The organism is Cupriavidus sp. UYPR2.512 (assembly GCF_000379565.1).
Lineage (GTDB): Bacteria > Pseudomonadota > Gammaproteobacteria > Burkholderiales > Burkholderiaceae > Cupriavidus.
On sequence record NZ_KB902854.1, the window covers coordinates 1 to 54544 of the forward strand.

Consider the following 54544-nt stretch of genomic DNA (forward strand, 5'->3'; position numbering starts at 1 on the left):
CATGACCGGGCCCCAGCCGATGCCGGCGTACAGTTCCGTGGTGTAAGGGCGCGGGTTGTTGTAGCCGCCCGGGTAGTAGTACTGGAGCACGCCCAGGTCATAGTTGAATTCGGTGCCGGCGACCTTGAAGGTGTTCTTGAAGCCGCCGTAGAAATCCATCTCGACCGGGGCCGANACCGCCGGGTTGGCATCCTCGAGCCAGCTGATGCTGGAGTTCCAGTTGCCCACGTAGAAGCCGCTTTCGTGGGCGTAGTCAAAGCCACCCTGGATAGCCGGGCGCAGGTTGGTCTGGCTGATGCCGCGATAGCGGTAGTCCGAGACCAGCGACACATTGGCCGTGAACGTATGCGGCGATGCCGACCCGGCTGCGGCAGCGGCAGCGGCCGGAGCCACTGCAGGCGCCTCGGCGTCAGGCTGGGCTTGCGCCATGGCGGGCATGGCGGCGAAGATGAAGATGGAAGAGGCGGAACAAGCGAGCAGCGCGGCCGCGGTATGGCGCAGGTCAGTCATTGTTGTGGTGACGAGAGTTGAAGGAATCCCCGTTGCAGGGAGCCTCGCCACGATATGGCCTGACGCGTAAAAACAGTATCAAAAGTCGCGGTGCCCGCGTACAAATCCAATAAATGTGCGTGGATTCCAGCGTTATCCGGCAAACCGGTAGCCCAACCCGATTTCCGTCAGCAAGTGAGCGGGCCGCGCCGGGTCCGCTTCGAGCTTGTGCCGCAGATGGCCCATATAGACGCGCAGGTACTGGCTGCTTTCGGCCTGGGAGGGCCCCCACACTTCCCGCAGCAATTCCCGGTGCGTCATCACCTTGCCGCGGTGGGCGATCAGGACTGCCAGGAGACGATACTCGATCGGCGTCAGATGCACGGCCTGTCCCGAGCGGGTGACGACGCGGCTGGCCAGGTCAACCTGCACGTCGCCAAACACGATCTGGTGGGAGCCCTGGGCGTTGGCCCTGGCATGCCGGCGCAGCAGCACCCGCAGGCGTGCGACCAGTTCGCCAACGCCGAAGGGCTTGGTCAGGTAGTCATCCGCGCCGGCATCCAGCGCACCGATCTTGTCGGCCTCGCCGCTACGTGCCGACAGGACCAGTACCGGCACGTCAGTCCACGTACGTATCTCGCTGATCAGTTGCACCCCGTCTCCGTCCGGCAAGCCCAGGTCGAGAATGACGAGGTCAGGTTGCCGGGTGCCTGCCTCGATCAGTCCGCGCTTGAGCGATTCGGCCTCGTGCACGGTGCAACCTTCGGACTCCAGGGTCGAGCGAACAAAGCGCCGGATATGCGGCTCATCCTCAACCAGCAAGACTGTTGGGGAAAAATCAAATGGCATCAACTCCCTCTCTTTGCGTGCGTGCCGGGATCCCAGGCATCAGGCTGCTCCGGCTCCACCGCTGGCGGATTCCCACGCGGCAACGCCAGCAGGAAGCGCGCGCCCGCCTGGCCGCCGGGCCGGTCTGGCCGTTGCGCGGGTTCCACCCAGATGCGCCCGCCATGGGCTTGTACGATGGCCTCGCATACGGCGAGGCCCAGGCCGACGCCCGCCGTCGCGGATTCGCGCTCACCGCGCGTGAATTTCTCGAAGATCTGCCGTTCCTTGCCCTTGGGCACGCCCGGGCCATCATCCTCTACCGCAATCCTGATCTCGTCGCCGACCGCCGCGGCCGAGAGCCGGATCTCTGTGCCAGCAGGCGTGTATTTGGCGGCATTCTCCAGCAGGTTGCACAGCACACGCTCGATCAGCACGGCGTCGCATTCGATCAGGGGTACCCGGGACAAGTCGGCGACAGCAACCCGGTGGTGCTCGAGCGCCTCGCGCATGGCAGCCAGGCTGGCGCCGACGAGCTCCTCCACCGATTGCCACGCCTTGCTCGTCCGGACTTCCCGGCTCTGCAGCTTCGCCATGTCCAGCAGATTCACCACCATGGTCCGCATTCGCCTGGCCTGTTCCAGCATGGCGGCCACGGTCTCGGCCAGTGACGGCGTCAGTCCGGGACCGCTACGCTGCATGGTTTCCGCCATGCCGATCAGGCTTGTCAGCGGGGTTCGCAGGTCATGGGAGACAGCGGCCAGCAATGAGCTGCGCAGACGCTCTGATTCCATCGACAGCAAGGCCTGCTGCGCCACTTCGACGTAATGCAAGCGCTCGATGGCGATTGCGATCAGCGTGCAGAACACATCGACCTGGCGCCGTAGCCCAGGTTGCGCAAAGGCGCGTGATACCGCAGGCTCGACCGCCAGGACGCCACGGGTCTGCATCGGCGCCTTCAATGGCAGATACAGCACCGTGCTGCCCGGCAACGTATGCGTGCCGGTGCCTGCGGGTTGGCCGTGATCGAATACCCACTCTGCCAGTACACGGTCGATCGAGTCGGTTCGCGCCCCGGTGTCATGCTGCTCCACATCAGACACGGGTGGCAGCAAGCGGCCTTCCGGAGAAACCAGGAAGAAGGCTGAATTGGCATCGAAGGCAGCACGCAGGAAGCGGCTGGCGATCGAGACAATCTGGTCCGGCATCAGCGCCGCGGAGAGTTCCCGGGCCAGCTCGTAGAGCGTGCGAGCATCGTTCTCGCGCTGCACCGCCACTTGCGCCTGTTCGCGCAAGCCGGCCGTCAGTTGCCCGATGACCAGCCCCACCGATAGCAGCACGACGAACGTCAGCAGATACTGCACGTCGCTGACGGCGAACGACAGCCGCGGCGGTACGAAGAAGAAGTCGAAAGCGGCCACGGCCAATACCGATGCCAGCGCCGCCGGTCCGCGGCCATGACGGAGCGCGACGCCGACCACCGCCGCCAGGAACAGCATGGCAATGTTGACGACGTCGAACCAGGGGAGCGCCAGGGCCGACAGCGCCGTGGCACCGGCACACCATACCGCTGCCAGCAAATAGTCTTTGCGCGTGGCCCCGTCGCCCGGCGCGGGCGCGTCTGGCTCGTCCGTGCCATGGCGCGGGCGAAGATCCACCCGCGTCGTGTCTGCCGCCACGCGGATGATATCAATCTCCGGACACCCGATCGCCAGCGCATCGGCAAAACTGCGGCGGCCGAACAGCCACGCCGGCGCGTTCACAAATGGGGTCAAGGCCAGCCCGAGAAGAGAGCGGGCCCGCTCCATAACGGAGGCGCCCCCCCGGCGCCAGTCTGCCGGCGCCCGGCCGATGACCACCTTGGTCAGGTTGTGGCGGCGCACGTACCCCACGATTGCCTGGACCATGTCGTTGCCCGCCAGGGTCTCTGTGCGTGCGCCCAGCTCCTCTGCGAGACGCATGGCCGTCTGCAGGCGAGTTTTGGCGAAATCGGACGGGGGTGTCAGCCTGGGTGTGGCGATGGTCACCACATGCCAGTCGCAATCGAGCTGGCCGGCAAGCCGGCGCGCACTCCTGACCACCTGCTCGGCGTCGTCACCACTGCCAATGCAAGCCAGCACGGCCTCCCGGGTCCGCCACACGCCTTGCACGGCTTCGGACTGACGCCACGCCCGGACATCGGAGTCGACCCGGTCGGCGGTCCTGCGCAGCGCCAGCTCGCGCAGGGCGATCAGATTGCCTTTTCGGAAGAAATTGCGCGCCGCATGTCGCGCCTGCTCCGGCAGATAGACTTTGCCTTCCTTCAGCCGGCGCAGCAGCTCGTCGGCCGGCAGGTCCACCAGCACGACTTCGTCGGCGCTGTCAAACACAACGTCCGGCACGGTTTCCCAGACGCGGATGCCAGTGATGCCGCCCACCGCCTCATTCAGGCTGTCCAGATGCTGCACATTGACCGTGGTCCAGACGTCGATGCCGGCGGCCTGCAGTTCCTGGATATCCTGCCACCGCTTGGGATGGCGACTGCCCGGTGCGTTGGAATGGGCCAGTTCGTCAACCAGGACCAGGGCCGGTTGCCGGACCAGCGCCGCGTCCAGGTCGAACTCCTGCAGAACCCGCTCGCGGTACGGTACGTCCTTCATGGGCAATCGCTCGATACCGGCGATCAGCGCTTCGGTCTCTGCGCGGCCGTGGGTCTCCACGACGCCAATGACAACATCGGTTCCCTGCGCAGACGCCGCCCGCGCGGCGGTGAGCATGGCGAACGTCTTGCCGACCCCGGCAGACGCGCCAAAATAGACCCTGAGCTTGCCGCGCAAGGCGCGAGCGCCTTCCTCCTGCACCATCTGGAGCAGGGCATCGGGGTTAGGGCGCGCGCCAGTTTCGCGCAATTCGGCATCAGGCATCGGTCGACTCACCCTCTATTCTTGCACTGGCAAGCCAGTTCTGCATCGCATCCGCGCGCCAGCGCCGTTCCCGCGGGAGGGCGACCCCGCCGGATCGACCCGCCGCGTCCCGGCACTGGGTTACTTCCGCGCGATGGCATCCAGTCCAAGGTTCAGTTTCAAGACATTGACTCCCGGGTCGCCCAGGACCGGCAGTAGCGGCGTTTCGGTATTTGCCGAAATCAGTTGCATCACCTGCTCGATCGGAATCCCCCTGGCGCGGGCCACGCGCGCCGCCTGGTACGCTGCGGCCGCAGGGCTGATGTGCGGGTCGAGCCCGCTGCCGGATGCCGTGACCAGGTCCACTGGCACGGGGGCCTGGTTGTCCGGATCTGCGGCGTGCAGGGCGTCGATGCGCGCGCGTGCGGCGTCGGTCAGCGCCGGATTGGTGGGGCCCAGGTTGGATCCGGCCGAAGCCGAGGAGTTATACGGCATCGGCGCCGTGGCCGACAGCCGGCCCCAGAAGTACCTTGGGTCGGAGAACGGCTGGCCGATCGGTTCCGAGCCAACCATCTTGCCATCCTTCTCGATCAGCGAGCCGCCTGCCTGATGCGGGAACACGGCTTTGGAGATTGCCGTGATCACGCCGGGATACAGCAGGCCGGTCACCAGCGAAAGGCCAACGAACACCACCAACATTGGCCGCAACAAGCCACCTTGCACGGGTGCCGGCGACGGCTGCCGGGACTGCACTTGCGTATTCATGGAATGCTCCGAATCATAGGAGAAAATCAGACCCAGCCAAACAGGGCCAGGATCATGTCGATCAGCTTGATGCCGGCAAACGGAACCAGGATGCCGCCCAGGCCGTAGACCAGCAGGTTGCGGCGCAGCAGCACCGCGGCGCCCAGTGGCCGGTAGACCACGCCCTTGAGCGCAAGCGGGATCAGCACCACGATGATGAGCGCGTTGAAGATCACCGCCGACATGATGGCCGACGCCGGCGTGGCGAGCCCCATCACATTGAGCAGGTTGAGCTGCGGATAGGTGGTGGCAAACGCCGCCGGGATGATCGCGAAGTACTTGGCGATGTCATTGGCCACGCTGAAGGTCGTCAGCGAGCCGCGCGTCATCAGCATCTGCTTGCCGATCTCGACGATCTCGATCAGCTTGGTCGGGTTGCTGTCCAGGTCCACCATGTTGCCGGCTTCCTTGGCCGCCTGGGTGCCGCTGTTCATCGCGACGGCCACGTCGGCCTGGGCGAGTGCCGGGGCGTCGTTGGTGCCGTCGCCGGTCATCGCGACCAGCCGGCCTTCGGCCTGGTACTGGCGGATCAGCTTGAGCTTGGCTTCCGGCGTGGCTTCGGCCAGGAAGTCGTCAACGCCTGCTTCCGCCGCAATCGAAGCCGCCGTCAGCCGGTTGTCGCCGGTGATCATCACGGTCTTGATGCCCATCTTGCGCAGTTCGCCGAAGCGCTCGCGAATGCCGGTCTTGACGATGTCTTTCAGTTCGATCACGCCAAGCACGCGCACCGAATCGCCATTGGCGTCGGCTACCACCAGCGGCGTGCTGCCGACGCGGGCGACCTCATCAACGGCTTGCAAGACCGCCTCGGGGAACTTGCCGGCGCGTTCCGTGACGTAACGGCGCACGGCATCGGCGGCGCCCTTGCGCACGTGACGCTCGCTGCCGTCATCGCTCAGGTCAACACCGCTCATGCGGGTCTGGGCGCTGAACGGCACGAATTCCGGCTTGAGGTTTGCCATTACCGGCGCCGTCAGCCCCGGCAGCTGGCGGGCCAGCGTGATGATGCTGCGGCCTTCCGGCGTCTCGTCGGCCAGCGACGACAGCCACGCCGCTTCCGCGAGTTGCAACGGCGACACGCCCGGGGCCGGGATGAAGCGCGATGCCTGACGGTTGCCATGGGTAATGGTGCCGGTCTTGTCGAGCAGCAGCACGTCCACGTCACCAGCGGCTTCGACGGCACGGCCCGAGGTGGCAATCACGTTCGCTTCCATCATCCGGCTCATACCCGCCACGCCAATGGCTGACAGCAGCCCGCCGATCGTGGTGGGAATCAGGCAAACCAGAAGGGCCACCAGTACCGTGATCGTCACCGGCACGCCAGCCTTTGTCACCAGGACGCTGTAGAGCGAGAACGGCTGCAGCGTGGCCGTGGCCAGCAGCAGCACGATGGTCAGCCCGACCAGCAGGATCGTCAGGGCCAGTTCGTTCGGTGTCTTTTGCCGCTTGGCGCCTTCAACCATGGTGATCATGCGGTCGATGAAGCTCTCGCCGGGGTTGGTCGTGATGCGCGCCACGATCCAGTCGGACAGGACGCGCGTACCGCCGGTCACCGAGGAGAAGTCGCCGCCCGACTCGCGGATCACCGGCGCCGATTCGCCGGTGATGGCGCTTTCGTCGACCGAAGCCACGCCGTCGATCACTTCGCCGTCGCCGGGGATCATCTCGCCGGCCTGAACCAGCACCACGTCGCCGCGGCGCAGCGCCGTCGCGGGGCGCGCTTCGGTGGCACTGCCACGCTTGCCGTCCTTCAGCACATGGGCGGTGACCGTGGTCTTCAGCCCGCGCAGCGCCTCCGCCTGTTGCTTGCTCCGGCCTTCGGCGAGTGCCTCGGCAAAGTTCGCGAACAGCACTGTGAACCACAGCCACACCGACACCGCCAGAATGAAGCCCGCGGATTCTCCACCGGGGGCTGCCGCCGGCGCGGCCATTGCCTTCAGGAAAAGGATAGTGGTCAGGATGCTGCCCACGTAGACCACGAACATCACCGGATTGCGCAGCTGGTCGCGCGGCGACAGCTTCCTGAAGGCCGCGACCAGCGCGGGCTTCACCAGCGCCGGCGCGAACATGCTGCGCGCCGGCGGGCGATGATGGTGGGAACCGTGTTGCCGGTCGGACACCGGTGCGCTCTTCGCCTGAAGCGTGTTGGAGGAAGACGCTTCAGCCGTCCTGGCGCCGCGCTTGGCCACTGGGGCCATCGAATCTGGTTGCATGGTTTCTCCGCAATCCGCTAGAGCCATCCGGCACTTGCCTCTGCAGGGCAGTGCAGGTACCGGACGTATAGGAATGCTCGATATTTCGTAGTCAGTAGTCGCTTTACTTCGCCGCGGTTGCCGTCACCGCTCCCTGGAGCTGTTCGGCGACCGGGCCCAGCGCCAGCGCGGGGACATAGGTCAGCGCCCCGACCAGCAGCACCGTGCCCACTAACAGGACGACGAACAGCGGGCCGTGCGTCGGCATGGTGCCGCCGCTCACCGGCACGCGCTTCTTGGCTGCCAGCGAACCCGCCAGCGCAAGGACCGGGATAATGATCCAGAACCGGCCCAACCACATGGCCGCCGCCAGCAGCGTGTTGTAGAACGGCGTGTTGGCAGACAAGCCCGCAAAGGCGCTGCCATTGTTGTTGGCCGCCGACGAGAGCGCGTACAGGATCTCCGAGAAGCCGTGCGTGCCGGGATTGAACACCCCCGCGCGTCCTGCCCCGGTCATCACCGCCATGGACGCGCCGAGCAGCACCAGCAGCGGCGTGACCAGGATCGCCACGGCCGTCATCTTCATTTCGTAGACTTCGATCTTCTTGCCGAGGTACTCCGGCGTGCGCCCGATCATCAGTCCGGCGATGAACACCGCGAGCACGGCGTAGACCAGCATGCCGTACAGCCCAGAGCCGACGCCGCCGAACACCACCTCGCCCAGCTGCATCAGCAGCATCGGCACCAGGCCACCGATGGCGGTGAAGGAGTCATGCATGGCATTGACCGCGCCGCACGACGCCGCGGTCGTGATGGTGGCGAACAGTGTCGAAGCGGCGATGCCGAAGCGCGTTTCCTTGCCTTCCATATTGCCGCCGGCCTGCCACAGCGACGCGGCGTGATCCACCGGCAATCCGGCCAGCGCCGGGTTGGCCACCTGCTCGGACATTGCCGCCAGGCAGGCCATCGCGACAAAGATGACCGTCATGGAGGCCAGCACCGCCACACCCTGTCGCCTGTCGCCCACCATCTCGCCAAAGGTAAAGCACAGCGCCGCCGGGATCAGGAAGATCGCCAGCATCTCGAGGAGGTTGGCCAGGGCATTCGGGTTCTCGAACGGATGCGCCGAGTTGGCATTGAAGAAGCCGCCGCCGTTGGTGCCCAGCATCTTGATGGCTTCCTGCGAGGCAACCGGGCCCATCGCCAGCGTCTGCTTGTCGGTCTTCAGGTCTTCCGTCACCGGCTTGCCTTGTGCATCGAGCACCGGTTGCCCGGCCGCATCCAGCTTCGGCTGGCTGTACTCAACCGGCGTGACCAGGCTGGCTTCCTTGTAGGCATCGAAGTTCTGGATCACACCCTGGCTGACCAGCGCCAGCGCAATCACGGTCGCGATCGGCGCCAGCACGTACAAGGTGACCCGCGTCATGTCGACCCAGAAATTGCCGATGGTGGCGGCGCTCTGGCGCGCGAATCCGCGAATCAGCGCGAACACCACGGCGATGCCGGTCGCCGCGGACAGGAAGTTCTGCACGGTGAGCGCGAGCATCTGCGTCAGATAGCCCATGGTCGATTCGCCGGCGTAGCCTTGCCAGTTCGTATTGCTGACAAAGCTGATGGCCGTGTTGAAGGCCGAGTCTGGCGTGACAGCGCCGAAGCCTTGCGGGTTCAATGGCAGCATGCCTTGCACGCGCTGCAGCGCATAGACTGCCACCACGCCAAGCAGGTTGAACGCCAGGACGGCGACGGTGTACTGCTTCCACCCCATCTCGGTATCGGCACGCACGCCGCCCAGGCGATACAGCAGCCGTTCCAGCGGTCGGCCCCAGACGGTCAGCGAATAGTTGCTGTCTTCCACAGCGCGCCGGATATAGCGTCCGAGAAAAGGGGCGCACGCCAGGAGGATGGCGAGATAGAGGACCAGCAGGCCCAAGAATTGGGAGGACATCAGAATTTCTCCGGCCGGAACAACGCAATGAGGAGGTAAACAAAAATGGCAATGGCCAGCACGCCGCTCAACAGATCGGTCCAGCCCATCACAACCTCCTGTCCGACGCGCTGTTCTTTGCCGGCATCTGGTCATGCGGGCTGCAGTGCTCGCTGCCTGCCGGAGATTTCGGCGCAAGCACGGCGCAAAGCCCCAGCAGGGCCGCGCTCAACACGCCGAAGCCAATCAATACGATCAAAAAGATCCCGTCCATAACAAAGCACCCTTGAATGGTTTCGGCTTGCAGATTAGCGACGGGGTCGTAAAAACAGGGTAGAAAGGTGGCCGGTGCGTATAAAGAACGCATAAAGATTCCGGCAATCAGCTTGCGCATGCGAGCCAATGTGCACTTTCCTGGCTGCTGGCGATCGTGATGCCTGGTGGCAAGGCCGCGGCGGTTGGCTGAGGTGCTTGGCCGGCGCGGCGCTTCTTTATCGAATCTTTACGCGATCGATGGCGCCATATACCGCCCAGCGCGTCAATCGAGTGGCTTGACCCGCCGGAACGCCCCAAGGAGTGCGAGGTCGTACGCGATCTTGAGCACGCCGCAGGCAACCAGCGGAGTCCCGACCCAGCCCATGGCCAACAGCGCGCCCGCCAGGGTCGGGCCGAATGCGGCAGCCAGGCTCCTGGGCACGGCGGTCAGGCTTGCCGCCGCCGGCCGCTCGGGCGGCGTCACCACGGCCATGACATAGGCGGTCCGGGTCGGTACATCCATCTGCGACAGCGCGCTGCGTACGAGCAACAGCGCCAGGGTCGCCGGCAGGGAGGGGGAGAACGCGGCCGCGATCAGGCAGAGGCTGGACGGAATATGGGTGAACACCATCGTATTCAGCAGGCCGAACCTGCGAGCCAGTGGCGCAGCCACGAGCTGGGAGCCGGCGCTGAGCAGCCCGGCCCAGAAAAAGAACTGCCCGGCGGCACCAATGGAAAGGCTGAAGCGCTGCATCAGCCAGAGCGCCAGCAGGGAATTCACCACCAGGCCGCCGGCAAATGCGTCGATGCTGAAGAGCAGCGCAAGGCGGGTAACGATCCGGCGAGACGGTCCCAGCGGGATTCTCGCCTTTGCCAGGTGCGGTGGTGGCGCCGGCATGCGGGCATAGAGGATCCAGAGTGCGGCACCGGTCAGGGCATAGATCATGAACATGGCCCGCAGCGCGCCGAGGACAGGAACCCCAAGCTGCGCCGCGAGCCAATCCGGCAGCGCCGCCGCCAGCGCGCCAATGGCGGCGCAGAGGGCCCCGGTCAGGCTGTAGCGGGCGAACAGCGCAGTGCGGGCATCGGGGGCGGCCGAATCGGCAAGGCCGGCATGCTCAAGCGGCAGGAAGACGCTGACGTCTCCGGAGCTGGGGTTGAGCGTGCCAACGAATGCGACCAGCAACAGCGGCCAAAGGGAGGACAGCCCGGCGAAGCCTATGCCGGTCGCGGCCATCAACGCGGCCGCCGACACCAGCAGCCTGCGCTGCGGATAGCGGTGGCCGATCACGCCCACCAGGACCGTCGCCAGGGCCGAACCGATCAGGGTGGCGCTGCTGACCAGTCCCACTGCCAGCTGCGCGAAGCCGAGCGCCAGCAGGTACGCCGGCAGCAGCACGGCGATAAAGCCGTCGCAGAAGCCGCGCAACGCGCGGCCGACGAGAAGCGGCAAAGCGCCGGGATGAACGCCTGCGGGCAGGAGCAGGCGCGCAAGCCAGCCTCTGCTGACAGTCATGGCCGGGTCTTCAGATGTGCGCATCGCAATGGCATCCGTATTCCGGTCTTCTCATGCAGTCTGTGAAAATCCGTGGCGATCCCGCCGTACACGTACGGCGCCGGGAATGGCTGGCCAAATGTGAAAGCCTGGACTTCCGCTTCCGGCGATTCTCAGCCATTCGAAAAAGCGGTCAATGAATGGCCGAACTGTCTCAATCAGCTGACCTATCACCGATGCCGAAATGGAGCGTCACGGGCGTTCTCTGATCTTATGTTGGCAGACAAAGTGTCAATCAAGGGACAAGAAGCCTCATTGCCATTGGCGTGGCATTGCCCAATGAGATTCTTCAGTTCCGCTCGCATTCGTCGCAAATCCTTCAATCTTTCCTCCACAAGACTGAGCTTTTGCTCGGCCAGCGCGCGGGCTGTGCTGCACGTGCCGCCATCGGTCTGTCGCAGCAGTACCCGGACTTCATCCAGGGTGAACCCAAGCGACTGGGCCTGGCGAATGAAATGAAGCCGCTGCAAGCTCTGCTGCGAATACTGCCGAATGGCGCCATAGGCACGCTCTGGCACCGGCAGCAGGCCGCACCGATGGTAGTAGCGTACCGTCTCGACACCAACACCAGCCGCCCTGGCCAGCTTCCCGATTGTCAGTGTGTGGTCCATCGCTTGACTCCGTACCTTGGTACGGGCCTAGGCTACGCCTAAACCGCACATGCGGGAAGGGCGGATCGCACTGCGATAGGCAACGCCGGGGACCAGGTCGCCAGCCACGGCGACTGTCTACTGCCAATCGGCGGTGAGGCAAAGAGAGATGATGAGCGCCCTCAAGCTGCAGTCAGTCATCACCTGTCCCAAGTGCGCGCATGCAAAAGAAGAAACCATGCCCATTGATGCCTGCCAGTGGTGCTATGAATGCGAACACTGTCACGCGGTGCTAAGGCCAAAGGCCGGTGATTGCTGCGTCTTCTGCTCGTATGGCACCGAACGGTGCCCGCCCATGCAGCAGCAGTCTTGCTCGTGTGTTCGTTGACGCACGTACAGCGATGCATGACGTACCCTCGATGCGGCTCCTCCCGGATGGTCCCGGCTCTTACCCAGCCACGCTTGTCCGCGAGAACGTGTTCTTCTCGACAGTACGCGCCGCCCGCTGTATGTCGCGGGAAATTTAGAGAGGGGCCATTATGCAATCGCGGATCATTCGCGTTCTACCCGCAGAAGATGGTTGGGCATTGGAGTTCGGCGGCCTCAATTTAAAGGCCCAGAGATTTCCGACCATGGAAGCGGCAATCGCTGCGGGTTGGGACGTGGCCAGGCGAGAGAACGCCGAATTGCACATACATCGTCACGACGGGGATGTGCACTTGCGCAATGCGTGCGGTGACAAGCAACAGGAGCCGCAGCGGTAAGGCCGTACTAGCGCGCCGGCAAAATTCTGCCAATCAGTCCATAAATGGCCAATGGCCAAGTTGACCGAAGCTTCGGTCATTTGCAGAGTGGGCGTGCGAGTACGTCCAGGGTCGGGAAGCGCCGACCGCCAGCGCTCCTTCGCGGGCGCGCCTGAGTCCCTGCTCCTTTAGGGACAGAGCGTCACATTCTCAGTGCTCTCCAAGACGTGATTCAGAAGGCATTAATGTAGAGATATCTACAGCATTGAAATACGTGTTATGGGCTCCTAACATGCGCTCATGACTGCGTTCATCGCCCCCTGGGCTTTGCTGATCGTCACGCTACCAACCTCCGGCGCCACCGCCCGGATGCGGATCTGGCGCGCGATCAAGACTATTGGTTGCGCCGCACTGCGTGACGGCGCCTATCTCTTGCCTGCAGGCGATGAGCAAATCGCCCAGTTGCGCGAGTTGGCCGACGACGCCCGGCATGAAGGCGGCCAGGCCTGGCTCTTGAGTGTCCGCGCCGACAATCCAGGGGAAGAGACCGCTTTCCAGGCGTTGTTCGACCGCAGCGCTGACTATGCGGACCTGCAGACTGCCCTGTCAGAGGCGCGCAAGTCGCTGACCGATCAAAGCAGCGCCGAACTCAACCGCCTGCTGCGTCGTCACGGGCGTGCCTACGAAGCGATCCGCACGATCGACTTCTTCCCTAATGAGGCGTCGACCCGCGCCGAAGCCCAGTGGAATGACTTCAGTCGCGCCATCGAGACCATCCAGTCTCCGGGCGAACCACAGGCACTCTCGCGAGCAATCGCTCGCCGGGATCCTGCCCAGTATCAAGGGCGGATTTGGGCCACCCGCCGCCACCTATGGGTGGACCGCGTGGCAAGCGCCTGGCTGATCCAGCGCTTCATCGATCCCCACGCCCGGTTCCTGTGGCTGGAAAGCGCTTCCAATTGCCCGGACGATGCGCTGGGCTTCGATTTCGACGACGCGACCTTCACGCACGTGGGCGAGCGCGTTTCATTTGAAGTGCTGCTGTCGAGCTTCGGACTCGAGTCCGACCGCGGGCTCAGCCGGCTCGGCACCATGGTCCATGCGCTTGACATTGGCGGCATTTCGGTACCGGAAGCCAGCGGCTTTGAAGCCATGCTGGCCGGCGCACGAGCGCGCCTGAAGGATGATGACGCCCTGCTGGCGGAAATCGGCACGGTGCTGGATTCGCTTTACGCACACTTCTCGGCCAACAAGAAACCCTGACTTCAACTTTCTTCCAAGATCCCGTTATGAATCGCATGCAACAAGCGGGCATGGCACCGCCGGACGTCTCGGAACGGCCCGCCTATACTCTCTGGCAGCTCGTGCTCTATTTCCTTCGCCTGGGCACGTTCGGCTTTGGCGGGCCGGTCGCGCTGGCCGGCTATATGCACCGCGACCTCGTGGAGCGGCGGGGCTGGATCAGCGATGGCGACTACAAGGAAGGCATAGCGCTGGCACAGCTGGCGCCCGGGCCGATGGCAGCGCAACTGGCGATCTATCTCGGCTATGTCCACTATCGCGTCCTCGGTGCCACGCTGATCGGCCTGGCCTTCGTGCTGCCGTCGTTCCTGATGGTGCTGGCGCTGGGCTGGGCCTACGTCCGGTTTGGCGGGCTGACCTGGATGCAGTCGGTGTTCTATGGCGTAGGCGCCGCCGTCATCGGCATCATCGCCATCAGCGCCTATAAGCTGACCACAAAGAGCGTGGGCAAGGACAGACTGCTGTGGGCAATCTACCTGGTGCTGGCTGCGGTGACCATCGTCACAGAGTCCGAAATCGCCTGGCTGTTCCTGGCAGCCGGCGTACTTGCCTGGTTCTGGCGCGCCCCACCAAAATGGCTGCGCCAGAGCGGCGCCAATGCGCTCGCGGCCACGCAGGTACCGGCCGCGAGCGGCCTGCTGAGCACGCTGGACTGGCCGTTGCTGACCCAGATCGGCGTGTTCTTTGCCAAGGCAGGCGCCTTCGTCTTCGGCTCGGGACTCGCCATCGTGCCATTCCTCTACGGCGGTGTCGTGACGGAACACCACTGGCTCAACGACAAGCAATTCGTCGATGCGGTAGCCGTGGCTATGATCACCCCCGGCCCGGTGGTCATCACGGTCGGCTTCATCGGTTACCTGGTGGCCGGGCTGCCCGGCGCCTGCGTGGCGGCACTAGCGACCTTTCTACCCTGCTACCTATTCACGGTACTGCCGGCCCCTTATTTCAAGAAGTACGGAAAGCTGCCGGGCATCCTAGCCTTTGTCGATGGTGTCACGGCGGCTGCGATTGGCGCCATCACCGGTGCAGTGTTCGTACTGGCCAAGCGCTCGATCGTCGACGTGCCGACCATTCTGCTGGCGCTGGGCACGGTCGCGCTGCTGCTGAAATTCAAGAAGCTGCCTGAGCCAGTCATCATCACCGGCGCCGCGCTGATCGGCCTTGCCGTTTATCCGGTGCTGCATCACTGAGTCAAACGAACCAGGGGACACCATGAGCTACGAAATGAAACCGCTGGCATGCGATCCGGGCCGGCTTTCGGGCCTGTCGGAGAAGCTGGTTGTCAGTCACTACGAAAACAACTACGGCGGCGCGGTGAAGCGGCTGAATGCAATTGCCGCAGAGCTGTCAGCACTCGACATGGCAGCCGCACCGGTCTTTGTGCTGAACGGCCTGAAGCGCGAGGAGCTGATTGCAACGAACTCCATGATCCTGCATGAGGTGTACTTCGACAGCCTCGGCGACGGCGGCAGTCCAGGCGACGAACTGGAAGCGGCGCTCGTGAGCGATTTCGGCTCGGTCGCGCTCTGGCAAGCGGAGTTCACCGCCATGGGCAAGGCACTTGGCGGCGGCTCGGGCTGGGTACTGCTGACTTACTCCCCGCGCGACGCTCGGCTGGTCAACCAGTGGGCTTCCGACCACGCCCATACGCTGGCTGGCGCGACGCCGATCCTGGCGCTGGATATGTACGAGCACTCCTACCACATGGACTATGGTGCGAAGGCCGCGGCCTACGTCGACGTGTTCATGCAGAACATCAATTGGGCAAGGGTCGCCGATCGCTTCGCAGGGGTGAGCAAATAGTCAGGGAGAATTCCGGCCGCCTAGACCTGGCCACCCCCTCGACGAACCAGAGCGGAGACCGCCATGAAATGGATTACCCGGGAACGCCCCAAGATCGACCGCATCGCTTGCCCGTGGCTCATCGCCCGGTTCATCGACGAGGCGCCGGAATTTCTCTATGTGCCCGCCGGCGACGTCTTGCGCGTTGCAGGAGAGGCCGGCGCCATTCCCTATGACATCCCCGGCGTGGAGCTGTCGCATGTCGGTGAGCTGTGCAGCTTCGACGCCTTCCTGGACAAGTACGGCCTGCCCGATCCCGCCTTGCGGCAACTGGCAGAGATCGTGCGCGGCGCCGACACGTCAAAGCTCGACCTGACGCCGCAGTCCAGCGGACTCTATGCGATTTCCCTCGGCCTCTCGCAGGTGTATGCCGACGATCACGAGATGCTCGGCCATGGCATGGTGATGTACGACGCGCTCTATGCGTGGTGTCAGCACTGCCAGGCGGAAACCCACCGGTGGCCGCCGAAGATACCTGCCTGAACGCTGCGCCGACCATCAGCCAGGAGATGCCACATGAAGCCGATTCTCCTCATTGTTTTGTTGCTGGGGATGGCCATGCCGGCCATGGGCGAAACCATCCTGTTCAGCCAGCAACGCCCCGGCGTATTGCCCGTTGGCTGGGTGTGCGGCGTCACCGGGCACGGCAATCCGAATTGGACCATTGAGCGCGATACGACGGCCCCAAACCTCGGCAATGTGCTCAGGCAGTCGGGGGCCGGCGACTTCCCCTGGTGTGTGAAACAGGACGTTTCCCTCACCGACGGCTTCGTGGAAGTGCGGTTCAAGCCCGTCGCCGGCCGCGAGGATCAAGCCGGTGGCGTCGTCTGGCGCTGGAACGACGGGAACAACTATTATGTCGCCAGGGCCAATGCGCTGGAGGGCAATGTGTCGCTGTACTACACGACGGGCGGGCGCAGGCACACGATCCGCTATCGTGACGCGCCCGTTGCCCCCGGCACCTGGCATTTGCTGCGCGTGGAGTTTGCCGGCCCCCGCATCCGGGTGGCGCTGGATGGCAAGCTGTACATCGACACCTCCGACGAGCATATCCCGGGCGCCGGCGCCATCGGAGTCTGGACCAAGGCGGATAGCGTGACCCTCTTTGATGCCATCTCGTTTGGCAGCAACGATGCCAGATAGGGCGGCAGGTCGCCAAGGCTGCAATGCACATAGCAGTCCGCCCTCGCCAACGGGCCTTGATGCCAGATTGGCAAGTCAGGCTCGCGCGAATTCATGTCCATCAGCAAATACCTGTAAGAGTCACAGTCATGCTGGATGTCCTGGCCAACCGCACCTATCGCCACCTGTTCCTCGCGCAGGTCATCGCACTGGTTGGCACCGGGCTGGCGACCGTTGCCCTGGGGTTGCTCGCTTTTGACCTGGCTGGTGCGAACGCCGGCACCATCCTCGGCACGGCGCTGGCGATCAAGATGGTCGCCTATGTCGGTATCGCGCCCGTCGTCGGTGCGTTCGCGAACCGGCTGCCCCGGCGCGCGTTCCTGGTGTCGATGGACCTGGTCCGTGCCGGTGTCGCGGTCTCGCTACCGTTCGTGACCGAAGCCTGGCAGATCTATCTCCTCATTTTCCTGCTCCAGTCGGCGTCGGCGGCGTTCACGCCCACGTTCCAGGCGACGATCCCCGACGTGCTGCCCGACGAAAAGGACTACACCAGGGCATTGTCGTTGTCGCGGATGGCCTATGACCTGGAAAGCCTTGCCAGCCCTGCGCTGGCCGCGGCGCTGTTGACGGTGACCGGCTTCCACTGGCTGTTTGCCGGCACCGTCATCGGCTTCCTCGTTTCGGCTGCACTGGTTGTTTCCGTGCTCCTGCCTCAGTCACGGGCAATAGTGCGATCGGGAAGCATCTACGCCAGGACATTCCATGGCATGTCGATCTATCTGCGTACGCCGCGCCTCAGGGGCTTGCTTGCGCTGAATCTTGCCGCTGCGGCGGCGAGTTCGATGGTCATCGTGAATACTGTCGTCTACGTGCAAAGCAAGATGCAGCGGTCCGCCACCGACGTTCCGATTGCATTGGCTGCGTTCGGATGCGGATCGATGCTCGTAGCGCTGCTGCTGCCGAAGTACCTCGACAAGCGGCCCGACAGGCCCGCCATGCTAACCGGTGCTTCGGTCATGGCGCTTGGCTTGCTGGCCGGCGCCGCTATCGCGGGGCTGGGAGGGCCGGCCGAATGGCCGACATTCCTTGCAGACTGGTTCACCATCGGCATCGGTTACTCGATGACGCTGACGCCCAGCGGGCGCTTGCTGCGTCGCTCGGCAAGCTCGGCCGACCGGCCGGCAGTCTTCGCCGCGCAGTTTTCCCTGTCGCATGCGTGCTGGCTGGTGACGTATCCGCTGGCTGGGCAGCTTGGTGCGAGGCTAGGCATGGCGCCGACCTTTGCCGTCCTCGCTGCGCTGACAGTCCTAGGCGTGGTGATTGCCTGGCGGATGTGGCCGGCCGCAGATCACGATGTCCTCGACTACAGCCATCCCGCGGATACGGCGTTCGCGGACCACCTGTCTGAAGGAGAGCGGACAGGTAGCTACAGCCACAGGCACGCCTTCACAATTGATGATCTTCATCCCAGATGGCCGGACCTTCACTAGGGCGCATGCCCGTTCGTTCCTCTGAGGCCGGTCCTTGTACTACTTCGCCACAAAGCGTGCCGTCACGGTCTTGCCGTCGGCAAACTTGATCGTCGCGACCAGCTTGGAGCCGGCTTTGAGCTGCGTACCGTCCGGCAGATCCGATCGGACGGCCACGCTTGATTGATCAGGCGCAACCTCCAGCAGGGTAACGATGTCATCGTGGATGACTGCGTAGTCCGATTTTCAGGGGTGGATTGGTTCATGCCTGTGCGACTTTCACGAGGACTGTCTGACGGTGCCGAAGCACCGCCAGACCAGAGGCATTGCTATGCCGAAAACGGCCCAGCTGCCATCAAGGTATCCAGCTTTGCTTTCACCATTTCAAGCAGGCAGAGCGCGCTGAAGCATGCTTCCGAGCGCACGCTCCAGTAGCACGAGTACGCCTTCAATGCCGGCACGCACTTCATGCAGGCACGCGTTGGTTTCGATTGCATCGACCATTACTGACTCCTTACCAGGTTAATGCGCGCCACTCATTTGAAGGTGAGGGTGGCGGGCCAGACAGCGAGGGTGGAAACCCGGTCAGAACAGGGAAGAACCCGGTCAGCCTTGCAGCTGCCTCGCTCGGCCCGCCATAGAACCAGACATGTTCGTGCGAGCACAGGCGTGCCGTTTGAAAGCGCAACGCCTGTCCCTGTTCCGACCTTTGGGTTTCCACGCCCGGTCACCGGCGATCCGATGACGTGACCAGTATTTCCTGCCGGAGTCGTGCAGACGATAAGAGATGTCGCATTTGGAACGGACGGGCGAAGCTTGCCGCAACGCGATTGAGTAGGAAATCGCTGAGTCTTGGAATGCGAGGTGGTCGCTGTGCGGTTGGTTGTCGTGCTTGGCGGGCGTAGGCAAGAAACGCGTCGCCTGGGCGGCTGGCCATAAATTGCTCGGCGTTGGTGGTTCGGGCGGCGGTGATTTCCGCCCATGTGATTGGTGGTTCGAGCCAGCTACGCTCCCTGTCCGGTGCCTGCGTCGACGGACTATTGGACGAACCCGACTTTAGGTTGTTGGCAGCCTGCTAACCAGGTTATCGGTGGGACGCCTTCGGCTGCGCTACGCGCACGCATCATCGCAGGTCGGAGGCACGGGCACGGAGTGCATCGCTGCGCTCGCACCGCGTGGTCGCGGATGATGCCGAACCCAACGCTGTCAGGAAGTGGTCGGACGGTCGCTCTGCTTAGGGCCGGCGCGTAGCGCAGCCGTAGGCGTCCCACCGATGGCGGGATTAGCAGGCTGCCAATCCCCTAAAGTCGGGGTCGTCCAATAGTCCGTGGACGCAGGCACCGGACAGGGGGCGTAGCCGGGTCGAACGGGCACCCACATCGAACGGAAATCACCGCCGCCCGCACTACCAACGCCGAGGAATGGATTGCCAGCCGCACAGGCGACGCGTTTTTTGGTTACTTTTTGTCGCTCGGACAAAAAGTGACTCGCCGGCTACGCCGGCGAAACAGCCCACGCTAGCCAAGCACGACAACCAACCGCATGGAACTATGCCAAATTACGAGTCCCCGATCCCGCCACCGATAATCTTGCGCAGAGATCCGTCCACACTATGCTCCCCCACCTGAGCCACAAAATCCTCCCCCTCCGGCAACCCCAACGAAAACCTCACCGGAAAATTCACAGCAATCCCGCCTTCCCCAGGTACGGACCGCACCACCCCCCGAGCCAGCACATGTGGATCCTGGAATAGACCCGTCGCCCCCAGCACCGGCGAGAACGGAATGTCCAACGGTTCGAAGAACACCTCCCACTCGGCGAGATCGCGTGTACGGAACACCGCCGCCATCAGATCATTGACCTCCACCTTGTGCCCATACCGCCCAGCCCGCGTGGCATAGCGCAGATCACGCAAGGCCGGGAATTCTTCGCCCAGCGCCTCGCACAGATTGATCCAGAATTTGTTCTCGAGGATGCCCATCGCCAGATGCCGGCCGTCGCGCGTTTCGAAGAGATCGTTCTCCGGCATCACGGTAGGGGATGCCTGCGGCGATGCCTCATGCCCGCGCGCGGCCCACGCACCGTGGGCGGTCCACGACAGCATCGCGTCATGGATCGAGACATCCAGATGTTGTCCCTGTCCGTTCTGGCGCGCACTCATGATCGCCACTGCAAGCGATAGCGCCGCGTAGCCGGAGGCGGCGTAGTCCGACACCCGCACGCGCGGGCGCGAGACCTTGTCGTGCACCTGCACCGGCGTCGCCCAGTATCCAGCCAGCGCCAGGTAGTTCAGGTCATGCCCGGCGTGGCTGGCATACGGGCCGGTCTGGCCGAAACCGGAGACCGAACACAGCACGATGGCCGGATTGACCGCCGCCAGCGCTTTATAGCCCAGCCCGAGCCGCGCCATCACGCCGGGGCGGAAGCCTTCCACTACGGCGTCGGCATTGCGGACCAGGTCGAGAAAAGCTTCACGACCCGCGTTGGTTTTCAGGTCCAGCGCAACCGAGCGCTTGCCGCGGTTGAACTGTGCAAACACCGTCGGACCAAGTTGCCGCGCGGTATCGCCGGTGCCGGGCTGCTCCACCTTGATGACATCGGCACCCAGCTGCCGCAGCAGGCTGCATGCGTGCGGACCGGGCAGCAACTGGCTGACGTCGATGATGGTGACGTCCTTGAGGCAAGACCATTCTGGCTTCATGCGGAGCCTTTGGGGAGAAGGAGGAGGAGCGCCGCATGCGTGGAAGATGGCATGCGGCGCGAGGGCAGGGCAGGACCCTCAGCCCAGATCGCCGACCATGCCGATCGACTTCACCAGGTCGCCGTAACGCGTGTTGTCGCTGGCGACCACGGTACCAAACTGCGCGGGAGACGCGCTGCGGCGCAGCTCGCCGGCATTGGCCTTGAGTTGGGCATCGAACACGCCGGCGCTTTGCAGGGCGCCGATGGCGGCGTGCAGCTTCTGCGTCAGGTCGGCCGGGAACTTGGCCGGTGCGAACAGGCCGCTCCAGTTGTCGATGACAAAGCCCGGGGGCAGGGCCTCGGCCATGGTTGGCACGTCCGGGAAGAACGGCGAGCGCGCGGCGCCAGTGACGGCAAGCACCCTGACCTGGTTGTTGCGTACGTACTGGGTCGCAGTGCCGAGCACCGGCATGCCGAACTGAGTTTGTCCGCTCAGCATGGCGGTGATGATTTCCGGCGCACCCTTGTAAGGGATATGCACGGCGTCGCAGCCGGTCTGATGCAGCATGGTTTCCACCGCAAGATGGGCGATGCTGCCCTTGCCGCCGGAGCCGTAGTTGAACTTGCCCGGGGCCTTCTTCATGGCGGCGATCAGTTCGGCGGCGGTCTTGTAGGGCGACGAGACGAACACCACCAGCGCGGTCGGGCCGCCGGACAGGGCCGTGATCGGCGTGAAGTCTTGGATCGGATCGTATGGCATCTTGCGGTACATGTGCACGTTGATCACGTGCGCATTGGCCAGGATGCCCAGCGTATAGCCATCGGGCGCGGCACGGCGCAGCGCACTGGCGCCGATGATGCCGCCGGCGCCGGGCATGTTCTCGACCACCAGCGGCTGGCCGAGCTTCTTGCCCAGCTCCGCCGACAGCGTGCGGGCTACGTTGTCGGGCGTGCTGCCGGCGATAAACGGAACGATCAGACGGATCGGGCGGTTGGGGTAGCTGGACGGCGCAGCGGCGCGGGCCGGCAGCAGCAGGCTGCCCAGCGCGGCGGCGCCGGCGGTGGCAAGCCAGTTTCGGCGGTTCATGCTTGGTCTCCGTGGTCTTGTCGTAGGGTCTTCGTGCCGGCGGCGACCGTGCCGCCGGCATGGTCAGGCCTTCTGCTGCTGCAGCGGTTCGAGGATCGCGCGCGCAATGGTGTTGCGCTGGATCTCGCTGGTGCCGGTGAAGATGCGGAACATGCGCAGCTTGCGGAAGGTCTGCTCCACCGGGTGGCCGCGCGTGACGCCGACATTGCCGTGGATCTGCACGGCCTTGTCCGCCACCTCGAAGCAGCGCTCCGAGACAAAAAGCTTGCACGCCGCGGCCTTCATGCGCAGATCGGCGCCGGCATCGGCCAGCGCGGCGGTATGCGTGATCATGCTTTCGCAGGCCCACAGCGCGGCGGCCATGTCGGCCAGCATGTGCTGGATCGCCTGGAAGCGCGCGATCGGGCCGCCGAACTGGCGGCGCTGGCCGGCGTATGCCACCGACGATTCATACGCCTTGGTGGCCAGCCCCAGCATGCTGGGGCAGTGCAGCAGGCGGTTCACGTTGATGCGCGACATGCCCAGCCTGAAGCCGTTGCCTTCGCCGCCAAAGATATTGGCGCGCGGCACGCGCACGTTCTCGAAGCGGATGTCGCCGTCGATATGCTGGCCCGACATCGGCACATACTCGTTGCTTACCGTCACGCCGGGCAGGTCCAGGTCGACCAGCACGGCGGTGATGGCCGGCGGCGTGGTGGTGGCGTCAGTCACGCACATGACGATGGCAAAGTCCGCGAACGGCGCGCCGCTGATGTAGTGCTTGCCGCCATTGATGACCAGCACATCGCCATCGGCCACGGCCGAGGTCCTGATGCTTTGCGCGTCGGAGCCGGAATGCGTTTCCGTCAGTGCGAAGCAGGTCGATTTCTCGCCGCGGATCACGGGCTCGAAGTAGCGCTTGAGCTGGTCCGGGGTGGCGTACTTGAGCATATTGCCCACGCGCGGCGGACCGCCCAGGTCGCCCAGCACGTGCGCGGCCAGGGTGGAGCCGCTGGCGGCCAGGTCGGCCTTGAGCGCGCATTGCTCCTGGATGTTCAGGCCCTTGCCGCCGAGCGATGTCGGCAGGCAGGCGGCGTAGAAGCCCAGCTCGCTGGAGCGGCGCCAGACATTGCGCAGGGTCTCGCGCGGCCATGGGTCTTCAGAACCCAGGCCAAGTTCCTGTTCCAGCGGGCGCAGCTCTTCGTCGATAAAGCGGCGGATGCCGGCGCGGGTTTCCAGCAGTACGGGATTGGTCAGGTGATCGAACATGGCGGGCTCCTTCAGTTCACGCGGCGCCCGACGCCTTGCCAGTAGCGTTCGCGCACGATTTTGCGGGCCAGCTTGCCGCTGGCGTTCTTGGGCAGCTCGGCGACAAAGTCCACCGAGCGCGGCGACTTGTAGTCGGCAATGCGCTCGCGGCAGTGCGCGATTAGCTGCTGCGCGGTGGCCTCGCGCCCGGGGCGCAGCGTGACCACGGCCTTGACGCTTTCGCCCCAGGTGTCGTCCGGCACGCTGATGACGCAGGCTTCCAGCACGTCGGGGTGCTGGTACAGCGTGGCTTCCACTTCGGTCGGATAGACGTTGAAGCCGCCGGAGATGATCATGTCCTTCTTGCGGTCCACCAGGTACAGGTAGCCGGCCTCGTCCACGCGCGCCATGTCGCCGGTGTGCAGCCAGCCGTCGATGACGGTCTCGCGCGTCAGCCCGGGCTCGTTAAAGTAGCCGTGGAACACGTCTTCGCCGCGGATCACCAGTTCGCCGATCTCGCCCACGGCGACCTCCTTGCCTTGCTCGTCGACCACGCGCACTTCAGTCTCGCCCAGGGCGCGGCCGCAGGAGGCCAGGCGCTCAGGATGGTTGGCGATGGCGTCGGCATGGTCGGTGGTGGACAGGCGCGTCACGCCAGAGGTCGATTCGCTGGCGCCATAGCCCTGCGACAGGATCGGGCCGATGCGCTCCCAGGCCTCGCGGATGCGTGCCGGCGCCATCGGGGCGGCACCGTAGGCCAGGGTCTTCAGGCTGGACAGGTCGGCCTGCGCCAGCGTGGGCTCGGCCAGCAGCATGTTGATCATGGCCGGGACCATGAACACGTGGGTGATGCGCAGCCGCGCCACCTCGGCCAGGAAGTGCGCGGGCTCGAATTTCTCGAACAGCACCAGCGTGGCGCCCTGGTACAGGTAGGGCTGCATCAGCATGCCGGAGGCGTGCGTGACCGGCCCGATCAGGGCCAGCCGGTCGCCGGGGCGGGCCGGGCGGTCCATGCCGGACACCATCTTGCGCAGCGCCGCCATGCGGTTGCCGTAGCTCTGCATGGCGGCCTTGATCTTGCCGGTGGAGCCGGACGAGAAGTGCAGCACGGCCAGGTCGTCGGGGGCAGGGGTGATGTCCGGTGGCGTGGTGCCTGCGTTGGCCAGCAGCGCTTCATATTCCACATAGCCCGCCGGCGCATCGCCGATGGCGATAAAGGTCTCGATGCTGCCGAAGCCGGCCGTGGTGCGCGCATAGCCGGTGTAGCCGGGGCCGGCGATCAGCACGCGCGGGGTGCAGTTCTCGACCACGTCGCTGGCCTCGGCCGCGGTGAAGCGCGGGTTGAGCGCTGCCTTGACCAGTCCGGCCTTGTACAGCGCGCACTCCAGTTCGACCAGCTCCGGCCGGTTGCGCGACTGCACCGCGACGCGTTCGCCGGGCTGCAGGCCCAGTGCCAGCAGCGCATTGGCCAGGCGCGTGGAGCGTTCGTCCAGCTGGCGATAGGTCACCTCCCGGTCCTGATAGAGGATGGCGGGCTGGTCGCCCCAGTAGCGCGCGGCGCGGCGCAGGAAATACGCGAAACCCATGCTGTCTCCGTTGATGCTTGATGATCCTGGCGAGCGCTTTTACGTGTGCTCGTGCGCTGTAGTCTGTAAGATGACAGGCATCACCACAATGAGGCGTTGGCTATAAAGCCATAACCATCAGGAATGTGAGGCAATGGAGACGCGGGATATCGAATACATCCTCGCCGTGGCGGCGCACGGCGGCATCGGCCGTGCCGCCGACGCGCTGGGCATCAGCCAGCCGGCGCTGACCAAGGCAGTGCAGCGGGTGGAGACGCAGGCGGGGCTGCCGCTGTTCGAGCGCACCGCGAACGGCATGACCGCCACCTACGCCGGCACGCGCTTCCTGGAACGGGCGCGGCGCATCCAGCTGGAATACGAGGACGGCATCAAGGAGATGCTGGGCATCCGCACCGGCGAGCAGGGCATCCTGCGCGTGGGCTATTCGCCGTCGATCCCGGGCAGCCTGATCCTGGGCGCTTGCCGGCAACTGGTGCGCGAGCGGCCCGTGGCACGGCTGCGGCTACGCCGCAGGCTGGCGCGGGACCTGCTGGACCTGCTTGCGGCCGGGGAACTGGATGTCGCGGTGGCGCCGGCGCCTTCGGCAGCCTCATCAACTACCTTTGCGGTGCAGCCGCTCTTCGACGACCGGCTGGTGGTGGTGGCTGACGAAGGCCATGCCTTGCTGCAGCGGCGCAAGCTGCGGCTGGCGGACCTGGCGGACCAGGAATGGCTGCTGCCCGAAGGGCATATCACGCTGCGCCAGCAGGTCGACGCGGCGTTCCGCCAGCGCGGCCTGCCGGCGCCGCAGCCGCGCATCGAGATCGACTTTGGCAGCAGTTCGCTGTTTGCGCTGATGCAGGGCACGCAGATGCTGAGCATCGCCAATGAAGGCGGCGATGCCATGCAGCACGGTCTGCGTGTGCTGCCGCTGGGCGTGGAAGAACTGGACCTGCGCCGGAACATCGGCGTGATCTCGCGCGAGGGCGCCTACCTGTCGCCGCTGGCGCAGCGCCTGACGGTGCTGCTGCGCGAGCACAGCCGCTGAGCCGTCAGGCCCCGGGCAAGCGGCTACTGCAGCGGAATCTTCGCCACGGTTGCCAGCCGCTTCCAGCGCTGGATCTCGTCCTTCTGGTACTGCAGCATCTCGGCCGGCGACGACAGGATCAGCTTGGTCGACTGGCGCGTGTAGTACTCGCGCACATCCTGGGCGTTGCCGGCCTGCGCAAACAGGTCCTGCAGCCGCTTCACCACCGCCGGCGGCGTCTTTGCCGAGACCGCCGCGGCCACCCAGTTGTAGGCCAGGAAGTCAGACAGGCCGGCTTCGACGATGGAGGGCACCTCCGGCAGCAGCGGCGAGCGCTGCGGCGCGGTGAAGGCCAGCGCGCGGACCTTGCCGCCACGGACCAGTTCGATGGCGCCGGTGGCATCCACCACGGCGAAGTCGACATTGGCCGCCATCACGCCGTTGATGGCATCGCCCGCCCCCTTGTACGGCACGGCGGTGGTCTTGATGCGGGCCAGTTCGTTGAGCCACTCGGAGTAGAGCGTGTAGGAGATCGAACCCGAGCCATAGTTGAGCGCACCAGGGCGCTTGCGGGCATCTTCCAGCAGTTCGGCCAGGGTGCGGTAGGGCGAGCTTGCCGGCACGATGATCACGCATGGCCCGCGCGACAGCAGCGTAATCGGCGCGAAGTCCGTCAACGGGTCATATGGCAGCTTGCGGAAGGTGGCGGCATTGGTCGACAGCGTGGAATTGCTGCCGATAAAGACGGTGTAGCCGTCGGCCGGCGCGTTCAGCGCGGTCTGCACGCCGATAAAACCGTTGCCGCCAGGCTTGTTCTCCACCACCACGCCCTGGCCGGTCAGCTCGCCGATCTTCTTGGCGAACATGCGCGCGGTGGTGTCGGTGCCGCTGCCGGAAGGGAAGGGCACGATGAAGCGGATCGGGCGGGCGGGGAAGGCGTCGGCGGACTCGGCGGCGGGCGCCGCCAGCGGCGTGGCGGTGCCGATGGCCGCCAGCGCGGCGGCAGCCAGTCCGAGGAAGCGGCGGCGGGAACGGAAAGCCTGTTGCATGGTGTCTCCTAAGTGGAAAGCCCGGCGTGTTCCCGCCGGTGCAAGGGGATAAACGAGGGCTTAGCGGCGCAGGCCGAGCAGGTCGCGGGCAATCACCCAGCGGTGTACCTCGCTGGGCCCTTCGTAGATGCGCATCAGACGGGTCTCGTTGGCCATCTGCTGCAGCGGCAGCTCCTTGGTCATGCCCATCGCACCGAAGGTCTGCATGGCATGGTCGATCACGTCCCAGGCCATCTCGGTGGCGAACACCTTGATCATCGATACCTGCGTGCGGGCCTCGTCGCCGGCGTCGATGCGGCTGGCGGCTTCGTAGGTCATCAGGCGGCAGGCGTGGATGCGGGTGGCGGCGTCGGCCACCCACCACTGGATCGCCTGGCGCTGCGCCAGCGGCGCGCCGAAGGTCTGGCGCTGCGGCGCGTACTCGCAGATCATGTCCAGCGCCCGCTGCGCCCGGCCGATGCACCACGCGGCCATCTGCACGCGGCGCGTGGACAGCCGCGCCTGCATCGGCGCAAAGCCCTGGCCCTCGGTGCCCAGCAGCTGCGAGGCGGGGATGCGGCAGTCTTCCAGCACCACCTCGTAAGTCGATGCGCCGCCGATCATCGGGATGCGGCGCTCCACGCGCAAGCCGGGCGTGCCGCGCTCGACGATAAAGGCCGAGATGCCGCCGCGCGCGCCCTTGGCCTTGTCGGTCACGGCCATGACGATGGTCCAGTCGGCGCCTGCCGCGCGGCTGATCCAGATCTTGCGGCCGTTGAGCACCCATTGGTCGCCGTCGCGTTCGGCGCGCGTGGTCATCATGGCGGGATCGCCGCCGGCACCGGGTTCGGAAATGGCGATGGCCGACACGGTCTCGCCGCGCGCGTAAGGGGCCAGGTAGCGCTCACGCTGGGCCTCGCTGGCGCTCAGCATCAGCATGCGCAGGTTGGGCGAGTCCGGCGGCAGTTCATAGGGCGTGATGGTCTTGCCCAGTTCTTCGTTGACGCCCACCATCGCCACCGTGGGCAGGTCGGCACCGCCCATCTCGGTGGGCGCATCCAGGCCCCACAGGCCCAGTTCGCGCGACATCGCGTCAAGCCGCGCGTGCTCTTCCGGCAGCAGCGTCATCTGCCCGCCGGCGGCTTCGCGCGCCAGCACCGTGGGTTCCAGCGGGATCAGCTGCTCGCGCACAAAGCGCGCGACCAGGTCCTTGAGCATCCGGTGTTCTTCGTCCAGTTCAAAGTTCATGCCTGTCTCCTGCTGATTGGTTATCGCTGGCTGGCGCCTTGCGCGAGGCCCAGCTCCTGCAGGACTTCGGCGGTGTGTTCGCCCAGCCCCGGCGCATGGCGGCGCAGCGACAGCGGCGTGGCGGAGAAGCGCGCGGCGGGGCGCACTTCGCGCAGCGGGCCTTCGGTGGGGTGCTGCGTTTCCTGGAACAGGCCGACGGCGCGCAGGTGCGGGTGGTCGACCAGTGCGTCCAGGCCGTAGATCGGCGTGGCGGGGATGTCGAGCGACTCGAACAGTGCCATCCATTCGTCGGTGGTGCGCGCCGGCGTCAGTTCGGCCAGGTGCCCGTACAGCGCGCGGATATTGGCGTTGCGCTGCGCGCGGTCGGCCACCTCGTAGCGCTCGGCCAGGTCGTCGCGGCCGACCGCGCGGAAGAAGGCTTGCCAGTGGCGCTCAGTGTAGGGCAGGGCGCAGATCCAGCCGTCGCGGGTCGGCGCGGGGCGGCGCCCGCCTTGCAGCAGGCGGGCGTAGCCGGCACCGGCGGGCGCGGGCTCGAAGGTCAGGCCGCCCAGGTGCTCGGCCATCACGAACGCGGTCATGGTCTCCAGCATCGGCACCTCCACCGACTGGCCGACGCCGTGGCGCTCGCGGTACAGCAGAGCTGCCAGCACAGCGTTGGCCAGTGCCAGCCCGGTGGTCTTGTCGGCGATCAGGCTGGGCACGTACTCGGGGCGATCGCCGGTGATGGAACCCAGTGCGACCAGCCCGCAGCCGGCCTGGATGATGTCGTCGAAGGCCGGCTTGTCGCGGTGCGGGCCGTCCTGGCCGAAGCCGGTGGCCACGCAGTAGACGATGCGCGGGTTAATGCGCGCCACCTCGGCATAGCCGAAGCCCAGCCGCTCGATCGCGGCTACGCGCATGTTGTGCACCAGAACGTCGGCGCTGGCTATCAGCTCGCGCAGCGCCTTGGCGCCCTCAGGGGTCTTCAGGTCGAGCACTACCGAGCGCTTGTTGCGGTTCAGCGCCAGGTAGATCGAGCTCATGCCCGCGTGCTGCGAGACGCCGTTGGCGCGCATCAGGTCGCCCTCGGGCCCTTCGATCTTGATCACGTCGGCGCCAAAGTCGGCCAGCACCTGCGTGGCCAGCGGCCCGAGTACGACCGCGGTGAGATCCAGCACGCGGATGCCGTCCAGCGGGCCGGCCGGCGTGGCGCGGGGGTCTTGTTCGCTCATCAGGCCCACTCCTTCAACGGCGCTTGAAAACAGGGGCGCGGCGCGCGGCCATGGCGGCGACGCCCTCGCGGAAGTCTTCGCTGCGGAACTGCCCGTGCTGGATCGCCAGCTCGCGCTGGTTGATCTCGGCGATGCGGTCGGCCAGCCCTTCGCGCAGCGTGGCGCGCGTGGTTTCCACGGCCAGCGGGGCAGAAGCGGCGATCTCTTGCGCCAGGGCCATGGCGCGGGCACTGACCTGCGCCTTTTCCACCAGTTCGTCGGCCAGGCCGATCTCGACGGCGTCGGTGCCGGTGATGCGCCGGCCGGTGTAGAACAGCAGCGCGGCCTGCTGCTCGCCCACCAGCCGCGGCAGCGTCAGGCTCATGCCGAAACCGGGGTGAAAGCCCAGCCGGTTGAAGTTGGCGCTGAAGCGCGCCTCGGCGCAGGTCACGCGGAAGTCCGCCACCAGCGCCAGCCCCATGCCGGCGCCGATGGCGGCGCCTTCCACCGCGGCCACGATCGGCTTGCGGTTGCGGTAGAGCCTCATCGCATGCGCGTAGAAGCCGCCCGGATCGTTGGCGACCTCGCCCTGGCCGGCGCCGCTGAAGTCGGCGCCGGCGCAGAACGCGCTGACGCCGGATGCCAGCACGATGGCGCGGCAGTCGTGGTCGTCGTCCAGCGCCTGCAGGGCGTCGGCCAGGCGCCGCATGATGTCGGCATCGACAAAATTGTGCGGCGGGCGGGACAGGACGATGCGGGCTACGTGGCCTTCATGGGTGACCTGGATATTGGCGTCGGTTGACATGCGGGGCGCTCCTCCGTGGTGGGCCGGCTTGGGGCCGGGATGCACACAGTATTCGCGCCGCGCGGCCGTACCGCTATACTCGAATTTCAGTAACTGAAATTATTGACGATGCCGGACGCCGTCTTGCCAGAGCCCTCCACCCGCCGCGTCACGCACCAGACCGGCCGCTTTACCCGTGACACCGCTGGCAGCCAGTCGCTGGAGCGCGGGCTGGTGCTGCTGCGGGCCTTCCGCGTTGGCACCACCAGCCTGACCAATGCCGAACTGGCGCTGCGCACCGGCCTGCCGCGCCCCACCGTCAGCCGGCTGACGCGCTCGCTGGTGGATGCCGGCTTCCTGCGCTATGACGTGAACGAACGCGCCTACCGGCTGGCGCCGGTGGTGCTGAGCCTGGCCGATGCCTTCCACCAGTCCAGCCGCGCGCCAGACATTGCGCTGCCGCTGATGCGCAAGGTGGCCGAGGCCGGCAAGGTCAACGTGGGTCTGGCCGTGGGCGACCATCTGGAGATGGTGTACCTGGCGTCGATCCGGCACAGCCGCGACAGCGTGTCGCGCACGCGTCGTGTGGTGCCGGGAACACGCGTGCCGATGGAGATGACGGCGATCGGGCTGTCATGGCTGGCAGCGCAGCCTGAGGGGGGGAGGGAGGATCTGCTGGCCGGCATCGCCGCGCGCCAGGGCGAGGCCTGGGCTGGCATGCGGGCGCAGGTGCTGCGCAGCATTGCGCAGGCGCAGCGGCGCGGCTATTGCACCGCGGCCTACCAGCCCGGGCACCTGCTGGCCGTGGGGGCCGCATTCTCTGGGCCGGACCAGCAGCTGTACGGGCTCAATATCAGCTTCCCGTTCAACGAGAGCGAGCGCAGCCGCGACAATGCCCGCTATGCGGCCCAGCTGGCGCGGCTGGTGGCGGACATCCAGGAGGCCTGGCGCCGCGCCACCGGATAATCTGGACTCAGTACACCGACGGCATGCCTGCGGGCCGGTTCTTGAAGCGCCGGTGGATCCAGTAATACTGCTCCGGCATGGTGGCGATCTGGGTTTCGAGGAAGGCATTCATGCGGCGCGCATCTTCCTCAACGCTGCCTGAGGGAAAGCCTTCCAGCGGGTCGAATATGCGCAGCCGGTAGCCGCGGTAGTCGGGCAGCACTTCGGTGGTGAATGGCACCACGCGCGCGCCGGTCATGCCGGCCAGGCGCGAGGCCGAAGTCAGCGTGCAGGCCGGCACGCCAAAGAACGGCACAAACACCGAATCGTTGATGCCGAAATCCATGTCCGACGCCAGCATCACCGGGCAGCCGGCGCGCAGCGTGCGCACCACCTGCTTGCCGCTGCCGCTGCGCGGGATCATCTCGGCGCCAAAGCGACCGCGCTGCGTGCGCGAGATTTCTTCCAGCATCGTGCTGGACATCCTGGTGTACAGCGAGGCCACCGGGTGGCGCATCGAATAGAACATGCAGCCGGCCTCGATGCCGACGAAATGGAAGCCCATGAAGATGGTCGGATGCTCCGCGCACGAGGCCAGGTCGATGCGCGTGTCCAGTTCCACCAGCTTGCCCAGGCGCTCGGCGCTGCCGAACCACTGCACGCCGCGCTCCAGGTAGCTGCGCAGGACGTGGCCGAAGTGGTTCCGTGCCAGCTTGTCCCGCGTGTCTGCATCCATGTCCGGGAAGCACAGGGACAGGTTGGTATGGACAATGCGCCGGCGGCGGCTGGGGATGCGATACAGCAGCTTGCCGATCGCATCGCCCAGGCGTGCGGTGACACCGTACGGCAGGGCGGCGACGAGCTTGAAGACTGCGATGGTGAGCGCGGCCTGGAGCCGGTGTTTCATGAATATCCTAGGGAGCGGCAGCGGCGGCTGGGACAATGGCCCCGGGCAGGCGGCTGCGCGGCAATAATTCGGCGCCACCGGCTGGTGGCGAACGGGATGCACGCGAACGACAGGAAGAGCGAGGGCCGGCCCCCGGCACGTGCCTGGCGCCTGGCGCGGCACGGTGTGCGCGTCGCGGGCTGATAAAGCAAGGCGCGGCGCGCGGGCTGATGGGCGGCGTGGGTGCGCTATGCGTGGCTGCGCAAACTTTTTCCGAAGGGCGCACTGTAGCACGACGGGCCGCTGCCCGGCGATGACGGTTACTACCAGTAGCAAACCAAGCGAGATTATTGCAGCGCCTGCGGGATTCCGCGGAAATGCCCTGGCAGGGGCAGGGCATTTCTGACTGTGGCGGTGCGGTCCGGAGAAAGGAAAATGGCGCGGAATAATACGCGCGGACGGCGTCGCCACGCCTGCAATAATGACCGGCGGATTATCCGGGAGGAATTGCTCAGGGCTTTTTCAACTCGCCCAGATAGTAATTGACCTCGGCCAGCAATGCGCGGTGGAATTCCGCCGGCAGGACATGGTCATCGGTCAGCGACATCAACTGGTTAATGCGCTGGCGGAAGCGCTGCTCGGCGCTGGCGCGCGCCGCTGGCGGCAGGCCCGTGGTCAGCGAGCACAGCAGCTCGCGCATCACCAGCAGGCGCGCACCATACTGGATCATGGCATCGCCTTGTGTCTTGAGGTTTTGCGCCAACTGTTCCGGCATCGATTTGCCCGGCTCGCCAGGCGTAGCCGGCGCGGGAGTTGCGGCGGCGTTGTGGTCATTCTTGTCGGGCGCGGCCGCGCCGGTCTTTTTTCCAAGCATAGTGATCCTGAACATGGGCGAGGCTCCCTGGTACAAGCGGGGCCGGCCTGAAACGCCGGCGGCCTGGATGGCAGAAGCACTCATCATGGAAGTCTGCCGTGCACCGGACTGTGCGGCGGCAGACACTGGGACGCCCAGCGCGGCGTCAGCCGGCCAACGCAGCCGGCGCGGGTTTGCGGCCCTTGCCTGCGCGCGCCGGCGGCAGGCATAGCCCGCAGACGTAGCGGTGGCGCGCATCGTCGGCCTGCACGACGTACTCACCCCCGCAGTCCCTGCAGCGCGCCAGTTGCAGCATGCCGCGCTCATAGAAGCGCACCAGCGTCCAGGCGCGGGTAAAGCTCAGCTGCGCGGCCTCGCCGGTGGCGCACAGCTGTTCGCGGTACATGCGGTAGCTGGACAAGACCGCGCGGATCCCGTCCAGGCCGCCGCGGCTGGTCATGAAGCGGTAGGCGCCAAGCAGCATCGAGGCATGGGCATTCGGGCGCCAGGTGACAAACCAGTCCGTGGAGAACGGCAACATGCCCTTGGGCGGCGATACCCCGCACAGCTCCTTGTACAGCCGGATCAGCCTCACGCGTGGCAGCGACACTTCGGATTCCAGCACCTGCAGGCGGGCGCCCAGGCCGATCATCTCGATCGCCAGGCGGATCTGCTCAACATCCTGCAGCATGCTCTTGCCGGGAAGCGGGGGCCTGGCGCGCGGAACCGGGGCCGGTGAGCCGGCCACAGCCATGCCGGCGATATCGTGTACATCCATGGGTCTCCTCCTGGGATATATCGGAAATGGGCGCGGGCAAAATGCCGGTTGCTGATCCGGCTTGCCCGAGCCTGTCTCCGATAACCATGACCCGGCGGGTCACCGTGCGCGGCACGGTCTCTCGCGGGTCCGGGGCTTAGGTTTCTCGTAGTCGAGGAGGATTTTTGGATCGATCAGGAAGTTATAACCATGACATGCATCAACAATCATATTTTCACGATTATTGTGTGTCATGCACGTCGCCCGGATTTGACCATCCCTACCCCGGTGTAGGAGAAGTGCCCGCACGTAATCGGACTGGCGCCGATTTCATTGGCGGGCCCGTGGACTACGCTGCAAGAACACCAACGGCGGAGCGATCCATGGCTGCGAACTTCCTGATCAGGCAGACGGCGCAAGGCTGGGAACTGACGGTCGAAAGTGCCCGCAAGGGCCTGGTGCACTGCGAGGATCGCGAAATCGCCGTCAGCATCGGCCTGGCCGCGGCCAGGCGGCGTGGCGTCGGGCTGATCGTGCAGGAAGAAGAGGGCGGCAATGGCATTTCGCGCGGCATCACACCGCTGGCTGCCTGAACGGGCCCGTCCCGCCCCGTAGCGCGGTACGGCCCTGGCGTGCCATCAGAACACCCCAAGCCCCAACCCCGCCGCCAACCCCTCACCCAACTCCGCGCAACGCGCCAGGTCCCCGGCTTCGATGTGCTTGGGCGCAAGGATGCGCTCCGGCGTCTGCGCATGCGTACAGACGATCAGCCCCGGCGCCACGCCGTTGAGCCGCCAGCCGGTGGCGATCCGGTCGATCTGGCGCAGCGCATTCTCGCCATCGCTGCCGGCGCAGATCATGGTGGCGTAGGGGCGGCCGTTGATGCGGTCCAGCGCGGCGTAATAGCAGCGGTCGAAGAAGTCCTTCATCATCCCTGCCATGGCGGCCAGGTTCTCCGGTGTGGCGAACAGGTAGCCATCGGCGGCAAGGACATCGTCCGGGCCGGCCTCGGCAGCCGTCTTGAGCACGACCGTGACGCCGGGCTGCTGGCGGGCCGCGTCAGCGGCGGCCTCGGCCATCTGGCGGGTGCCTCCGGTCATGGTGTGATAGACGATCAGCAGCGTTTTCATGCTTGCGTGTGGGCTGTGTGCCGTACCTTGATGACTGTATCACGCGGGTCGGCGACGACAGTTATCGTAGAATCCGGGGCAGCGCATCCTGCGCGCCTGGCGCACGTGCCACCCCTCCATGCCGAAAGCCAAAGCCCCCGCCATTGACCGTTCCGCCAGCGAGCAGGCCATCCAGTTGCTGGATGCCGCCACCGATCATGTCCTTGCCAATGGCCTGGGCGATCTCTGTTCCATAAAATGTGCTCAAAGTTGAGCATTGGATTTATCCGCACTTCGTTGACGCGGCTTGCGCCGCCCAACTGAAGCCACCTGACGCTCAGTTGCGCCGGAGGAGCGCGCGAGCAGAATCTGCTTCACCTGGAGGTGAGGCATGTACCGGGTGATTTCCCGGTCGTGAATCCTGTTCCGCACGTTCCGCGCAGCATTGGTGTCCGCCTGAAGAACGTCCCCGTTGACACGGTAAAACTTGTCGCCCTCGCGCTTGCCTTCCAGCAAGCCCGTGAACGAGTCCATTTGCGACGTGTAGGCGGCGTTGACGACGACGTGCGTCGCTCCACGCTGCGTGCAAACTTCATCGAGCGCTTGAGCCAGTACACCTTTGGCCCATGCGCTCATGCGGCGGTTGTAGTTCCGCCACTGCCCCCTTCGCTTGATGGCAGAGGCCAAGTCTTCCGAACCGACCACCGCCGCCTTACCCACGATTGTATGCGCGGACTGGTAGGCAATCGTGCGCAACCGCTGCTTCGTGCGGTCCCTGCGCGCCTGCAATTTCACGCATCCGAGGTTGCACTTCCTGATGCGCTCGGCCTTGGCGATGCGACCGGCTTCGCGATGGGCCTTTTCAAGGGCATGCAGCCGGTTTCGTGCTTTGCCGGTCTTCGAAACCTGGTTGCTGTAAGCGCTCAGCACAGCGCCGAACGTCTGCCCATGATGCTCGCCATCTGAGTCGGCGAAGGCCTCCGTGTAACCTTTGTCGACGCCAATTTCCCCTGTGCCGCAGGGGAGCCCTTCGGCCTTCGCTGTAGCGAAGTGGATCTCGACCGCGTCACTCTTCACGATCACACGCAGGTTGCAACCCGTGAGGTCGACGTTCTTGCCGTTGCTGTTCGTCGTGAGCTCGATCGGAGGGCCGTATTGCCTGGCGATGTGTATGGTGATGACAAGGTGTCCGTTTCTGACGCGGCTCTCATGCTTGTCCGAGCGGACGATGAACTGATTGTCGCAACGCGAAACGCCGTGCCGAAAGTACTTGCGCATCATCCGGTGCAGGTACTTGTCTTCGAGCCACTTGTCACTTTTGAGCAGAGTATAGAGCCGCTTTCGCTCTGCTTCGTCGGAGGTCCGCTTCGCGATGGCCTGTCGCACCTTCGCGCATGCGGCCGCCTTGTATGTCAAGATGTCGTTGACGGCGTCCTTCGTGGTCTCGGCTCGGATCGTGCCGTCCACCGCGAGCGATGCATACCAGCCGCCAGCAGTCACTTCCTTGCGGATGTCAGCCGCACTCTTGCCGACGTTCCCCAGCGCGCCGTAGCGACGCCAGAGGTCCGCTCGGACGAACGCCGTCGCCCTGCACACCGCGCGAAGCGCAGGAACGCACGAAGACGTCGCATAGAGAGTGCGGGTGACGGTTGTCATCCCAGAATTTCCTTCGGTTCCTTGCTACCCGGATAGTCTTCCTTGATCTGCTTCTTGTCCTTGCGCATGCCGTACAGGCGGCATGAGAACGTATGGACGATGGCAAGCAGGTCCTCAACCATTTCCTGCTCTGGCGACAGCGGTTCCTGATTAACCACGACGATCTCGCACCCGTTCTCGCGCGCAAGATGGTCGAGCAGGTCGAATCCGAAGCGAACGAGCCTATCTTTGTGGGCGATGAGAACTCGCTCAATCTCACCACGCTGGATGCGCTCAATCAGCACGAGGAAACGCTCGCGCTTGAAGTTCATGCCGCCGCCGACTTCCTGAATCCACTCGTCGACAGCATGCGCCAGCCCGGCAGTATTCCTCCATCGCCGCTACCTGAGATTGCAAGTCGTCGCGCTGCCCAGCGCTACTGACGCGGCAGTACACGACTGTCGATCGCTTCTCAGGTCCGCCGCCAAGCATCGCCCGAACATCGGACTCGTCAAAGTATCGATGCCCGGAAGGCAGGCGCTTAGCCGCCAGGATGCCCTCGCGCTCCCAGCGGCGCACCGTACTCGGAGCCCGTCCGATGCGCTTTGCGAAATCGTTGATCCGATAAACCTTACTCATGGCGAGTAATCATAGATAGGTTTGAGCAGGAATGAAGTATCAGTTGCTTTGCTCCTTGCGCAGTGTGGCGGATGCGTTTGGCACAAGCCATCGCATGCTGATCTACTACTTCAGCTCCGGGGATGGCTTCTGGCAGGCACTGTTGCCTCGCATCCGCCACGCGGAGCGGGGTCAGTCGAGCGTCACCCCCGTATCCGCCGTCAGCTTCAGCACCACCGGCAGGTACGCCTTGTACGCCGCCTCGGCCTGTGCCGGGGTGTTGCCAAGGGGTTCCGCGCCCATGTCCACGATGCGCCGCTGCATGTCGGCGCTGGCGACCAGGCTGGCGGTCTCGCGGCCCAGGCGGTTGATGATGTCCTGCGGCGTCCTGGCCGGTGCCATCAGGGTGATGGGGCCGGTCAGCCGGAACGGGTCGTCAGGGTAGCCGGCTTCCGCGAAGGTCGGCACGTCTGGCAGGCCCTGTGCGCGGCGCGTGCCGGTGACCGCGAGGGGCCGCAGCTTGCCGGTGGCGAAGTGTTGCTTGAGTGCGGTCACGGAGCCCACCGTCACGTTGACCTGGCCGGCGAGCAGGTCGGTCACCATCGGCCCTTCGCCGCGGTAGGGCACGTGCAGCATGTCCGCCTGGTATTGCCTGGCGACGTAGGTCTGGATCGTATGTGGCTGCGTGCCCGCGCCCCACGAGCCCATGCGCAGCTTGCCCGGCGATGCCCTGGCATAGGCCAGCAGTTCGGCAACGGTCTTGGCCGGCACGCTGCTGTTGACCGCCAGCACGGTGCGCGCGGTGGCGATGTCGGAGATCGGGCGCAGTTCAGTGCGCGGATCGTAGGGCAGCTTCTTGTACAGCGCCAGGTTGGACGTGATCGGGCCGGGAATGGTCATCAGCAGCGTATAGCCGTCAGGCGCCGACTTGGCGACGTAGTCGGTGCCGATGATGCCGCCGGCGCCGCCCTTGTTCTCCACCACCACCGTCTTGCCGATCTGGCGCGACAGGCCATCGCCGATGGTGCGCGCCAGCGTGTCGGTCAGCCCGCCCGGCGGGTAGGCAACGATCAGGTGGATGGGCTTGGCCGGGTAGGCGCCCTGTGCGCCGGCCGGGGCGGGCGCGGCGGCCAGGGCCAGCATGGTGAGCAGGGGCAGGGCGGCTTGCAGCAGCGGGCCGCGCAGCAGGGGGGCAGCGGTCATCATGATGGCGTTGTCTCCTTGGGATGGATTGTCACGTGTTGCCCTGCGTCGAAGGGCATGTCTCACTCCAGCTTGATGCCGCGAGCCTTGATCAGCTTGCCCCATTTGCCGATCTCCTGGTCGATGAAGGCGGAAAACGCGCTGCCCGGCTCTGGCTGCGGCTCAAGCCCCAGCCCCAGCAGCTTCTTGCGGATATCGGCATCGGCCAGCACGGCCGATGCCTCGCGGTTCAAGCGCTCGGAGACGGCGGGCGGCGTGCCGGCCGGCGCGACCAGGCCGAACCAGCCGTAGCCGACCATGCCCGGGTAACCCTGCTCGGCAAAGGTGGGCGCATCCGGATAGACCGGCGAACGCTGTTCCGAGGCCACTGCCAGCACGCGCAGCTTGCCGGCCTTGATAAAGGGCAGCGCCGAGGTGATGGCGGTCAGGGTGGCGTCCGCGCGGCCGGCCAGCAGTTCGGTATAGGCGGTGGCGTCGCCGCGGTAATGGACATTCAGCAGCTTGAACTTGCCGACCTGCCCGAACAGTTCGGCGGTCAGGTGCGGGCCGGAGCCTGCGCCCGGGGAGGCCAGCGTCACGCCATCCGGCTTGTCCCGGGCCATGCGCACGAAGTCGGACACGGTGCGGGCCGGCGAGCTGGCATTGACGATCAGGAAGACCGGGCCCAGCACGCGCGGTCCCACTGGCACGAAGTCCTTGCGGACGTCGTAGCGCTGAGCGATCCCTGCCGCGGTATTGATGGCGAAGGGCGCGGCGGCCCACAGCAGCGTGTAGCCGTCCGGCGCGGCATGGGCCACCTGCTCGGTGGCCAGGCGCGTGCCGGCGCCAGGTTTGTTCTCCACCACCACCTGTTGGCCAAGCTTGTGGCCAAGTGCCTCGGCAAGGATGCGGGCAGAGATGTCATTGGAGCCACCAGCGCCATATGGCGACACCAGCTTGACCGGCCGCGACGGATACGTTTGCGCCTGCGCGGGGCTGGCCAGGCACAGCATCGCCAGGCTGGCCGTCAGCACGGCCCGGGCGAAGATTGAGGTCCGATTCATGATGGTTCCTTCATGCGGCGGATGGGTGGATAGCGGAAGGTGCGTTCCAGGTGCGTGGGGCCGGGCACGTAGAGGCGCAACGCTACATAGAACGGCTCCGCGGGTGCCGGCAGCCAGTTGCCGGCCAGGGCGTTCTCCGAAGGGGGTTGCGCGCCCAGCACGATGCGCAGGCTGCCGTCGGGCGCCGAGCGCAGGGCCGGCGAGCGGTCGCCCAGCGAGTAGCGCTGCAGGGGGTTCTCGACCAGCATGCAGTCCGATTTACGGTAGATGGTCAGCGACCAGAATGCGCCCACTTGGGGTAGTCCTTGCCGGGGAAACACCAGTTCATACTGATGCGTGCCGTCCAGTGGCAAGCCGTCACCATCGCAATCGGCCATCAGGTACATGGCTTCCTCAACGCCTAGCGCACCGATGTAGTTGCGCGCCACTTCGGCACGCAGAGCGTAGTGAGTGCCGAACGAGGTGCGGATTTCCACCGGCAGGAACCAGCCGCCGCCCAGCGCGGAGGCCCTGGGCGCGGCCAGTTCCGCGTCGACCTGCGTCAGCGCGGTGGCCAGTGCCGCGCGCTGTGCCCCGGTCAGCGGCGCATTGCTGCCGATGCCGGCCGGGGCAAAGGTGCGGACCAGTTCCGCTTCGGCGGCGGGGGGCGGGTTCTCGCGCAGCATGCGGGTGACGACCGCGGCGTAGCGGTCGGGATCGGCTGGCCGCTCGCCGGCTTGCATGCCAGCATCGAATACGGTTGCTGCGCTGGTGCCGTCTGGCCGGCGCAGGCGGATTCCATCCTGCAGGGCATGTGCACCCGGCAAATCGGCTTCGCCACCGGCCAGGATGCGGCCGATGATCCAGACCGCGTTGGTGGGGCAGGGCAGCGGCGTTGCGCCGGCCGGCACCTCGCCCCGCCAGGCTGGCCCATGCAGCAGCCACGTGCCGCCTTGCGCGCCGGTGGTGCGGGTGCCGATATAGCCGAACGGGTTGGTATAGGCGTCGAGCAGGCCGAGCACGTAGTAGCGGCCGTGGCAGTCGGGCACGTCGAGCAGCAGCGGGCCGTTGGACAGGTCGAGCCACGCATTGGTGTAGAGCGTGTCGTGGTTCGGCGTGACGACCTGCCGGTGCTGCGGGCCGAGCAGCGCGCGCACATGCGTGACGGTGTTGATCCAGCGCAGTGTGGAATCGGGCCCGTCGCCGGCAAAGACCCCGGCGCCATCGCGCCGCGGGCAGGTGGCGGCGCGCATGCGCGCCATCTCGTACAGCGGCAGCGTGAAGCGCACCGCGGCGCACGCCAGCATGCCGAGTTGGTTGTCGTGAGGCTCCATGGCGCGCTCCATCAGGCAACGCGCCGCAAGGGCGGGATCACATAGTCGCCGGCCATGAAGCCATCGGTCGGGTGGTAGAGCCGCAGGATCAGGTAGAACGGGCCGTCCGGTGCCGGCAGCCAGTTGTCCCGCGCCTGTGTGGGGCGCTGGTGCGAGATGGTCAGCGTGAGGCCACCGTCGGCATCGTATTGCAGCCTGGGGCTGCGGTCGCCCAGCGCATAGCGCCCGATGGCGTTGTCGGTGAAGAAGCGGTCGGCGCCGTAAAGCGAGACCGACCAGAACGCCTGCGCCGGCGGCAGGTGTCCCGCGGGGAAGTGCAGGGCGTAGGCGTGGCGGCCGTGCAGCAGTTCGCCGTCGGCGTCATAGTCGGCAACGGCATAGACGGCCTCCTCGGCGCGCAGTGCGCCCAGCCCCTTCATCGCGGTGACCGCGCGCTGCATCCAGTCGTCGCCATAGCGGCCCAGCAGCAGGCTGTAGGTCCAGCTCTTGCGCGCATGGCTGCGGGTGTTGGCCTCGATCAGGGCCATGCCTTCGTGCCAGGCGCGGACCAGGCCCTGTTGCACCGCAGGCCGCAGTGTGCCCACATCGACGGCGTCGCCGGCGCGGATGCCGCATTTGCGCAGCAGCGACAGCAGGCCAGCCGCGGAAGGCTCGGCGGGATACTCGCGCAGGGCGTTGAAGATGTTGGCGAAGAAATCCAGCGCGGGCTCGCCGCCTTCCTGCCAGTCGCGCACGCAGGCGGGCTGCATCCTGGTGCCGCCGGACAGGCGGAAGCCGTTTTCGAAGGCGCTTGCCACCGGCAGGTCGTCGGCACCGGTCACCAGCACGCGGCCCAGCAGCCAGACCAGTGGCGTGGGGCAGCGCACCACGTGGTCGCCTTCGGCGTGCTGCCCGGGTCCGGCCAGCACGATGTCGGCGCCGGCCGCGGGCACGTTGCGCGGCCCCAGGTTCTCGAAGTTGTTGGTCCAGGCGTCGAGCAGCTCCACCACGTAGTAGCGGCTGGCGTCCGGCAGTGCCGGCACGTGCAGCGTGACCGGGCCGTCGGCCAGGTTGACCCAGGCGCAGAAGTAGAGCAGGTCGTTGGCCGGGGTGACGATGTCGCGGTCCCTGTGCGTCCACTGGTGCGTGCTGGCGGACAGCACGTTGACGGGGGCACGGCCGTAGCCCGTGGCCTGGGCTACGGAGGTCTGCAGCTGGCAGGTGCGCAGGCTTTCAAACAGCGGATAGGTGGCAAGCACCAGCGGCAGTGCCGCCGCGGCGGTGAGGGCTTCCTGGGGCGTGTCGATGGGTGCGCCGGCAAGAAAGGGCGCAGCGGGCTGGTTCATGGCGTTGTCTCCGGATGCGTGCGCCATAACGTTTTGTACGGCGCCGCGAATCTTGTCATTGGCGTGTCGGAGCATGTTGTCATAACATGTTATGACGAGTCAATGTTGTTATGATAAGTAGAAGCCCGCATCGGACATGCCGTGAACACCATCAATCTCGTGACAACAAGCTCCCAGCCTCGCTTCAGGCAGATCGAAGGCGCGCTGCGCCAGCGCATCGTCAATAACGAATGGACCCCGGGCATCAAGCTGCCGTCCGAGGCTGAGCTGATGGCTGAATTCGGCGTCAGCCGCATCACCGTGCGCCAGTCGCTGGCATCGCTGCTTGCCGAAGGGCTGATCGAGACGGTGCACGGCAAGGGCAGCTTTGTCAGCCGTCCGGCGGGGCAGGCGGACCTGGGGCCGTTGACCGGCTTTTTCGACTACATGCGCGCGCGCGGGCACGAAGCGCATGGCAAGCTGCTGTCGACGCGTCTGGTGGCGGCGCCGGCCATGGCCACCGATGCGCTGCGCCTGCCGCCGGGAACCAAGCTGCTGTGCGTGACCATGCTCAAGTCAGTGGCCGGCGTCCCGGTGGCGGTCGGCATGACGATGGCGCCAGAACCCCTGATGCGCGCGATCCTGGAGCACGACCTTGAACGCCACGATGCACTGATGATTGTGGAAGCCCGCCTGGGTTATCGCCTCAAGTACCTGCATACAGAGAGCGCAGCAATCCCCGCCAATGCCGAAACCGCGCGCCGCCTCAAGGTGGCGCCGGGCGAGCCACTGCTGCGCATCCGATTCACGCCGCATGACATCGACGAAAAGCCGCTGGCTTTCTCCGAATTCATGTTTCGTGGCGACAAGTTCACCTATAAGGCCTGCGTGCGGCGCTAGCGCCACCTGGCAGTGGCGCCAGGGGAACTTTTGTGCGGATGCCGTGGCCTGAACGGCATCGGCGCTGGCGTTAGAATGTGGCGCCCACTTCCGCCCCAGGAGTCCAAGATGCTTGCGCCGCTTTTTCCGCGTTCCCTGTCCACCGCGCTGGTGATGGCGTTGTCTGTCGCGTGCGCGTCGGCGGCGCTGGCTGCCGGGCAGGACGACGCACCAAAGCCGCGCGGCAAGGACGAGGCCCCGGAGGCCCCGCTCGCCTGCAAGAAGGCGGTCAAGGCAGCGCTCCCCAATCCCGCCAGCTTCAAATGGGTCGGCGGCAAGACCCGCAAGGTGGCCGAAGACGCCTACAGCGTGGTGGCCGACGTCGAATACCTGGCGCAGGACGGCGCTGTGCGCAAGGCCAAGGTCCAGTGCGACGTGCTGCGCGCCCCGGGCAACCAGTTCGTGGTGCCCAAGGTCAGGCTGCCGCAAAATTAGTGTCCTGTTCCGCAAATACCTTGCCATGAAATCGCCCAGTTGGCCGCCATGCGTCGTTGCCATAGCTACGGCTATGGCGCCTCCTCGCGACTAGCCTGACGACCAACTGGACGATTTCATTTTGGCTAAATCACAGGCGAAAGTGGACGCTGTCCATTTCATTTGCTAGGCTATGTGTACGGCATCCACAAATGCCTGTGGCTGCCGCCCAAGGAGACCGCGAATGAAGACCGAAGCGCAGAAGGAGCACCGCTGGCTGCAACGGCTGGTGGGCGACTGGATCGCCGAAGGCGAGGCATCGATGGGACCGGACCAGCCGGTGCAGAAGTGGGAGATCCCCGAGCGCGTGAGCAGCGTCGGCGAGGTCTGGGTCCAGTGCGTGACGCAGGGCGACATGCCCGGCTGCGGCCCGTCCACCACGGTCATGACGCTGGGCTACGACCCCGCCCGCAAGCATTTCGTGGGGACCTTCATCGGCTCGATGATGACCCACCTGTGGATCTATGAAGGCGACCTCGAGGCGGGCGGCCAGCAGCTGACGCTGCGTGCCGAGGGGCCGGATTGCTCCGGCAATGGCCGCATGGCCCAGTACCGCGACGTGATCGCCTTCACGGACGACGACCACCGCACGCTGACGTCCTTTATGCTGGGCGAGAACGGCGAGTGGACCCAGTTCATGAATGCCAGCTATCGCCGCCAGCGCTAGGGCTGGCGGCGCAGTGCCGCCGGCCGTGCCAGCCGGCCGCGGGGGCCGGGCGGATCGTCGTGGCGGCGCGCGGCGCCGCCCTCGGCATGGCGCCGGCGCCGGCGGCGCAGCACCAGCAGCAGCGACGCCGGCACCACCAGCACCAGTGCCAGCAAGGCGAACGTGACCAGGCCCGGATCGCGCGCCGCGGCGGCGACGCGGTTCACCAGGCAGGCAGCGACCACAATGCCGGGCAGCATGCCCAGCGCGGTGCCGACCAGGCAGTCGCGCAGGCTGATGCGCGATGCACCGATCACCAGGTTGACCAGCGCGAACGGTGCAATCGGCACCAGCCGCAGCACCACCATTGCCACCACCCCGTGCTTGCCCAACTGGTGGCTGACCCGGTTCAGCCGCCTGCCGCCAAAGCGGCGCACGGCATTGCGCCCCAGCAACCGGCCGGCCAGGTAGCCCGCGCCGGTGCTCAACACGGTGCCGCACAGCGCCAGCGCGGCGCCGTAGAGCGGGCCGAATATGACCACGGTCACCAGGATCAGCACCGTCACCGGCAGCATCGTCACCGCGCCGGCCAGGTAGACGCCCATCATCGCCAGCGGTGCCAGTGGCATCTCGTCCAACTGCTCGATCACGCCGAGCAGCGTGCGGAAGTCCGCCCATTCGCGCAGCGGCGTATGGCGCCAGGCAAATGCCAGTCCTGCCAGCAGCAGCGCCAGCGCCACCATCATCCCGACGCGCCCGAGCACGCGCGGGCGTGCCTCATGGCTGACGAACTCGGCCAGCACCTGGTCGCTGTCGATCGGCTCGATCGGATCCAGCAGGTTGGCCGCCGGCGCGGCGGCATCGACATCGTCCGGCAACGGCGGCTCGTAAGCTTCCAGAGAGCGCCCGTCCGCGCGCTGCAGTTTGCGGATGGCAGCAAGCACGCTGCGGGTGGCGGCGACCTCGGCCTGGAAGGTTTCGGGTGTCACATCCAGGTGCTCGCCCAGCAGCCGTGCGCGCATGGCGGCAATGGCCGCCTGCACGCGCGGGTCGCCGCTCGACACCACGACGATATTGCACTCGGTATCCAGCCCCAGCGAGCGGTTGCTGAGGTTGGATGAACCGATGGTGATGAAGTCGTCGTCGATCACCGTGACCTTGCTATGCACGTTGACGCATTCGGGGACCAGGCCTGGAATCGACGGGCAGTACAGGCAGAAGCGTTCCTGCGTGTCGGCTGCGCGCAGGCGGCGGTACAGGCGCGCGCGCAGCACGCCCATGCTGTGCGCTTCCAGCCAGCCGCTCTCGTTGCGTCGCGATACCAGCACGATATCGGGGCCGTCCTCGTGCCCCAGCCGTGCCTCCAGTGCCTTGGCGATCTCGTGCGAGCTGAAGTACTGGTTCTCCATGTAGATGCTGTGCCGGGCCGAGGCAATGGCATCGCGCAGCAGCATGCGGATCTCGCTGACACCGGGCTCGTCCTCGCACATGGGCATGGTGCGGGCGATGGCGACGCGCACGTCGGTCAGCTCCGGCGCCAGGCCTGGCGGCCACGGGTCTGACGAGGTGGCCGCAACCGGGCGCGGCTGGCTGCCGCTGGCGCGCAGCCAGCGCGCCGCGCACAGGGTGCCCAGCGCCGCCGCGGCGGCGCCGTCGAGCGCGCACTGCACGTCATGGAAGGGCGGGTAGGGCTTGCCTTCGGCCATGCGAAGCGGCGCGCGGGGGGCATGGCGGCTGTCGTCCCAGCGGCGCAGCGTCAGGTCCAGCCCGCCGACAAAGGCGAGCTTGTTGTCGATCACCACCACCTTCTGGTGGTGCGAGGCGCCGGGGGGATGGTTGCCGTCAAGCCGGAACGACAGGTGCCGGTGCGCCTGCCAGTGCGCGCTGGCCGACGGCAGCCACTCGCGCTCCATCGCCATTACCATGGAGTAGTCCCAGCTCAGGATATAGATGCGCAGCTCGGGGCGCTGGTCCGCCAGCGCGCACAGGAAGTCGCGCAGGCGCGCCGGCAGGCCGTCCTGCGCGCCCTGCGGCATCAGTTCCATGCGGCTGTCGATATCCCAGCCGAGGATGAAGATGGTGTGTTCGGCGCGCGGCAGCGCTTCGCGCAGCGCGCGGTAGTAGGCGTCGGCGTCGACCAGCATGGCAAAGCGCTGGCAGGGCTCGACGCGCCAGCAGTTGCGCCCCGGCTCCAGCGTCAAGCCGGCCGGCGCCTGGAAATCATGCGGGCCAGGTGCGGGGGGCGCTGTGGTGCCGGGCGGGTTGTGTTGCCTCATGTCGCACGCTTCGGGGAGATTCAGCCAGAAGTGTCGCGCAACTTCCGTACCGGCGCGGCAAGTGGGCTGACCCAGGCGTGCAGGTGGCGCCCCAGGGGTAAGGGCAAGCCTTGGGCGGATCAGGCGCGTGTGCGCTTTACCTGCCTTTGTAAGAACAGCATGCCGGCGAGGGCGGGGCCCGAAGACCCGGCGTGCGGAAGACGCTATGAAATATGGCCGCGCCGCAGCGCGGCGGGGCGGGCAATGCCCCAGACATCCAGCAGCGGCTCAAAATGCGGCTTGCTTTCGCGCGGTGCCGGCGCCACGCGCCGCGGCGGCGGCAAGGGCCGGCCGGTCAGCACTAGCGGGGTATCGGCCTCTGCCGGCGATTCAGGCTCGCCGGCGTAGGCCACCACGCCCATCTGGCGGGCGGACTTCAGCGCGCGCGTCAGTTCCGCGGCGTTCAGGCGGCTGGCGGCGGCAAGCTGGTGCCGGGGCATGGGCCCCTTGGCACGCAGGCTGGAAATCAACGCCATCACGCATTCCCGGGTGGTTCGATTCATTTCGCTGCGTCAGGAAAAGGGTTGCAGCGGTGGGCTCGCCAATCGAGCCTGCCGCGTACGGTACCCATTCTTTCGCAGGGGTCATATCCTTGCCAACCGGATATGACACTTGTTCACATTTCCGAGCGCAGAGAGGAATCGTCCTTAAGCTAATGTCGCGTTTCCGGGTTGCCGGCCGGAAATCTGCGATCCGCGCCGTCGCACGGGGTCAGCATCGTGCCATGCCGGCGCCACTTGCGCGCGTGCCTGGCATGAACGTCTTCGGCAAGCTGGTGCAGTTCGGCAACCCTGGCGTCGATCGGGTCGGGATAGATGTCCAGCGGGCGGTACCTGAGGAACAGGCGCATGGGGGTCTCGGTTGGTTCTGGAAAATGGCGTGCTGCCTTGATTCCAGTATCGGTGACGGACCCATGGCTTTCCAAATGGACTGTTGCAGCCCGCGTTGGTTGCGGGCCCGGGGATGCAGGGGGCGGGGCCGGCCGTTGACGGTGGCCGGGGTGCTCAGTAGCCGATGCGGGCGGTGCCGCGTGCATCGCGGCAATAGATCTTGCGCTCGCGCACCAGGCCGTCGCGGCCGTGGATACACAACGGCAGGCCATCCTCGCGCGCGCGCGTCCAGCCGGCCGCAATCGCGGCTTCCTGGGTCGTGAAATGCAGCGCGGTGTCGTCGCCACCGTGCTCCAGGCCTTCGATGGTGAGTGCCCATCCGCCGTCGCCGGCGAATTCGGTGTTGTCGGTTGCGGCGGGAAGCACGTGGATGCTGCGTGACGTCATGGTGTTCTCCGGATGGCTTGCGCTGACTTGTGATTTTTAAGCGATGGCGACGCCGCAGGGTATCCGTCGCTGTCCTACAAGCGCGCACGCGGTGATGGCCTGTCGCGCCGTCGGCTGACATCCCGGTAGGACGAAAGCCGACTTTTCGCGCTGCGGTGCGTTGCTACGATCCAATTGCCGGTCGGGCAAGCGGCTGCCCGGTCAAGCCATTCCGATCCACTCCATCCTGGCGGCACATGCCGCATCCACACGAAGCAAGGAGATCGTCATGAGAAAGCTATTTGCACTGTTTGCCCTCGCTGGCGTGCTGCTGGTCACGGGTTGCAACACCATGGCCGGTGCAGGCAAGGATATCGAGCGCGGCGGCGAGAAGGTGCAGGGCGCGGCGGAAAGCACCAAGCAGAAGATGTAGGTCCCGCTGCCTGCCGCCCTGGCATTGCGGCGGCCCGCGCCTGGTGACGCGGGCCGTTGTCGTTGCCACGGCGTGCCGGCACCCTAGGGGCGCTTGCCTGCAATCACCAGCGCGATGCCGCCCAGCACCGCGGCCGCACTCAATCCCAGGCGCAGGCTCAGGGCTTCACCGAGCAGCGCGATGCCGCCTGCCGCCGTAATGACCGGCACGCTCAGTTGCACGGTGGCGGCGGTGGCGGCCTTCAGCCGCGGCACCACGGCATACCAGATGACATAACCCAGCCCGGATGTGATGGCACCGGACGACAGCGCATAGGCCAGTCCCGCGCCGTCCAGTGATCGCTGCGCCTGCATCACCGCGCCCAGCGCCAGCGCCATCGGCACCGCGCGCAGGAAATTGCCCGCGGTGGTAGAAGCCGGATCCGCGGCGCGCCTGCCGCGCAGAGAATAAACGCCCCACGCGATGCCGGCCGCGATCATCAGCAGCGAGGACAGCAGCGGCGGCGTGGCCAGCCCCGGCAGCAACAGCCACACCAGCCCGGCCAGCGCCAGTGCCAGGCCGATCCATTGCTGCACGCGCATGGGCTCGCCGGCATAGAGGCCATAGCCGGTCATGGTGGCCTGCACCGCCCCGAACAGCAGCAGCGCGCCGGTCCCCGCGGTGAGGCGCACATAGGCGAAGGAAAAGGCCGCGGCATAGCAGAACAGCGCCAGCGCGGAGATCCAGTTGCCTTCCACCGGCGGCAACCGCTGCGCCACGAACGTGCGCACCAACTGGTGCCGTGCCACGACGATGACCCACAGCACCAGCGCTGCCGCGGCGACGCGGGCCAGCGTAAAGCTGGCCGCGTCGATGGTGGTGCCCTTCAGCGCGAGCCGGCACAGCAGTGAATTGCCGGCAAAGGCGAGCATCGCCAGTGCGGTCAGTACCACGGTGTTCGCGCGCGGCATGCGGCAGGGCGGCGGTGGCAGCTGCGTGGTTCAGGCTGCGGGCGGCTCGTCGCCGATGGCGAACGAAGACAGGTGCTCTATCGCCCTGACCAGCCCGGAATGGTCCCACCCAGCGCCGCCCAGCCCGCTGCAGACATTGAACAGCTGCTGGCACGACGCCGTGTGGGGCAGGCCCACGCCGAGCTGGCGCGCGGTGGACAGCGCCAGGTCCAGGTCCTTCTGGTGCAGCGCGATGCGAAAGCCCGGGTCGAAGGTGCGCTTGATCATGCGTTCACCATGCACTTCCAGGATGCGCGAGCCGGCAAAGCCGCCCATCAGCGCCTCACGCACGCGCGCGGGGTCGGCGCCGGCGCGGGCGGCCAGCACCAGCGCTTCGCTGACCGCCTCGATGGTCAGCGCCACGATCACCTGGTTGGCCACCTTGGCCACCTGGCCGTCGCCGGCCTGGCCCACGCGCGTGATGTTCTTGCCCATCAGCTGCAGGATCGGCAGCACACGGTCGAACACTTCCTGCTTGCCGCCGGCCATGATCGACAGCGTGCCCGCCTTGGCCCCGACCTCGCCGCCGGAGACCGGCGCATCGATATAGTCGGCGCCGAGCGCCTCGATGCAGCGCGCGAACTCGCGCGTGGCGATCGGCGAGATCGAGCTCATGTCGATCACGGTGACGCCGCCTGCCGTGTCGGCAAGGCCGTCGGCGACCCCCTTCTCGCCAAACAGCACCCGCTCCACGTCGGGCGTGTCAGGCAGCATCAGGATAATGGTTTCCGACTGCTTCGCCACCTCCTCGGCGCTGGCGCAGGCATTCACGCCGGCGTCCTGCAGATCCTGCGGCACGCCGCTGCGCGTATGGGCGAACACGGTATGCCCGCCGTCGACAAGGTGCTGCACCATGGGCTTGCCCATCACGCCAAGTCCGATAAAGCCGATCTTGCTCATGTCAGTGTCCGGTAGTGGTCAGGCGCCAGGCCGGCCGTGCGTCGCGCACGACGCCGGGTTCATCTCTGATGATAGTCAGTCGCACGCAAGCGCAGACAGCGGCCCCGGCGCAGGATGCGTGCTGGCGCGCGCGGCCGCCACCCGCGCGGCGGCATCGTCCAGCTGCGCCAGCGTGCCGGGGTCGACCGGGACATGGGTGGCGCGGGCGGCGCGCCAGGCCCGTTCGGGCTCGCCCGGCAGGCGGATGCCATCCTGCCCGGGCTGCAGCCGCGAGGCCTTCATCCACTCGGCGAATGCCGCTACCTCATGCCCGAACGACGTGCTGGTGCCCAGGCGCGCGGGATCGAACACGATCGCCAGCATGTTGTTCCAGACCGCGTGCTCATGCCGCAGCGTTTCCGGGCGGATGGTGTGGCCGCCGGTGACCGCGGCACCCAGCAACTCGCACATTACGGCGAGCACATGGCCCTTGTGCTCGCCAAACGGCCGCAGCGCGCCTTGCGGCGCGCCGCCGGCGGGGTACATCACGGCAGGATCGGCGGTGGGCTCGCCGTGCGCGTCCAGCAGGCAGCCGGGCGCCACCGGCACGCCCTTGTTGTGGGCTACGCGCACCTTGCCCAGCGCAATCGCGCTGGTGGCGAAGTCCAGCACCAGCGGCGGCTCGCCCGCCACCGGCACGCCGATGGTGAACGGGTTGGTGCCGTAGCGCGCATCGTAGCCGCCGTGCGGCGCTACGATGGGCTTGGACAGCACGTTGACGAAGTGGATCGAGATCATGCCGGCGGCAGTGGCCTGCTCGGCCCAGTGGCTCACGCGGCCCAGGTGGTGCGACTGCCGCAGGCCCATCACGCAGACGCCATGCTCGCGCGCGCGGCCGATGGCCATGTCCATGGCCTGCGCCGTCACCGCCTGGCCCATGCCGCGGTTGCCGTCCAGGCTCAGCATGCTGCCGGCATCGTGCAGCACGCTGGCCTGCTGGTTCAGTTGCAGCTCGTCGGCCTGCCAGGCCAGCACATAGCGCGGGATCATGCCGACGCCGTGCGAGTCATGCCCGCTCAGGTTGGCGCCGACCAGGTGGTCGGCAGTCAGGCGCGCCTCTTGCGCGCTGCTGCCCGCGGCAAGCCAGAGATCGGCCACCCACTGGTGCAGGGCGGCAGTAGGAATGCGGTGTTCGCTCATGTCGGCCTTGGCTAGGGATAAAAAAAGCCCCGTGCCGTGTGACGGCAACGGAGCTTCATGATACGGCCGGCGCGAACCCGGTGGTGCTGGCGTGGCCGGTGATCGGCCACTGCTTACTGGCGCAGCGCAGCTTCGGCAGGAGACTGGCCAAGGATTTCGCGGATACGGGCCAGGTAGGTATCGCCCACTGCGCGGTGCATGCGCGCCGCTTCGGCCGCGAACTGGCGCCGGCTGGGCGGGCGGATGCCCAGGCCGCGGCAGATCGTTGACAGGTAAGGCTTGCGCTGGCCGCCCAGGCGCAGCGCCGCGGTCTGCAGCGCGGCATCGCCGATGCGCCCGCGCAGCCAGGCCAGCACCTGGCGGTCATAATCGTTTTGCACACGGATCAGGTGTTCCATGGACGGGACTCCTACTGTTCATCCATACAGTTACTGTAAATATATACAGTATCCGACGGGATGCAAGGAGTTTGATGCCACTGTCCAGGAACACTTTGGCCGCGTGACCAAGTCGACTACAAGCCACCCATGGCGTTCACGGTGAAGGCCAGAATCCCCTTGTTGAACAGAAACGCGGCCACGCAGTGACCCCAGGACGCCGGCCCAGTGCGATGTCTCGGGGGCGCGCGATCAGCGTCCCGATCGCAACCAGGATCACCATCGAGAGCAGCACGGTGATCGTGAGCAGTGCCACGCGGTTGGCATCGTTGTCTTGCGCCGTGCGCCGCATGGCCGCAGGATCTGCGCGCACCAGCGGCAGCGCGGCGGCAAGAAAGACCAAGGCCGCGAGATCGAAGCCGATCAGCAGGGCGATGCGTGGCTCCGCGCCGAGCGCGCCTGCGGTAATGGTCGCGACGAGCAATATGGCCCGCACAGCAGAAAGCGTGCCGGTGCCATGCGCTTGCCGATAGCGAAGCGGGCGGGTCTGTTCATGGGGCATTCATCCGGATGACCCTTCATCAGGAAAGGACGCTGGTCATCCGTGAATGTCCGTGCCGTCGCGCGGTTTGTTACGCTGCATGCGCCTTTCATTTGACGGCATCGAGGCTGATAATGGCCCTGTGCCATGACCGGCAAGGAGAGACGCCATGACCAAACGCTCTTCCTCCACGGATGAACCCGATCTCGCCCAGGGCGTGCCGCTTGCTGATATCGCTGAAGGCGGCATGTTGACGGGCCAGGTTGGCGGCAAACCGGTCTTGCTCGTGCGACGGGGCGATGCGTTGTATGCCATTGGTGCGACCTGTACCCACTATGGCGCGCCTCTGGCGGACGGCCTGCTGGTCGGCGACACGATCCGATGTCCATGGCATCACGCCTGCTTCAGTCTTCGTACCGGCGAGGTCCTGGGGCCGCCCGCCCAGGATCATCTGAAATGCTGGCGCGTGGAACAGCAAGATGGGAAGGCGTTCGTCCGAGAAGCGCTGCCGGCGGTGCGGCCACCGAGACTTGCCTCGGCCCAACTCCCTGAATCCGTGGTGATCATCGGCGGCGGCGCGGCCGGGACTGCCGCGGTCGAAACCCTGCGGCGGGAAGGCTATGGCGGCCCTGTCACGCTGTTGAGCGCCGATCGCTCATTGCCGTACGATCGGCCGAATCTGTCGAAAGACTACCTCGCCGGGACGGCAAAAGCGGACTGGCTCCCAATGCGGCCACCGACGTTCTACGCGGATCACGACATCGACGTGCGATCCGACAACCGTGTCGTCAAGCTCAGCCCAGCGCAAAAATCCGTCACGCTCTTGGATGGCAGCAGCGTGGGTTACGGCGCGCTTCTGCTTGCCGTCGGTGCCGTGCCGATACGGCTCGACGTTCCTGGCGCAACCTTGCCGCACGTGAGCGTGCTCCGTACGCTGGCCGACTGCGACGCCTTGATCGCGCGTCTTGGCACGGCACGCCGATGCGTCGTGGTGGGCGCAAGCTTTATCGGGATGGAAGTCGCGGCAGCGCTACGAACGCGAGGACTTGAAGTGCATGTTGTCGCGCCCGAAGCGCTTCCGATGGAACGGGTCCTGGGTGCGGCGCTCGGCGACATGATCAAGGCGCTTCATGAATCGCATGGGGTAACGTTCCATCTTGAGGCCACGGTGGCAGCGATTGAACCGGATCGGGTGAAATTGTCGACCGGCGCGGAGCTGGCGGCCGATCTGGTCGTGACCGGGATTGGCGTTCGCCCCGACGTGGCCTTGGCGCAGGACGCCGGTCTTGCGCTGGACAAGGGCGTGGCGGTCGATGAATTTCTTCAGACGAGCGAACCTGGCATCTATGCCGCGGGCGATATTGCGCGCTGGCCCGACCCGAGAACGGGCAAGCGCATCCGCGTCGAACACTGGGTGGTCGCTGAGCGCCAGGGCGTGGCGGCAGCGCGAAATATCCTTGGGCAGCAGCAACGCTTTGCGGCAGTGCCATTCTTCTGGAGCCAGCACTATGATGTGGCCATCAATTACGTAGGCCATGCGGAGCAATGGGATCGCCTTGATGTCGACGGCGATCCCGCCGCGCATGACTGTACGGTGACCTATTGGAGCAAGGACAAGCGGCTTGCGGTCGCCACAGTCGGGCGCGACCTGGCGAGTCTTCGGGCGGAGGTCGCGTTCGAGCAGGAGGCGACAGGATCCGGGGCGTGACCGGCAACTTAGCGAGCTTCAGCCGACCCGGCGAAGCGCGGCGCGAGATCTGGCGTGGCAGCAGGGGCTTCGCGATCGGCAAGCCCTTCAAGCAGGTCGGCCGACGGGACAAAGAACAGGCTGCCGGTGACTGCCTTGCTGAAGTCGAGCAGCCGGTCGTAATTGCCGGGCGGCAATCCGACGAACATGTTCTCGAGCATCTTCTCGATCGGCGCGGGCGAACGGGCGTAGCCGATGAAGTAGGTGCCGAACTCGCCCGCGCCCGGGCGCCCGAACGGCATGTTGTCACGCAGGATCTTCACTTCCTGCCCGTTCTCGACCAGCGTCGTCAGAGAGCTGTGCGATGACGAGGGCTTGACCTCCGCGTCCAGTTCGATGTCGGACAGCTTCTTGCGCCCGATGATCAGTTCTTGTGTCTCCACGGGAAGGGCATTCCACCGCGCCATATTGTGCAGATACTTCTGCACGATGACGTAGCTGCCGCCGGCAAACTCGTCATCTTCCTCGCCGATCACCGTGAAATCGATGGCCTCGCGTCCGGCCGGATTCTCCGTGCCATCGACAAAGCCGATCATCGCCCGCATGTCGAAGTTGCGAAAGCCGTGCACCTCGTCGACAACCTGGATCGCAGCGCCAAGCTTGCCGAGCAGTTGCGTGGCAAGCTCGAAGCAGAGGTCCATCGACTCGGCGCGGATGTGCAGCAGGAGGTCACCCGGCGTGGCGATGGCGAAGCGATCACCGGTGCCGAACTCGCGGAACGGATGCAGCGCCGCGGGACGGGGCTTGCCGAACAGCCTGTCCCACGCGTCGGAGCCGAAGCCGCAGACACAGGACAGCTTGCCTGACGGCACGCGATGGCCGACCGCGCGCACGACGGCGGCAACGTCGGCACACCACGCGCGGACGGAGTCGGCGTGGTCGTCGCCGTCGCTGAGCGTTGCAACGATGAATATCGCGCTGCGGGTGACTGTGCCGGAAACGGCTTGCGGTTCGGGGGCATTTGCAGGCATCGTGCTCTTCATGTTGGTTAAACCGATATGGTTTGCGGGCTGACGGAACAGAACACGTAAGCCTACACGAATTGTGTGGTGCCTCTGACCTTTCAAATTCTTCTGTCAGGCAGTTGAGAGTTCGACGCCTTTCCTGCTTTGTGGCGATATGGGTCGGCCAACCGATCCAGACCGCTGAGCAAGGCCCATGCCTGCGGCGGCATCCCTGGGAAGTCGGACGTTTGCCGCAGCGCTGCAAGCGCTCCGGGGCCTGCGCGATGGACAAAATGTCCATGCTGA

General features: G+C 66.0%; 54 protein-coding genes and 2 pseudogenes. 18 read left to right on the plus strand and 38 right to left on the minus strand.

Going from position 1 to position 54544, the window contains the following annotated elements; translation table 11 throughout:
• The 10 genes from A3A5_RS37605 to A3A5_RS0104750 all read right to left on the minus strand — a co-directional run.
• A partial coding sequence (locus tag A3A5_RS37605) for a TorF family putative porin (protein ID WP_018309466.1) occupies positions 1 to 510 on the minus strand: 510 nt, incomplete at its 3' end.
• Positions 511 to 642: 132 nt separating this feature from the next.
• Positions 643 to 1338, minus strand: coding sequence for a two-component system response regulator KdpE (kdpE, locus tag A3A5_RS0104710; RefSeq protein WP_026200458.1), 696 nt, complete (start codon positions 1336 to 1338; stop codon positions 643 to 645).
• Positions 1338 to 4217 (minus strand): sensor histidine kinase KdpD, encoded by a 2880-nt coding sequence (locus tag A3A5_RS0104715; protein ID WP_018309468.1) that lies wholly within the window; start codon positions 4215 to 4217, stop codon positions 1338 to 1340. The genes kdpE and A3A5_RS0104715 overlap by 1 nt, the downstream gene beginning before the upstream one ends.
• Positions 4218 to 4337: 120 nt before the next feature.
• On the minus strand, positions 4338 to 4961 hold the full coding sequence (gene kdpC, locus A3A5_RS0104720) for a potassium-transporting ATPase subunit KdpC (RefSeq protein ID WP_026200459.1): 624 nt from the start codon (positions 4959 to 4961) through the stop codon (positions 4338 to 4340).
• Between the two features lie 26 nt (positions 4962 to 4987).
• Entirely contained in the window at positions 4988 to 7213 is a 2226-nt protein-coding gene (kdpB, locus tag A3A5_RS0104725) for a potassium-transporting ATPase subunit KdpB (RefSeq protein ID WP_026200460.1), read from the minus strand.
• Positions 7214 to 7316: 103 nt separating this feature from the next.
• Positions 7317 to 9137: a potassium-transporting ATPase subunit KdpA gene (gene kdpA, locus A3A5_RS0104730; RefSeq protein WP_018309471.1), complete on the minus strand. Its 1821-nt coding sequence runs from the start codon at positions 9135 to 9137 to the stop codon at positions 7317 to 7319.
• Entirely contained in the window at positions 9137 to 9226 is a 90-nt protein-coding gene (gene kdpF, locus A3A5_RS37610; RefSeq protein WP_018309472.1) for a K(+)-transporting ATPase subunit F, read from the minus strand. Before kdpF ends, kdpA begins: the two co-directional genes overlap by 1 nt.
• Positions 9226 to 9510, minus strand: a complete 285-nt coding sequence (locus A3A5_RS37615; protein ID WP_018309473.1) for a hypothetical protein — start codon at positions 9508 to 9510, stop codon at positions 9226 to 9228. The genes kdpF and A3A5_RS37615 overlap by 1 nt, the downstream gene beginning before the upstream one ends.
• A gap of 144 nt (positions 9511 to 9654) precedes the next feature.
• On the minus strand, positions 9655 to 10887 hold the full coding sequence (locus tag A3A5_RS0104745) for an MFS transporter (RefSeq protein ID WP_085958703.1): 1233 nt from the start codon (positions 10885 to 10887) through the stop codon (positions 9655 to 9657).
• 209 nt (positions 10888 to 11096) lie between these two features.
• Entirely contained in the window at positions 11097 to 11537 is a 441-nt protein-coding gene (locus A3A5_RS0104750) for a MerR family DNA-binding protein (protein WP_018309475.1), read from the minus strand.
• Between the two features lie 151 nt (positions 11538 to 11688).
• Between A3A5_RS0104750 and A3A5_RS44370 the strand changes: the two genes are divergently transcribed.
• From A3A5_RS44370 to A3A5_RS0104785, 8 genes are all read left to right on the plus strand, one after another.
• Positions 11689 to 11904 carry a GDCCVxC domain-containing (seleno)protein gene (locus A3A5_RS44370; protein ID WP_081623805.1) on the plus strand — a complete coding sequence of 72 codons (216 nt, stop codon included), beginning with the start codon at positions 11689 to 11691 and terminating at the stop codon, positions 11902 to 11904.
• A 151-nt stretch (positions 11905 to 12055) separates the two neighbouring features.
• Positions 12056 to 12280 carry a DUF2188 domain-containing protein gene (locus A3A5_RS0104755; RefSeq protein ID WP_026200461.1) on the plus strand — a complete coding sequence of 75 codons (225 nt, stop codon included), beginning with the start codon at positions 12056 to 12058 and terminating at the stop codon, positions 12278 to 12280.
• Positions 12281 to 12559: 279 nt separating this feature from the next.
• Positions 12560 to 13522 (plus strand): chromate resistance protein ChrB domain-containing protein, encoded by a 963-nt coding sequence (locus tag A3A5_RS0104760; protein ID WP_018309477.1) that lies wholly within the window; start codon positions 12560 to 12562, stop codon positions 13520 to 13522.
• 35 nt (positions 13523 to 13557) lie between these two features.
• Positions 13558 to 14751, plus strand: coding sequence for a chromate transporter (locus A3A5_RS0104765; protein ID WP_018309478.1), 1194 nt, complete (start codon positions 13558 to 13560; stop codon positions 14749 to 14751).
• Positions 14752 to 14773: 22 nt separating this feature from the next.
• On the plus strand, positions 14774 to 15364 hold the full coding sequence (locus A3A5_RS0104770; RefSeq protein WP_026200463.1) for a superoxide dismutase: 591 nt from the start codon (positions 14774 to 14776) through the stop codon (positions 15362 to 15364).
• A gap of 63 nt (positions 15365 to 15427) precedes the next feature.
• Complete coding sequence (locus A3A5_RS0104775) at positions 15428 to 15886, plus strand: chromate resistance protein ChrB domain-containing protein (protein WP_018309480.1); 459 nt, start codon at positions 15428 to 15430, stop codon at positions 15884 to 15886.
• 33 nt (positions 15887 to 15919) lie between these two features.
• Positions 15920 to 16546, plus strand: a complete 627-nt coding sequence (locus A3A5_RS0104780; protein WP_018309481.1) for a hypothetical protein — start codon at positions 15920 to 15922, stop codon at positions 16544 to 16546.
• 128 nt (positions 16547 to 16674) lie between these two features.
• Complete coding sequence (locus A3A5_RS0104785; protein WP_018309482.1) at positions 16675 to 18015, plus strand: MFS transporter; 1341 nt, start codon at positions 16675 to 16677, stop codon at positions 18013 to 18015.
• 1537 nt (positions 18016 to 19552) lie between these two features.
• Here the strand turns inward: A3A5_RS0104785 and A3A5_RS0104800 are convergent.
• The 4 genes from A3A5_RS0104800 to A3A5_RS0104815 all read right to left on the minus strand — a co-directional run bounded on the left by A3A5_RS0104800 (position 19553) and on the right by A3A5_RS0104815 (position 24576).
• Entirely contained in the window at positions 19553 to 20695 is a 1143-nt protein-coding gene (locus tag A3A5_RS0104800; protein ID WP_018309485.1) for a CaiB/BaiF CoA-transferase family protein, read from the minus strand.
• Between the two features lie 78 nt (positions 20696 to 20773).
• Positions 20774 to 21763, minus strand: coding sequence for a tripartite tricarboxylate transporter substrate binding protein (locus A3A5_RS0104805; RefSeq protein WP_018309486.1), 990 nt, complete (start codon positions 21761 to 21763; stop codon positions 20774 to 20776).
• Positions 21764 to 21826: 63 nt separating this feature from the next.
• A complete protein-coding gene (locus tag A3A5_RS0104810; protein ID WP_018309487.1) occupies positions 21827 to 23011 on the minus strand; it encodes an acyl-CoA dehydrogenase family protein in 1185 nt (394 codons plus the stop codon).
• Between the two features lie 11 nt (positions 23012 to 23022).
• Positions 23023 to 24576 (minus strand): AMP-binding protein, encoded by a 1554-nt coding sequence (locus tag A3A5_RS0104815; RefSeq protein WP_018309488.1) that lies wholly within the window; start codon positions 24574 to 24576, stop codon positions 23023 to 23025.
• Positions 24577 to 24709: 133 nt separating this feature from the next.
• On the opposite strand from A3A5_RS0104815, the gene A3A5_RS0104820 reads away from it, so the two are divergent.
• Positions 24710 to 25603, plus strand: a complete 894-nt coding sequence (locus tag A3A5_RS0104820; protein ID WP_018309489.1) for a LysR family transcriptional regulator — start codon at positions 24710 to 24712, stop codon at positions 25601 to 25603.
• A 23-nt stretch (positions 25604 to 25626) separates the two neighbouring features.
• Here the strand turns inward: A3A5_RS0104820 and A3A5_RS0104825 are convergent, their stop codons facing one another.
• From A3A5_RS0104825 to A3A5_RS0104840, 4 genes are read right to left on the minus strand one after another with little or no spacing between them, the layout of a single operon-like run.
• Positions 25627 to 26631: a tripartite tricarboxylate transporter substrate binding protein gene (locus A3A5_RS0104825; protein ID WP_018309490.1), complete on the minus strand. Its 1005-nt coding sequence runs from the start codon at positions 26629 to 26631 to the stop codon at positions 25627 to 25629.
• A gap of 60 nt (positions 26632 to 26691) precedes the next feature.
• On the minus strand, positions 26692 to 27858 hold the full coding sequence (locus A3A5_RS0104830; protein ID WP_018309491.1) for an acyl-CoA dehydrogenase family protein: 1167 nt from the start codon (positions 27856 to 27858) through the stop codon (positions 26692 to 26694).
• Between the two features lie 20 nt (positions 27859 to 27878).
• Positions 27879 to 29069, minus strand: coding sequence for a CaiB/BaiF CoA-transferase family protein (locus tag A3A5_RS0104835; RefSeq protein ID WP_018309492.1), 1191 nt, complete (start codon positions 29067 to 29069; stop codon positions 27879 to 27881).
• A gap of 13 nt (positions 29070 to 29082) precedes the next feature.
• Positions 29083 to 29853, minus strand: a complete 771-nt coding sequence (locus A3A5_RS0104840; protein WP_018309493.1) for an enoyl-CoA hydratase/isomerase family protein — start codon at positions 29851 to 29853, stop codon at positions 29083 to 29085.
• A gap of 123 nt (positions 29854 to 29976) precedes the next feature.
• Here A3A5_RS0104840 and A3A5_RS0104845 point away from each other — a divergent pair, with 123 nt between their 5' ends.
• On the plus strand, positions 29977 to 30798 hold the full coding sequence (locus A3A5_RS0104845; protein WP_232431263.1) for an IclR family transcriptional regulator: 822 nt from the start codon (positions 29977 to 29979) through the stop codon (positions 30796 to 30798).
• 7 nt (positions 30799 to 30805) lie between these two features.
• On the opposite strand, the gene A3A5_RS0104850 is transcribed toward A3A5_RS0104845, so the two are convergent.
• The 3 genes from A3A5_RS0104850 to flhC all read right to left on the minus strand — a co-directional run bounded on the left by A3A5_RS0104850 (position 30806) and on the right by flhC (position 33270).
• A complete protein-coding gene (locus tag A3A5_RS0104850; RefSeq protein ID WP_018309495.1) occupies positions 30806 to 31684 on the minus strand; it encodes a lipid A biosynthesis lauroyl acyltransferase in 879 nt (292 codons plus the stop codon).
• 490 nt (positions 31685 to 32174) lie between these two features.
• Complete coding sequence (locus A3A5_RS0104855) at positions 32175 to 32552, minus strand: hypothetical protein (RefSeq protein WP_026200464.1); 378 nt, start codon at positions 32550 to 32552, stop codon at positions 32175 to 32177.
• A gap of 130 nt (positions 32553 to 32682) precedes the next feature.
• On the minus strand, positions 32683 to 33270 hold the full coding sequence (gene flhC, locus A3A5_RS0104860) for a flagellar transcriptional regulator FlhC (protein WP_051108481.1): 588 nt from the start codon (positions 33268 to 33270) through the stop codon (positions 32683 to 32685).
• A 386-nt stretch (positions 33271 to 33656) separates the two neighbouring features.
• Between flhC and A3A5_RS0104865 the strand changes: the two genes are divergently transcribed.
• A complete protein-coding gene (locus A3A5_RS0104865; RefSeq protein ID WP_018309498.1) occupies positions 33657 to 33866 on the plus strand; it encodes a hypothetical protein in 210 nt (69 codons plus the stop codon).
• A 45-nt stretch (positions 33867 to 33911) separates the two neighbouring features.
• Here the strand turns inward: A3A5_RS0104865 and A3A5_RS0104870 are convergent, their stop codons facing one another.
• Complete coding sequence (locus tag A3A5_RS0104870) at positions 33912 to 34403, minus strand: flavodoxin family protein (protein WP_018309499.1); 492 nt, start codon at positions 34401 to 34403, stop codon at positions 33912 to 33914.
• 118 nt (positions 34404 to 34521) lie between these two features.
• Here A3A5_RS0104870 and A3A5_RS45360 point away from each other — a divergent pair, with 118 nt between their 5' ends.
• Positions 34522 to 34656, plus strand: coding sequence for a hypothetical protein (locus A3A5_RS45360; RefSeq protein WP_255343414.1), 135 nt, complete (start codon positions 34522 to 34524; stop codon positions 34654 to 34656).
• Here A3A5_RS45360 and A3A5_RS0104875 read toward each other — a convergent pair.
• A complete protein-coding gene (locus tag A3A5_RS0104875) occupies positions 34647 to 36038 on the minus strand; it encodes a transposase (protein ID WP_018309500.1) in 1392 nt (463 codons plus the stop codon). The genes A3A5_RS45360 and A3A5_RS0104875 overlap by 10 nt on opposite strands.
• Positions 36035 to 36656: pseudogene (locus A3A5_RS37620) on the minus strand (IS607 family transposase). The gene A3A5_RS0104875 and the pseudogene A3A5_RS37620 overlap by 4 nt, the downstream one beginning before the upstream one ends.
• A gap of 52 nt (positions 36657 to 36708) precedes the next feature.
• Between A3A5_RS37620 and A3A5_RS45555 the strand changes: the two are divergent.
• Positions 36709 to 36825: pseudogene (locus A3A5_RS45555) on the plus strand (TetR/AcrR family transcriptional regulator); the annotation flags it as partial.
• A gap of 2 nt (positions 36826 to 36827) precedes the next feature.
• Here A3A5_RS45555 and A3A5_RS0104885 read toward each other — a convergent pair.
• From A3A5_RS0104885 to A3A5_RS0104900, 4 genes are read right to left on the minus strand one after another with little or no spacing between them, the layout of a single operon-like run.
• A complete protein-coding gene (locus A3A5_RS0104885; protein ID WP_018309501.1) occupies positions 36828 to 37841 on the minus strand; it encodes a tripartite tricarboxylate transporter substrate binding protein in 1014 nt (337 codons plus the stop codon).
• Between the two features lie 59 nt (positions 37842 to 37900).
• Positions 37901 to 38881 (minus strand): tripartite tricarboxylate transporter substrate binding protein, encoded by a 981-nt coding sequence (locus tag A3A5_RS0104890; RefSeq protein ID WP_018309502.1) that lies wholly within the window; start codon positions 38879 to 38881, stop codon positions 37901 to 37903.
• Positions 38878 to 40194, minus strand: coding sequence for a DUF1254 domain-containing protein (locus A3A5_RS0104895; protein WP_026200466.1), 1317 nt, complete (start codon positions 40192 to 40194; stop codon positions 38878 to 38880). Before A3A5_RS0104895 ends, A3A5_RS0104890 begins: the two co-directional genes overlap by 4 nt.
• 11 nt (positions 40195 to 40205) lie before the next feature.
• Positions 40206 to 41519 (minus strand): DUF1254 domain-containing protein, encoded by a 1314-nt coding sequence (locus A3A5_RS0104900; protein ID WP_018309504.1) that lies wholly within the window; start codon positions 41517 to 41519, stop codon positions 40206 to 40208.
• A gap of 141 nt (positions 41520 to 41660) precedes the next feature.
• Between A3A5_RS0104900 and A3A5_RS0104905 the strand changes: the two genes are divergently transcribed.
• From A3A5_RS0104905 to A3A5_RS0104915, 3 genes are all read left to right on the plus strand, one after another.
• Complete coding sequence (locus tag A3A5_RS0104905) at positions 41661 to 42398, plus strand: GntR family transcriptional regulator (RefSeq protein ID WP_018309505.1); 738 nt, start codon at positions 41661 to 41663, stop codon at positions 42396 to 42398.
• Positions 42399 to 42506: 108 nt separating this feature from the next.
• Positions 42507 to 42872, plus strand: coding sequence for a DUF2880 domain-containing protein (locus A3A5_RS0104910; RefSeq protein ID WP_018309506.1), 366 nt, complete (start codon positions 42507 to 42509; stop codon positions 42870 to 42872).
• 223 nt (positions 42873 to 43095) lie between these two features.
• Positions 43096 to 43578, plus strand: coding sequence for a DUF1579 domain-containing protein (locus tag A3A5_RS0104915; protein WP_018309507.1), 483 nt, complete (start codon positions 43096 to 43098; stop codon positions 43576 to 43578).
• Here A3A5_RS0104915 and A3A5_RS0104920 read toward each other — a convergent pair.
• From A3A5_RS0104920 to A3A5_RS0104935, 4 genes are all read right to left on the minus strand, one after another.
• Positions 43575 to 45833 (minus strand): VTT domain-containing protein, encoded by a 2259-nt coding sequence (locus A3A5_RS0104920; protein WP_018309508.1) that lies wholly within the window; start codon positions 45831 to 45833, stop codon positions 43575 to 43577. The genes A3A5_RS0104915 and A3A5_RS0104920 overlap by 4 nt on opposite strands.
• A 203-nt stretch (positions 45834 to 46036) precedes the next feature.
• The gene (locus A3A5_RS0104925; RefSeq protein ID WP_232431264.1) at positions 46037 to 46375 is read right to left on the minus strand and encodes a hypothetical protein; all 339 of its coding nucleotides are present in this window, start codon (positions 46373 to 46375) and stop codon (positions 46037 to 46039) included.
• Between the two features lie 149 nt (positions 46376 to 46524).
• On the minus strand, positions 46525 to 46722 hold the full coding sequence (locus A3A5_RS0104930; RefSeq protein WP_018309510.1) for a hypothetical protein: 198 nt from the start codon (positions 46720 to 46722) through the stop codon (positions 46525 to 46527).
• A gap of 154 nt (positions 46723 to 46876) precedes the next feature.
• Positions 46877 to 47149, minus strand: coding sequence for a DUF2188 domain-containing protein (locus A3A5_RS0104935; RefSeq protein ID WP_018309511.1), 273 nt, complete (start codon positions 47147 to 47149; stop codon positions 46877 to 46879).
• Between the two features lie 268 nt (positions 47150 to 47417).
• Between A3A5_RS0104935 and A3A5_RS0104940 the strand changes: the two genes are divergently transcribed.
• Positions 47418 to 47561, plus strand: coding sequence for an entericidin A/B family lipoprotein (locus A3A5_RS0104940; protein WP_018309512.1), 144 nt, complete (start codon positions 47418 to 47420; stop codon positions 47559 to 47561).
• A gap of 83 nt (positions 47562 to 47644) precedes the next feature.
• On the opposite strand, the gene A3A5_RS0104945 is transcribed toward A3A5_RS0104940, so the two are convergent.
• From A3A5_RS0104945 to A3A5_RS37625, 5 genes are all read right to left on the minus strand, one after another.
• Positions 47645 to 48511: a DMT family transporter gene (locus tag A3A5_RS0104945; protein ID WP_018309513.1), complete on the minus strand. Its 867-nt coding sequence runs from the start codon at positions 48509 to 48511 to the stop codon at positions 47645 to 47647.
• A 30-nt stretch (positions 48512 to 48541) separates the two neighbouring features.
• The gene (locus A3A5_RS0104950; protein WP_018309514.1) at positions 48542 to 49450 is read right to left on the minus strand and encodes a 2-hydroxy-3-oxopropionate reductase; all 909 of its coding nucleotides are present in this window, start codon (positions 49448 to 49450) and stop codon (positions 48542 to 48544) included.
• 75 nt (positions 49451 to 49525) lie between these two features.
• A complete protein-coding gene (locus A3A5_RS0104955) occupies positions 49526 to 50629 on the minus strand; it encodes a malate/lactate/ureidoglycolate dehydrogenase (protein ID WP_018309515.1) in 1104 nt (367 codons plus the stop codon).
• A 113-nt stretch (positions 50630 to 50742) separates the two neighbouring features.
• On the minus strand, positions 50743 to 51027 hold the full coding sequence (locus A3A5_RS0104960; RefSeq protein WP_018309516.1) for a hypothetical protein: 285 nt from the start codon (positions 51025 to 51027) through the stop codon (positions 50743 to 50745).
• Positions 51028 to 51163: 136 nt separating this feature from the next.
• The gene (locus tag A3A5_RS37625; RefSeq protein ID WP_232431265.1) at positions 51164 to 51568 is read right to left on the minus strand and encodes a DUF1345 domain-containing protein; all 405 of its coding nucleotides are present in this window, start codon (positions 51566 to 51568) and stop codon (positions 51164 to 51166) included.
• Between the two features lie 148 nt (positions 51569 to 51716).
• Here A3A5_RS37625 and A3A5_RS0104970 point away from each other — a divergent pair, with 148 nt between their 5' ends.
• A complete protein-coding gene (locus tag A3A5_RS0104970) occupies positions 51717 to 53255 on the plus strand; it encodes an apoptosis inducing factor family protein (RefSeq protein WP_018309517.1) in 1539 nt (512 codons plus the stop codon).
• A gap of 8 nt (positions 53256 to 53263) precedes the next feature.
• On the opposite strand, the gene A3A5_RS0104975 is transcribed toward A3A5_RS0104970, so the two are convergent.
• Positions 53264 to 54265: a Dyp-type peroxidase gene (locus A3A5_RS0104975; RefSeq protein WP_051108482.1), complete on the minus strand. Its 1002-nt coding sequence runs from the start codon at positions 54263 to 54265 to the stop codon at positions 53264 to 53266.
• Positions 54266 to 54544: the final 279 nt, after the last annotated feature.

What these genes read in the sequence shown, in the direction of transcription:
- kdpE (WP_026200458.1), bottom strand. Translation starts at nt 1,338, where the DNA reads ATGCCATTTGATTTTTCCCCAACAGTCTTGCTGGTTGAGGATGAGCCG.
- A3A5_RS0104715 (WP_018309468.1), bottom strand. Translation starts at nt 4,217, where the DNA reads ATGCCTGATGCCGAATTGCGCGAAACTGGCGCGCGCCCTAACCCCGAT.
- kdpC (WP_026200459.1), bottom strand. Translation starts at nt 4,961, where the DNA reads ATGAATACGCAAGTGCAGTCCCGGCAGCCGTCGCCGGCACCCGTGCAA.
- kdpB (WP_026200460.1), bottom strand. Translation starts at nt 7,213, where the DNA reads ATGCAACCAGATTCGATGGCCCCAGTGGCCAAGCGCGGCGCCAGGACG.
- kdpA (WP_018309471.1), bottom strand. Translation starts at nt 9,137, where the DNA reads ATGTCCTCCCAATTCTTGGGCCTGCTGGTCCTCTATCTCGCCATCCTC.
- kdpF (WP_018309472.1), bottom strand. Translation starts at nt 9,226, where the DNA reads ATGGGCTGGACCGATCTGTTGAGCGGCGTGCTGGCCATTGCCATTTTT.
- A3A5_RS37615 (WP_018309473.1), bottom strand. Translation starts at nt 9,510, where the DNA reads ATGCGCAAGCTGATTGCCGGAATCTTTATGCGTTCTTTATACGCACCG.
- A3A5_RS0104745 (WP_085958703.1), bottom strand. Translation starts at nt 10,887, where the DNA reads ATGACTGTCAGCAGAGGCTGGCTTGCGCGCCTGCTCCTGCCCGCAGGC.
- A3A5_RS0104750 (WP_018309475.1), bottom strand. Translation starts at nt 11,537, where the DNA reads ATGGACCACACACTGACAATCGGGAAGCTGGCCAGGGCGGCTGGTGTT.
- A3A5_RS44370 (WP_081623805.1), top strand. Translation starts at nt 11,689, where the DNA reads ATGAGCGCCCTCAAGCTGCAGTCAGTCATCACCTGTCCCAAGTGCGCG.
- A3A5_RS0104755 (WP_026200461.1), top strand. Translation starts at nt 12,056, where the DNA reads ATGCAATCGCGGATCATTCGCGTTCTACCCGCAGAAGATGGTTGGGCA.
- A3A5_RS0104760 (WP_018309477.1), top strand. Translation starts at nt 12,560, where the DNA reads ATGACTGCGTTCATCGCCCCCTGGGCTTTGCTGATCGTCACGCTACCA.
- A3A5_RS0104765 (WP_018309478.1), top strand. Translation starts at nt 13,558, where the DNA reads ATGCAACAAGCGGGCATGGCACCGCCGGACGTCTCGGAACGGCCCGCC.
- A3A5_RS0104770 (WP_026200463.1), top strand. Translation starts at nt 14,774, where the DNA reads ATGAGCTACGAAATGAAACCGCTGGCATGCGATCCGGGCCGGCTTTCG.
- A3A5_RS0104775 (WP_018309480.1), top strand. Translation starts at nt 15,428, where the DNA reads ATGAAATGGATTACCCGGGAACGCCCCAAGATCGACCGCATCGCTTGC.
- A3A5_RS0104780 (WP_018309481.1), top strand. Translation starts at nt 15,920, where the DNA reads ATGAAGCCGATTCTCCTCATTGTTTTGTTGCTGGGGATGGCCATGCCG.
- A3A5_RS0104785 (WP_018309482.1), top strand. Translation starts at nt 16,675, where the DNA reads ATGCTGGATGTCCTGGCCAACCGCACCTATCGCCACCTGTTCCTCGCG.
- A3A5_RS0104800 (WP_018309485.1), bottom strand. Translation starts at nt 20,695, where the DNA reads ATGAAGCCAGAATGGTCTTGCCTCAAGGACGTCACCATCATCGACGTC.
- A3A5_RS0104805 (WP_018309486.1), bottom strand. Translation starts at nt 21,763, where the DNA reads ATGAACCGCCGAAACTGGCTTGCCACCGCCGGCGCCGCCGCGCTGGGC.
- A3A5_RS0104810 (WP_018309487.1), bottom strand. Translation starts at nt 23,011, where the DNA reads ATGTTCGATCACCTGACCAATCCCGTACTGCTGGAAACCCGCGCCGGC.
- A3A5_RS0104815 (WP_018309488.1), bottom strand. Translation starts at nt 24,576, where the DNA reads ATGGGTTTCGCGTATTTCCTGCGCCGCGCCGCGCGCTACTGGGGCGAC.
- A3A5_RS0104820 (WP_018309489.1), top strand. Translation starts at nt 24,710, where the DNA reads ATGGAGACGCGGGATATCGAATACATCCTCGCCGTGGCGGCGCACGGC.
- A3A5_RS0104825 (WP_018309490.1), bottom strand. Translation starts at nt 26,631, where the DNA reads ATGCAACAGGCTTTCCGTTCCCGCCGCCGCTTCCTCGGACTGGCTGCC.
- A3A5_RS0104830 (WP_018309491.1), bottom strand. Translation starts at nt 27,858, where the DNA reads ATGAACTTTGAACTGGACGAAGAACACCGGATGCTCAAGGACCTGGTC.
- A3A5_RS0104835 (WP_018309492.1), bottom strand. Translation starts at nt 29,069, where the DNA reads ATGAGCGAACAAGACCCCCGCGCCACGCCGGCCGGCCCGCTGGACGGC.
- A3A5_RS0104840 (WP_018309493.1), bottom strand. Translation starts at nt 29,853, where the DNA reads ATGTCAACCGACGCCAATATCCAGGTCACCCATGAAGGCCACGTAGCC.
- A3A5_RS0104850 (WP_018309495.1), bottom strand. Translation starts at nt 31,684, where the DNA reads ATGAAACACCGGCTCCAGGCCGCGCTCACCATCGCAGTCTTCAAGCTC.
- A3A5_RS0104855 (WP_026200464.1), bottom strand. Translation starts at nt 32,552, where the DNA reads ATGTTCAGGATCACTATGCTTGGAAAAAAGACCGGCGCGGCCGCGCCC.
- flhC (WP_051108481.1), bottom strand. Translation starts at nt 33,270, where the DNA reads ATGGCTGTGGCCGGCTCACCGGCCCCGGTTCCGCGCGCCAGGCCCCCG.
- A3A5_RS0104865 (WP_018309498.1), top strand. Translation starts at nt 33,657, where the DNA reads ATGGCTGCGAACTTCCTGATCAGGCAGACGGCGCAAGGCTGGGAACTG.
- A3A5_RS0104870 (WP_018309499.1), bottom strand. Translation starts at nt 34,403, where the DNA reads ATGAAAACGCTGCTGATCGTCTATCACACCATGACCGGAGGCACCCGC.
- A3A5_RS45360 (WP_255343414.1), top strand. Translation starts at nt 34,522, where the DNA reads ATGCCGAAAGCCAAAGCCCCCGCCATTGACCGTTCCGCCAGCGAGCAG.
- A3A5_RS0104875 (WP_018309500.1), bottom strand. Translation starts at nt 36,038, where the DNA reads ATGACAACCGTCACCCGCACTCTCTATGCGACGTCTTCGTGCGTTCCT.
- A3A5_RS0104885 (WP_018309501.1), bottom strand. Translation starts at nt 37,841, where the DNA reads ATGATGACCGCTGCCCCCCTGCTGCGCGGCCCGCTGCTGCAAGCCGCC.
- A3A5_RS0104890 (WP_018309502.1), bottom strand. Translation starts at nt 38,881, where the DNA reads ATGAATCGGACCTCAATCTTCGCCCGGGCCGTGCTGACGGCCAGCCTG.
- A3A5_RS0104895 (WP_026200466.1), bottom strand. Translation starts at nt 40,194, where the DNA reads ATGGAGCCTCACGACAACCAACTCGGCATGCTGGCGTGCGCCGCGGTG.
- A3A5_RS0104900 (WP_018309504.1), bottom strand. Translation starts at nt 41,519, where the DNA reads ATGAACCAGCCCGCTGCGCCCTTTCTTGCCGGCGCACCCATCGACACG.
- A3A5_RS0104910 (WP_018309506.1), top strand. Translation starts at nt 42,507, where the DNA reads ATGCTTGCGCCGCTTTTTCCGCGTTCCCTGTCCACCGCGCTGGTGATG.
- A3A5_RS0104915 (WP_018309507.1), top strand. Translation starts at nt 43,096, where the DNA reads ATGAAGACCGAAGCGCAGAAGGAGCACCGCTGGCTGCAACGGCTGGTG.
- A3A5_RS0104920 (WP_018309508.1), bottom strand. Translation starts at nt 45,833, where the DNA reads ATGAGGCAACACAACCCGCCCGGCACCACAGCGCCCCCCGCACCTGGC.
- A3A5_RS0104925 (WP_232431264.1), bottom strand. Translation starts at nt 46,375, where the DNA reads ATGAATCGAACCACCCGGGAATGCGTGATGGCGTTGATTTCCAGCCTG.
- A3A5_RS0104930 (WP_018309510.1), bottom strand. Translation starts at nt 46,722, where the DNA reads ATGCGCCTGTTCCTCAGGTACCGCCCGCTGGACATCTATCCCGACCCG.
- A3A5_RS0104935 (WP_018309511.1), bottom strand. Translation starts at nt 47,149, where the DNA reads ATGACGTCACGCAGCATCCACGTGCTTCCCGCCGCAACCGACAACACC.
- A3A5_RS0104940 (WP_018309512.1), top strand. Translation starts at nt 47,418, where the DNA reads ATGAGAAAGCTATTTGCACTGTTTGCCCTCGCTGGCGTGCTGCTGGTC.
- A3A5_RS0104945 (WP_018309513.1), bottom strand. Translation starts at nt 48,511, where the DNA reads ATGCCGCGCGCGAACACCGTGGTACTGACCGCACTGGCGATGCTCGCC.
- A3A5_RS0104950 (WP_018309514.1), bottom strand. Translation starts at nt 49,450, where the DNA reads ATGAGCAAGATCGGCTTTATCGGACTTGGCGTGATGGGCAAGCCCATG.
- A3A5_RS0104955 (WP_018309515.1), bottom strand. Translation starts at nt 50,629, where the DNA reads ATGAGCGAACACCGCATTCCTACTGCCGCCCTGCACCAGTGGGTGGCC.
- A3A5_RS0104960 (WP_018309516.1), bottom strand. Translation starts at nt 51,027, where the DNA reads ATGGAACACCTGATCCGTGTGCAAAACGATTATGACCGCCAGGTGCTG.
- A3A5_RS37625 (WP_232431265.1), bottom strand. Translation starts at nt 51,568, where the DNA reads ATGCCCCATGAACAGACCCGCCCGCTTCGCTATCGGCAAGCGCATGGC.
- A3A5_RS0104970 (WP_018309517.1), top strand. Translation starts at nt 51,717, where the DNA reads ATGACCAAACGCTCTTCCTCCACGGATGAACCCGATCTCGCCCAGGGC.
- A3A5_RS0104975 (WP_051108482.1), bottom strand. Translation starts at nt 54,265, where the DNA reads ATGCCTGCAAATGCCCCCGAACCGCAAGCCGTTTCCGGCACAGTCACC.